We start from the raw sequence: 55,714 nt of genomic DNA, 5'->3' as shown, positions 1-55,714 counted from the left end.
ATGCCGGAGGCCAGCAGTTCGGCGACGGAGGCGAACACCGGGATGTCACCGAACAGGCGCGCGGCGCGCTCATGCGTGCGGGGGTCGGGATCCACCGCGGCCACGACCGTGCCGCCTACCTCCTTCACGTGAAGCGCGAGACCGACGCGAGCGCCGACTCCGATCGCTGCAGCACGGAAGGGAGCCTGCTCCGAGGCGGTGTCGGTGGTCATCTTTTCGTTCTCCGGTTCGATTGCGATGACGGGCGCCGGAACTTCCGGAACCCCGTAGATGCGGGTCGAGTGCTTCTCGAAGGCGAGCCCGAGGGCGCCGAGCGCCGCGGCATCCGCCCCCAGCTCGCCTCCGCGGATGATGCGCGTGCCGGTGTCGATGCCGGTCACCGCCGCGCGGATGCCCTCGGCGAGCGGGCCCGCGATGAGGTCGGCGAACTCACCGAGCTCTCCGCCGAGCACGATGACATCGGGGTCGGCGGTGAGCAGCAGAGCGGCCATTGCCGGGGTCATGGCGGCGCTGAGGGACTCGAGCGCGGCGAGGCCGCGCAGGTCGGCCGGGTCGTCGCGCAGCAGACGCAGCTCCGCCGCCACGCGCGGGACCGCGTCGAGGAGCGCGCCGTCGGGCACGGCGACGTCGCTGAACGCGCGGAGCAGGCCCACCTCGCCGGCGCGTCCGCGCCGGCCACGCAGCACCTGACCCGAGGCGGTGACCCGAGCGGACACATGGTGCCAGGTCAGGGCGTACACGCCGGTCTCCGCGTCGGTCAGGGCGCCGCCGCGGGACTCGGCCTCGGCCGCGAGGGACAGGTCGTTGTCGACGACGACGGGGGCGCCGAAGTGGTCGCTGAACATCGCGGCCAGGTCGCGCCCGTTCCAGCTCGTGACCTGCGGGGCCGAGATCAGGATGCCGTTCTCGTCGATGAGCCCCGCAGCGGCGATGCCGATGGCGGCGACGTCCGACTGCCGCCGCCCGATCCGCTCCAGGGTCTGCTGCAGCAGCGTGCGCACGGGGGCGAGTGAGGGCTGGTCCGTGGTGGGCGAGGCGACCTCCGACTCCTGGCGCCCCAGCACGCGGCCGGTCCGATCCGCGACGATCAGGCGCACGGCGCTGCGCGTCAGGTCGATCCCGACGACGACGGGTGATCCGGCGACCGGCGAGAACGTGCGGGCGGGCCGTCCGGCGGCGGCGCGCGCCTCGTGCTCGATCGCCAACCCGGATTCGGTCATGGCTGTGAGGGCCGCTGTGACGGTCGGCCGGGACAGGCCGGTGCTCTCGGCGAGGTCGGTGATGGTGGCGCGTTCCAGGTCGCGCAGGCTGGCGAGGCACTGCGCGACGAGCTTCACGTCGATCGCGGACATCGTCGGACCCTTCTCCATTGAAGACACTTTTTAATCGACTTTCATAACCGCTTACGAAAGTGCTTTCATCATTGTGGGGCTCAGGCGGCCGGCTGTCAAACCTCGCGCAGCACCCCCTAGGCTCGAGGGATGACCGAGGCCACGAACCCGCTGCTGTCCCCCTCCGCGCTCCCCTACGGACTGCCCGACTACGCGGCGATCCGCCCGGAGCACTACCTGCCGGCATTCCGCCAGGCGTTCGAGGAGCAGCTGCGCGAGGTCCGGGCGATCACGGTGGTGCGCTCGATGCCGACCTTCGAGAACACGCTGGTCGCGCTGGAGCGGTCCGGTGAGCTGCTCGACCGCGTCGCGCACGCCTTCTACACCGTGAGCTCCGCCGATGCGACGCCCGAGATCCAGGCGATCGACGAGGAGCTGGCTCCGCTGATGGCCGCGCACGAGGACGCCATCCGCCTGGACTCGCAGCTCTACTGGCGCGTCTCGCAGGTGCACTCGCAGCTCGACGAGCTGGAGCTGGACGCCGAGCAGCGGTACCTCGTGCAGCGCCACTTCCGCGAGATGACGCACGCCGGCGCCGCACTCGACGATGAGGCCAAGGCGCGGCTCACGGAGCTCAACAAGCGTCTGTCCTCGCTCAGCACGGCGTTCGAGAAGAACCTGCTGAACGACACCAACGATCTCGCGGTGCTCTTCGACGACGCGTCGGAGCTCGACGGTCTGACCTCAGGCGAGCTGAGCGCGACCGCCCGTGCGGCAGCCGACCGCGGCGAGGACGGGAGGTTCCTGGTGGGCCTGCCGCTGTTCAGCGGCCACCCGTACCTGTCATCCCTGACCGTGCGCGAGAGCCGGCGGCGCATCCTCGAGGCATCCCTCTCCCGCGGATCTCGCGGGAACGCGAACGACAACGGCGCCGTGCTCACCGAGATCGTGCGGCTGCGCGCCGAACGCGCCGCACTGCTCGGGTATCCCTCGCACGCCGCCTACATCACCGCCGATGAGACGGCGGGGTCGCCGGATGCGGTCGAGCGGATGCTGCGCGATCTGGCCGCCCCGGCTGCGCGCAACGCCGCTCGTGAGGCCGAGGCCCTGCAGGACATCATCGACGCCACCGAGCCCGAGCCGTTCGCGCTGGAGGCGCACGACTGGGCGTTCTACACCGAGAAGGTGCGCCAGGCCCGTTACGAGATCGACACGGCGGCCCTGCGTCCGTGGTTCGAGGCGGAGCGGGTGCTGCGCGACGGCGTGTTCTTCGCCGCCGGCCAGCTGTACGGGGTGAGCTTCAACGAGCGCGAAGACCTGGTGGCCTACCACCCCGGTGCCCGGGTGTTCGAGGTGCACGATGCCGACGGGTCGGCCGTGGGCCTGTACGTGCTCGACCTCTACACGCGCGACTCCAAGCGCGGCGGCGCCTGGATGAACCCGATCGTGAGCCAGTCCGCCCTGCGCGGCACGCTGCCCGTGGTGGTCAACAACCTCAACGTCGCACAGCCAGGCGACGGCGATCCGACGCTGCTGACCCTCGACGAGGTGACGACGCTGTTCCACGAGTTCGGGCACGCGCTGCACGGACTGTTCGCCCGCGTGACCTACCCGCACTTCGCGGGCACCAACGTCTTCCGCGACTTCGTCGAGTTCCCCAGCCAGGTCAACGAGATGTGGATCCTGTGGAGCGAGGTGCTGGACAACTACGCCAAGCACTTCGAGACCGGCGAGCCGCTGGATGCCGCGATCGTCGAGCGCCTGCGCGCCACCGAGGCCTTCGACCAGGGACATGCGACCAGCGAGTACCTGGCGGCGGCGTGGCTGGACCAGGCCTGGCACAGCGTCACGGCCGGAGCCGAGATCGATGACGTCGCCACCTTCGAGGCGGCCGCTCTCTCGGACATCGGGCTGCTGAACCCGCTGGTGCCGACCCGGTATTCGTCGACGTACTTCGCGCACGTGTTCTCAGGCGGATACAGCGCGGGCTACTACTCGTACATCTGGAGCGAGGTGCTCGACGCCGACACGGTCGAGTGGTTCCGCTCGAACGGCGGGCTCACCCGGGCCAACGGCGACAGGTTCCGGCAGCGCCTGCTCGGCGTCGGCGGGTCGAAGGACCCGCTGGAGGCCTACCGCGACTTCCGCGGCCGGGATGCCGAGATCGCACCGCTGCTGAAGCGGCGCGGCCTGGACGGCTGAGCTGCCGGCCTGACTCGCAGAAGAGGCAGCTCCGCAGATCCTGGCCGGAATCCTGCGGAGCTGCGCGTCTCTGCGAGGTTGTGCAGCGAAGGTCAGGCGCTCTTGCGCTTACGGGAGAGCACCACGGTCGGGGCGGCGCCCTCCTCGACTGCGGCCTTGGTGACGATGACCTTGGTGACGTCCTCGGCCGAGGGGATCTCGAACATGATCGGTCCGAGCACATCCTCGAGGATCGCCCGCAGACCACGGGCTCCGGTCTTTCGCAGCACGGCCAGATCGGCGATCGAGCGCAGCGCGTCCTCTTCGAACTCGAGCTGCACGCCGTCGATCTCGAACATCCGCTGGTACTGCTTGACCAGGGCGTTGCGCGGGCCGGTGAGGATGTCGATCAGCGCATCCTGATCGAGCGGCGACACGGAGGTGACGACCGGCAGGCGGCCGATGAACTCGGGGATCAGGCCGAACTTGTGCAGGTCCTCGGGGAGCACCTCGCCGAAGAGATCGAGATCCTTGCCCTTGTCGTGCAGCGGGGCGCCGAAGCCGACGCCGTGCTTGCCGACGCGCGCGGAGATGATGTCCTCGAGCCCGGCGAAGGCGCCCGCGACGATGAACAGGACGTTCGTCGTGTCGATCTGCAGGAACTCCTGATGCGGGTGCTTGCGTCCGCCCTGCGGCGGCACGGATGCCACGGTGCCCTCGAGGATCTTCAGCAGCGCCTGCTGCACGCCCTCGCCCGAGACGTCACGGGTGATCGACGGGTTCTCGGCCTTGCGGGCGATCTTGTCGATCTCGTCGATGTAGATGATGCCGGTCTCGGCTCGCTTGACGTCGTAGTCGGCGGCCTGCAGCAGCTTGAGCAGGATGTTCTCGACATCCTCGCCGACGTAGCCGGCCTCGGTGAGCGCGGTGGCGTCCGCCACGGCGAACGGCACGTTCAGACGCTTGGCGAGGGTCTGCGCGAGGTAGGTCTTCCCGCAGCCGGTCGGGCCGAGCATGAGGATGTTGCTCTTGGCGACCTCGACCTCCTCGGCCTTCTGCTCGGCGGTCTGCAGAGTGCCACGGGCGCGCACGCGCTTGTAGTGGTTGTAGACGGCGACGGCGAGGGAGCGCTTCGCGAGCTCCTGGCCGACCACGTACTCCTCGAGGAAGGCGAAGATCTCACGGGGCTTGGGCAGTTCGAAGTCCGCGACCGGACCGCTGCCGGCCTCGGCCATGCGCTCCTCGATGATCTCGTTGCACAGCTCGACGCACTCGTCGCAGATGTACACGCCGGGGCCGGCGATCAGCTGCTGCACCTGCTTCTGGCTCTTTCCGCAGAATGAGCATTTGAACAGGTCGGCGCTCTCACCGATGCGTGCCATGCGCGTCCTCCTCGAAGCTGTGGATCAGGCGGGGGCTCTGATCCCGTCAATCGAGCCTAACCGCCCGCACCGACACCGGGGCGTATTGCCACGCATGCGAAGGGCCCGGTCCGCCGTGAGCGGAACCGGGCCCTCGAGCATCCGATCGGATGTCAGACCATGCTCTTCGTGTGCCACACCGTCTTGGTCTCGGTGAACGCCGTGATGCGGTCCAGGCTCTGCTCGACCACGCCGGGGCGCAGGACGCGCTTGAGCGTGTCGGCGGCAGCGATCTCGAGGTCGACCCAGTCCAGGTCTCCCGCGCCCGCCAGATCGATGGCGTTGACGTCGGCGTGCGAGGCGAGCCACGGCGTGATCTCCGCCGGCGATCCGGTGAGCACGTTGACGACTCCCCCGGGCACGTCACTGGTGGCGAGCACCTCGGCCAGGCTGATCGCCGAGAGCGGGAAGCGCTCGCTCGCGATCGCGATCACCGTGTTGCCGGTGACCAGCGCCGGCGCGATGACCGACACCAGCCCGAGCAGCGCGGAGTCCTGCGGGGCGACGATCGCGACCACGCCGGTGGGCTCGGGCACCGAGATGTTGAAGTACGGACCCGCGACCGGGTTGGCGTTGCCGCCCACCTGCGCGTACTTGTCGCACCAGCCGGCGTACCAGACCCACAGGTCCACAGCGGCATCCACCTGGGCACCCGCCGCAGCCGCGGAGATCCCCTCCTGGTTCACGATCTCGTCGACGAACTGGGCGCGGCGCCCCTCCAGGATCTCGGCGACCCGGTACAGCACCTGCCCGCGGTTGTACGCGGTGGCACTCGACCAGCCCTTCACCGCGCCGCGCGCGGCGACCACGGCATCCCTGGCGTCCTTGCGCGAGGCCTTGGCGGCGTTGGCGAGGAAGGCGCCCTTCGCGGAGACCACCTCGTAGGTGCGGCCCGACTCGCTGCGCGGGAACGCCCCGCCGATCGCGAGCTTGTAGGTCTTCGGTACGGTCAGTCGCTTGCTCATGCCGATGCTCCCTTCTTCGTTGCGCCGGCGGCGATCGCGCGGGTCTCTGCGGGCCCTGCGGACTTCAAGTACGCGGTCAGGCCGTGACGGCCGCCCTCGCGGCCGTAGCCGGATTCCTTGTAGCCGCCGAACGGGCTCGACGGATCGAAGCGGTTGAAGGTGTTCGCCCACACCACGCCGGCGCGCAGCCGGTCGGCGACGGCGAGGATGCGGGATCCCTTGTCGCTCCAGATGCCGGCCGACAGGCCGTAGGGCGTGTTGTTCGCCTTGGCGATCGCCTCGGCGGGCGTGCGGAAGGTGAGCACCGACAGCACCGGCCCGAAGATCTCGTCGCGGGCGATGCGGCTGGACGCCTCGACGCCGGTGAAGATCGTCGGGGCGAACCAGAACCCCTTCTCCGGAATGGCGCAGTCCGCGGTCCAGCGCTCCGCGCCCTCCGCCTCGCCGATGTCGCTGAGCTCGCGGATGCGGGCCAGCTGAGCGGCCGAGTTGATGGCGCCGATGTCGGTGTTCTTGTCGAGCGGATCTCCCAGGCGCAGCGTCGACAGGCGGTGCTTCAGCCGGTCGACGACCTCGTCGTGGATCGACTCCTGCACCAGCAGACGGCTGCCGGCGCAGCACACGTGACCCTGATTGAAGAAGATGCCGTTGACGATGCCCTCGACGGCCTGGTCGATGGGCGCGTCGTCGAACACGATGTTGGCGGCCTTGCCGCCCAGTTCGAGCGTGACGCGCTTGTCGGTGCCGGCGATCGCCCGGGCGATGTCGCGGCCGACGCCGGTCGAACCCGTGAACGCGACCTTGTCCACGTCGGGGTGGCGCACGAGCGTGGCGCCGGGGGCGCCCGCACCCGTGATGATGTTCACGACGCCCGCGGGCAGGTCGGCCTGCTGCAGGATCTCGGCGAAGATCAGCGCGGTCAGCGGCGTGGTCTCTGCGGGCTTCAGCACCACGGTGTTGCCCGCCGCGAGGGCCGGGGCGAGCTTCCACGCCAGCATGAGAAGCGGGAAGTTCCACGGGATGATCTGACCGGCGACGCCCAGCGCCTTCGGGTCGGCGCCCAGGCCTGCGTAGTCGAGCTTGTCCGCCCAGCCCGCGTAGTAGAAGAACCACGCGGCGACCAGGGGCACGTCGACGTCACGGCTCTCCTTGATCGGCTTGCCGTTGTCGAGGCTCTCCGCGACCGCCAGCTCACGGGCGCGCTCCTGAACGAGGCGCGCGATGCGGAACAGGTACTTGCCGCGGTCGCGGCCGCTCATCTTCGACCACACCCTGTCGTACGCGCGGCGCGCGGCGACGACGGCGCGGTCGACATCCTCATCGGATGCCGAGGCGATCTCGGCGATGCGGCTCTCGTCGGCGGGCGAGATGGTGTGGAAGGACGGGCCCGAGCCGTCGACGAACTCGCCGTCGATGAACAGCCCGTAGCTGTCCTTGAGCTTCAGGATCGCCTTGGATTCCGGAGCGGGAGCGTATTCCAGGAATGACATATGAGGCTCCTCAGTCGATGGTGACGTAGTCGGCACCGGAGTAGTGACCGGTGGTGATCTTCTGACGCTGCAGCAGCACGTCGTTGAGCAGGCTCGACGCGCCGAAGCGGAACAGGTGCGGCTGCAGCCACTGCTCGCCCGCGGTCTCGGCGACGGTGACGAGGTACTTGATCGCGTCCTTCGACGAGCGGATGCCGCCGGCGGGCTTCACGCCGATCTTCTCCCCCGTCGCCCGATGCCAGTCGCGCACGGTCTCGAGCATGAGCAGCGTGGTCGGCAGGGTCGCAGCGGGCTGCACCTTGCCGGTGGACGTCTTGATGAAGTCGCCTCCGGCGAGGATCGACAGCCACGACGCGCGCTTGATGTTGTCGTAGGTGTTCAGCTCGCCGGTCTCCATGATGACCTTGAGCGAGGCGTAGCTGCCGTCCTCCCGGCGGCACGCCTCCTTCACGCGGGCGATCTGGTCGAACACGAGCCCGTAGCGTCCCTCCAGGAACGCGCCGCGATCGATCACCATGTCGATCTCGTCGGCGCCCGCGGCCACGGCTTCCGCCGTGTCGGCCAGTTTGACCTCGATGGAGGCGCGTCCCGAGGGGAACGCGGTCGCGACGGCCGCGACGGAGATGCGCCCCTCGTCGGGGTCGCCGTGCAGGGATCCGAGCGCCTCCACGGCGTGACCGACCATGTCGCCGTACACGCAGACGGCGGCGACCCGCGGGGTCGTCGGATCGGAGGCATCCGGGGTCTTCGCCTTCGCGACCAGCGAGCGCACCTTGCCCGCGGTGTCGGCGCCCTCGAGGGTGGTGAGGTCGATCAGCGAGATGATCTTGTCCAGCGCCCAGGCCTTCGAGGTCGTCTTGATCGAGCGGGTGCCGAGGCCGGCAGCGCGCTGCTCCAGGCCAACGGCGTCCACGCCGGGCAGTCCGTGCAGGAACCGGCGCAGGGTGGCGTCGTCGGGCTCACCGCCCAGTACGTCGACCGCCGTGCGGCGGGCGAGCTCTGTGGTCGTCATATCTCCTCCAAGAGTGCAAGGGCAGTGGATTCGTCGGTCACCAGAACGCTGCAGAGGCCGTTGCTGACGACTGTACGCGCGATGTCGTGCTTGGCGGCGCCCGCGGTGACGAAGATGGATCGGGGCGCGCTGCGCACCTGGTCGAGGCCGACGCCGACGGTGCGGGCGTCGAGCTGCGGGTCGACGATATTGCCGTCCGCGTCGATGTAGCGGCCGAGCAGATCGCCCACCGCGCCGCGACGGGCGAGCTCGGCGATGTCGTCGGCCGACAGGTATCCGTTCTCGACATGAGCGGACGCCGGGTCGCACGGGCCCGCAGTGAACAGGAACGTGTTGGCATGCGCGGCCTGGTCGAGGATCGCCGCGACGGTGCGGTCGGCCTCGATCGCCTGCTTGGTCTCGACGCGCTCCAGGATCGCGGGGCTGGGCAGCAGCACCGCCTGTCCGGCGCCGCGCTGGGCGATGGTGACGGCGACGGATGCCGCGCCTCCCGAGCGCCGGTTCAGGCTCACGCCGCCGTTCGCCTGGACGACGGTGACTCCGCGCGTCCATCCCTCGGGCAGGGCGTCGGCGATCGCCGTGAGCGTGCGGCCCCAGCTGACGGCGAGGGTACGGGGAACGGGCCGGAGCGCGGTGAGCATGTCGGCGGCGGCACGGGCGACGCGTTCGAGGACGGCACCCTGATCGTCCGGCGCGGGCACGACCACCGCATCCTTCAGCCCGAACCGCTCGACGAGGGCGCGCTCGGCGCCGAGCCTGCGGGCACGCGGATGCACGATCTCGATGCGCACGATCCCCCGCTCGCGGGCCTGCACCAGCAGCCGCCCGACCTTCCAGCGCGAGATCCCCAGGAGGGCGCCGATCTCGTCCTGCGTCTTGTTCTCGTCGTACGAGAGCTCGGCGACTCGCACCATGAGCAGTTCGTCGTCCACGGCATCCTCCTTCCGCATCCCAGCTTAGGAGCTGACCGACGCACGCGCATCGATCTGCTCAGATGAGCACGGATGCTCTGCGCGGCTGCGCATCCGTGGGGACACGCGGAAGGGCGGCCCGGCATGATGCCGGACCGCCCTTCTGCGATGATGCGCTCAGCCGCGCTTGCGCGAGGTGAGCACCTGATCGACGATGCCGTACTCCTTGGCCTGCTCGGCCGAGAGGATGTTGTCACGATCGATGTCGCGGTTCACCTTGGCGACGTCCTGGCCGGTGTGCTTGGCCATGGTCTCCTCGAGCCAGGTGCGCATGCGGAGGATCTCCGCCGCCTGGATCTCGATGTCGGAGGCCTGACCCTGACCCGCCTCGCCCATCGCCGGCTGGTGCATCAGCACGCGGGCGTTGGGCAGAGCGAGGCGCTTGCCGGGAGCGCCGGCGGCCAGCAGCACGGATGCCGCGGATGCCGCCTGGCCCAGCACGACGGTCTGGATCTGCGGCGCCACGTACTGCATGGTGTCGTAGATCGCCGTCATGGCCGTGAAGGAGCCGCCGGGCGAGTTGATGTACATCGTGATGTCCCGCTCGGAATCCTGGCTCTCCAGGACCAGCAGCTGGGCCATCACATCGTCGGCCGAAGCGTCGTCGACCTGCACGCCGAGGAAGATCACGCGGTCCTCGAACAGCTTGTTGTACGGGTCCTGGCGCTTGAAGCCGTAGGCGGTGCGCTCCTCGAACTGAGGCAGCACGTAGCGGCTGGACGGGAGGTTGCCCGCGGCGCGGAAGGTGGGGGTGTACATGTGTGTCGTCCTGCCTTACTTGTCCGCGCCGGTTCCGCCACCGCCGTGCACGTCACTGGCGTGCTCGCGGATGTGGTCGACGAATCCGTACTCGAGTGCCTCGTCGGCGGTGAACCAGCGGTCGCGGTCACCGTCCTCGTTGATCTGCTCGACGGTCTTGCCGGTCTGCCCCGCGGTGATCTCGGCGAGACGCTGCTTCATCGAGAGGATCAGCTGCGCCTGCGTCTGGATGTCGCTGGCCGTGCCTCCGAAGCCGCCGTGCGGCTGGTGCAGCAGCACGCGCGCGTTCGGCGTGATGTAGCGCTTGCCCTTGGTGCCGCTGGTCAGCAGCAGCTGGCCCATCGACGCCGCCATGCCGATGCCGACCGTGACGATGTCGTTCGGCACGAACTGCATGGTGTCGTAGATGGCCATGCCCGCGGTGATCGAGCCGCCGGGCGAGTTGATGTAGAGGTAGATGTCCTTCTCGGGATCCTCGGCGGCGAGAAGGAGGATCTTCGCGCAGATCTCGTTCGCGTTCTCATCGCGCACCTCAGAGCCCAGCCAGATGATGCGATCCTTCAGCAGCCTGTCGAAGACGCTCGTCGCCATCAGGGGTTCAGCCATGTCAGCTCCTGTTTCCGTGTTTCGGTGATTCGAATCTACCGGCGACAACGCAGGCGCCCGGCCGTGTTCGCCCTGAGCACAGAGCGTGTCACTCGCCGCGCGGGTCCAGCAGCTCCGCGGCGTATCCGGTGACCGAGCGCGTGTACCGGCTCAGGTGCGGCGCGAGCGCGGTCAGCGCGACGGATGCCGCGCGCACGGGGTCGCCCGACGACGTCAGCGCCAGTGCGTAGAACGCCGCGGCCTCGTCGGCCATGGCGCCACCGCGGGTCGCGTCGTATTCCGCCCTGAGCATCGCGAGCGCCTCGTCGACCTTGCCGAGGTTGCGGATCGTGCTGGCGAGCTGGATCACGGTCCTGGTGCGTCGCACCGGATCGAGGCCGGCCTCGAGCGCGGCCCGGTAGAGCGGCTCGGCCTCCAGCTCCCGGCCGGCGCTGTCCCGGGCGCCGGCGCGCTCGAACAGCGCGACCGGGTGATCGGGGCCCAGCTCCTGAGCCAGGGCGTCGATCGCGTCGATCCGCGCGTCGTCGGTGAGGTCGGCGTCCTGCCATACGGCATCCACCCGGCTCTGCCAGTCGTCGCTCACTGCGGTCATGATTCCTCCCGGACACGGAGAAGGCGGATGCCTCAGCATCCGCCTTCTCTCAGATCTGATCGGCCTTCAGAGCCGATCCGCGATCACTCGGCCTTCTCGGCCTCGTCCTTCTTCGCGGCGGCCTTCTTGGCCGGAGCCTTCTTGGCAGCCGGCTTCTTCTCGGCGTCGTCGGCCTTGTCGGCGGCCTTCTTCGCAGGAGCCTTCTTGGCAGCCGGCTTCTTGGCGGGCTTCTCCTCGGCGGGGGCCTCCTCGGCCTCGGCCTCGTCGACGTCACCGATGAACTCGGACAGGTCGACCGGCTTGCCGTTGCTGTCGACGACCTTGACCTTGCCGAGCACCGAGGCGAGCGCCTTGTTGCGCGCGATCTCGCCGACGAGGGCGGGAAGCTGGCCCGCGCCCTGAAGAGCCTCGACGAACTCCTGCGGAGCCATGCCGTACTGCGCGGCGGACTGGACGATGTACTGGCTCAGCTCCTCCTGCGAGACCTGCACGTTCGCGCCCTCGGCGATCGTGTCCAGCAGCACCTGCGTGCGGAACTGCTTCTCGCTGGCCTCGGCGACCTCGGCGCGGTGCACGTCGTCCTCGAGACGGTTCTCGTTCTCGAGGTGGTTGTGCACCTCGTCCTCGATGAGCTGCGCGGGAACCGGGATCTCGACCTTCTCGAGCAGAGCCTCGATGAGCTGGTCGCGAGCGGCGGCGCCCTGCGTGAAGACGCCCTGCTGGCCGACGCGCTCGGCGAGGCTGTCGCGCAGCTCGGCGATGGTGTCGAACTCGGATGCCATCTGAGCGAAGTCGTCGTCGGCCTCGGGAAGCTCGCGCTCCTTGACGGCCTTGACGGTCACGGAGACCTCGGCCTCCTCGCCGGCGTGGTCGCCGCCGACGAGCTTGGAGCGGAAGGTGGTCTGCTCACCGGCGGTCAGCGAGTCGATCGCCTCGTCGATGCCCTCGAGCAGCTCGCCGGAGCCGACCTCGTAGGACACGCCGTCGGCGCGGTCGATCTCGTTCTCGTCGATGGTGGCGACCAGGTCCAGCTCGACGAAGTCGCCCTTGGCGGCCGGACGGTCGACGGGGATCAGCGTGCCGAAGCGAGCGCGCAGTCCGTCGAGCTCGGCATCGATGGCGGCGTCGTCGGTCTCGACGGCGTCGACCGTGAGGGTGATGTCGTCGTAGGCCGGGATCTCGATCTCGGGACGCACGTCGACCTCGACGTCGACCAGCAGGTCGCCGGAGAAGTCCTTCTCGTTCGGCCACTGGGTGATGTCGGCAGACGGGCGGCCCACGATGCGCACGTTGTGCTCGCTGGCGGCCTCGCGGAAGAACTTGTCGAGGCCCTCGTTGACGGCGTGCTCGATGACCGCACCGCGGCCGATGCGCTGGTCGATGATCGGCGCCGGGACCTTGCCCTTGCGGAAGCCGGGGATCTGCACGTCCTGGGCGATGTGCTCGTAGGCGTGCTCGATGCTCGGCTTGAGGTCCTCAGGGGTGACCGTGATGGTGAGCTTGACCCGGGTCGGGGACAGCTTCTCGACGGTGCTGTTGGCCATACTGGTGTGTTCTCCTTGTGGTTTCCGCGCGGGATGGCGCGGGCATGAAGTCTGTAGCCGTGGTCGGGGCGACAGGATTTGAACCTGCGACCTCCCGCTCCCAAAGCGGGCGCTCTACCAAGCTGAGCTACGCCCCGGCTTGAACCCGCGCGCACGGGAACGGCCTTGACGAGTCTAACGGACGAGAGCACGCTCGACGTCCGCTATGCTTTACGAGGCGCACCGCTCAGCGGGCCGCCGAGCGGGGATGTAGCTTAATGGTAAAGCCTTAGTCTTCCAAACTAATGACGCGGGTTCGATTCCCGTCATCCCCTCCAGCAAGGCCCTCGCCGCATCGGCGAGGGCCTTCTTGTTTCCCCGGCGATGGTCACCGTTCTGCATCGGTTGCGGAATACCTCCCCGATATTCCGATATGTCACTACGCTGACGCGAAAGCGTGCCTCCCCCACACGCCGTCCTGATGAGAAGGGAAACTCATGGACACCTCATCCGCTGCGAAGGGCCTGCGCCGACGCAGGATCTACGCCGTGCTCGCCGGTGGCCTCGTGCTCGGCGTGGGCACGGCGGTCACTCTGGCCGCCTGGAACGACTCCGAATTCGCGAAGAGCACCTTCACTGCGGGCTCGTTCGTGTTCCAGGGCTCCACCGACGGCACCGCCTTCGCCGATCATGCGTCCGAGGCAGGTGCAGCCGATCTGACCTTCCTGGTGAATCCGACGAACCTGTCCCCCGGCGACACGGTGTACGCCCCGTACGCCGTGAAGCTCACCGGGAGCTCGGCCGCCGATCTCACGCAGACCGTCGCGATCGCGTCCGGCGGAACGCTCATCGCCGCCGACCTCGCGTTCGACGCCGTGGCCACCACCGCCTTCGGCTGCGACGCGACTGCCTTCGCTGCGGGCACGGCGATCCCCACCTCGATCACCGCCGGTCAGACGGTGAACCTCTGCCTGAAGGTCTCGGCGACCGAGGACCTCGTGCAGGGCCACACGGGAACGGTGACGTGGAAGTGGGAAGCGGTATCGCAGTAGCCGCCCTCCGCTCCACCCGCCGCGAGCACCGTGCTCGGGCGCGACGTCTGAGATCGCGGCGCATCCGAGCCGTCCTCGCCGGCGGGCTGGTGCTGGGCGTCGGCTTCACGATGACACTGGCCGCCTGGACGGACCAGGAGCTCGCTTCGTCGACCGTCCAGGCGGGGACCTTCTCGGTCTCGTCCAGGACGGTCCAGACCGACCCGTTCGTGTCGCACGGCGCGGGAAGCCCGGCCGCTCTGCAACTCAACGCCACCGGCCTGTACCCGGGTGTCAGCCGAGCGGCGTGGATCCAGGTCCAGACGTCCGGGTCGCTGGGCGGCACGATCACCCTCACGAACGTGAGCGCGAGCGCGCCGGGTGCTGCCGATCAGGCGCTGATGAACGCGCTCACCGCCGTCGTCGTGCAGGTGGCGCAGCCGTCGGCGTGCACGACGACGACCACCAGCGCGACGATGCAGCCCTCGCCGCTGACGACGGTGCCGACCGGCGCTCAGCTGCCGCCCGCGACCCTGCAGGGCGGTGGCGCGAACACCGTGACCTACTGCGTCGTGCTCACCCTGCCCTCCACGGCCACGACGGCAGCCCAGGGCGGGACAGTCGTGCCGACGTGGACCTTCACCGGGACGACCGGGTGACCCGATGAACGCAGCCGTCCGGATCGCCGGTCGCGTGGGCCGTGCGCTCCGCGAGACGCTGCTCACGCTCGCCGCCGCCGGCGGGGTGGTCTGCGTCGTGCTGACGATCCTCGCCTTCACCGGCGGGTACTCGCTGATCATGTTCCGGACCGGCTCCATGTCACCGACCATCCCGGCCGGCTCGGTCGCGCTCGTGCAGAGGATCCCGGCATCCGATCTCGCGATCGGCGACGTGACGACCGTCGATCGCGCGGGCGAGCTGCCGATCACCCATCGGATCATCGACATCTCCCCCGGCCCCACATCGGCGCAGCGCATGATCACGATGAAGGGCGATGCGAACCCGAGCGCCGACCCCGCGCCGTACACGATCTCGGAGGCCAGGATCGTGCGCGGCTCGCTGCCGGGACTCGCATACGTCATCGTCTGGTTCGGCAGCCCCTGGGTGCTGGGAACCATCACCGTCGGTGCCGCGCTGCTGGTCACCTGGGCCTTCTGGCCGCGCGCGCGGAGACCGGCGCCCACCGATGCCGAGGACGAGTCCCCGGGCCCCTCGGACGACGCCCCGCCCTCCCCCGGGTTCGCGACGCGGCGCGAGCGTCGCTTGGGTCAGCACGTCGCCTCCTGCATCGCGATCGGGATGCTCGCCGTGCTGCCGTCCCTCTCGTCCGCCCCGCCCGCCGGGGCCGCGGAGCTGATCTCGATCACCTCGAACGGCGGTGGCACCCACGTGCTCGACGCGGTGCGCCCCTACGACTGGGACCTCGACATCGACGCCGCGTCCGCTCCCGCGGACGGTGAGCTGACCATCACCCTGCGCGGAGAAGGCCACGGCGTGGAGCTGTCGACGGTCGTGCGATCCTGCACAACCCGGTGGGAGGGGTCGGGATGCCCCGGCACGGCGACCACCCTCGGCACCGCCGCGCCGCTGAGGCTCGACGGCGCCGAGAAGCCGCTCCTCCGGCAGGCGACCCCGAGTGTCGTGCACCTGCGCATCTCCGTCACCGGCGGCGGTGACCCCATAGGCACCGCGACGCTCATCCTGCGCGCCACGGCCGAGCAGACCAGCGTGGAGCAGACCGTCGGGGCGACGGTCCTGCCTGCGACCGGCGGACCGTCGCCCACACTGCTCGCCGCCCCCGCGGCCGTCCTCACCGGCCTGGGCGCAGCCCTGATCGCCCGGCATCGGAGGCGGGAGCGATGACACGGCGTGCGCGCGTCGCGGCGACCGCCCTCGGGCTTCTCTGCCTGACGGGCGTGCTGCTTCCCGGTCTCCGCGCGACGGAGGCCGCCTGGACGGCCGATGCGGTGACGACCTCGACCGTCACTGCGGTCTCCGCCCCCACCACCGCGACTGGAGCGACCTGCAAGCCCACGAGCGCCCTCGTGGTCGGACTGCAGAAGGTCGACCTCGCCTGGTCGTCGACGCTGCCGCTCGCGGATCAGCGCGTGGACATCACGAAGAACGCCACCACGGCGCGCGACACCAGCCAGATCACGCTGACCGGCCAGACGGGCGGTGTGTACTCGTACACCGCCACATACGACACCGCGAAACTGCTCGGGCTGCTGAACCTCACCGACCTGCTCGGCGGAACCTACGGCATCAGCATCCAGACCGGCTATCCGAACACGACCTGGTACGCGCCTCCCAAGACCTTCACGCTCAACGTGATCCTCCTCGGCCTCGGCAGCACCTGCAGCTGAGCACGCGATCCCGCCGAGGCCGGCACTCGCTCGCAACGCACAGGACCCCCGGAACCGAGTCCCGGGGGTCCTGTGCGAAATGCGTGATGTGCGTCAGCGCTGGCCGCGACGCTCGCGGAGCTGCGTGAGCGCGTCCTCGAGCAGCTGCTCGGCCTCTTCGTCCGTACGACGCTCCTTCACGTAGGCGAGGTGCGTCTTGTACGGCTCGGCCTTGGCCAGAGCCGGCGGGTTCTGACGGTCGCGACCGGCCGGAAGACCCGTGTGCGGGTGGTCGATCGTGTCGGGGATCTCCTCCTCGGGCAGACCCGCGGCGAAGTAGCGGACCGTCTCGTTGCCCAGGCCGTCCCAGTACGACACCGCGATGCGGTCCGCGTGGTAGCCGTGATCCTGCTCCCCCATGGGGCCCGATCCGACCCGCGTGCCGCGGATCGCGTTTCCTCCGGTGGCCATCAGATCACCGAGAACTTCGTGATGAGGCCGAGCGCGACGATGGAGACGAACCACACCAGCGCGAGGATCACGGTGAACCGGTTGAGGTTCCGCTCCGCGAGGCCGGACGAGCCGACGGCCGCGGACATGCCGCCGCCGAACATGTCGGACAGGCCGCCGCCGCGGCCCTTGTGGAGCAGGATGAGGAGCGTCAGCAGAACGCTGCTGATACCCAGCAGGACCTGCAGCACGAACTCGAGAACAAGCACGAGATTGAAGCCTTTCGCCAGGGTCGGAAACGACCCGCCTAGCTGTCGATTATACGGTGGGGCGCCGCAGGCGCCCCACCGACTCACACGCCGACGTGCTTCTGGAAGCGCACGATGGCCGCGAACTCGTCGACGACCAGGCTCGCACCGCCCACCAGGGCGCCGTCCACGTCCGGTTCGCGCATGAAGCTGGCGATGTTGCCGGACTTCACCGATCCGCCGTACAGGATGCGGGTGCGCGCGGCCGCCTCGTCGTCCAGGACGCGCGCGATGACCGCACGCAGTGCCGCGCAGACCTCCTGCGCCTGTGCGGGAGTGGCCGCCTGCCCGGAGCCGATGGCCCAGACCGGCTCGTAGGCGACGACGATGTCGGCGGATGCCGGCACGCCCTCGAGCGCCTTCTCCAGCTGGCCGACGGGGACGGCGCTGCTGCCGAACCTCTCCAGGTCCTCGGCGGTCTCGCCGACGCAGATCACCGGCACTAGGCCGTGCTTCAGCGCCGCCTTCACCTTGGCGTTGACCAGCTCGTCGCTCTCCTGGTGGTACTCACGGCGCTCGGAGTGCCCGATGATCACCGATCCCACACCCAGCTTCGACAGGAACGCGCCCGAGATCTCGCCCGTGTACGCGCCCGAGTCGTGTGCGGAGAGGTCCTGCGCACCGAGACCGAACGGGATCTTGTCCGCGTCGATCAGGGTCTGCACCGATCGGATGTCGGTGAACGGCGGGAACACCGCCACCTCGACGGACCCGTTCTCGTGCCCGGCGTCCTTCAGCGTCCAGTGCAGCTTCTGCACGGTGGCGACCGCCTGCAGGTGGTCGAGGTTCATCTTCCAGTTCCCCGCGATCAGCGGGGTACGGGTCCTGTTCTGCGCAGCAGACGGATTCATAGAGACTGCCATCCGAGGACCTCCAGTCCGGGTAGCTTCTTGCCCTCGAGGAACTCGAGGCTTGCGCCGCCGCCGGTCGAGATGTGACCGAACTGATCGTCGGAGAACCCGAGCTGACGGACGGCCGCGGCGGAGTCGCCACCGCCGACGACGCCGAGACCGTCGACCTCGGTCAGCGCCGAGGCGACCGCCTTCGTGCCCGCCGCGAAGGCGGGGAACTCGAACACGCCCATCGGGCCGTTCCAGAACACGGTCTTCGAGTCGCGGATCGCGTCGGCGAAGCGCGCCGCGGTCTCCGGCCCGATGTCCAGGCCGATGCCGGATGCGCCGAACGAGCTCTGCTCGATGGCATCCGCGGCGACCGTCTCGTGCGCGGCATCCGCGGCGAAGCCGGAGGCGACGACCACGTCGGTCGGGAGCACCAGCTCCACCCCGCGCTCCTTCGCCTCGGCGATGTATCCGCGGACAGTGTCGAGCTGGTCCTTCTCGAGCAGGCTGGATGCCACGCCGTGGCCCTCCGCCGCGAGGAAGGTGAACAGCATTCCTCCGCCGACGAGCAGCCGGTCCACGCGCGGGAGCAGGTGCGAGATGACGCCGAGCTTGTCGCTGACCTTCGAACCGCCGAGCACCACCGTGTAGGGACGCTCCGGGTTCTCGGTCAGCCGGTCGAGCACGTCGAGCTCGGTCGCGATGAGCAGACCGGCGGCCGAGGGCAGGATCTGCGCGAGGTCGTACACGCTGGCCTGCTTGCGGTGCACGACGCCGAAGCCGTCCGAGACGAGTGCGTCGCCGAGCTCCGCGAGCTCACGGGCGAACGCCTCGCGCGTGGCGTCGTCCTTCGCGGTCTCCCCCGCGTTGAACCGCAGGTTCTCGAGCACGACGACACCGCCGTCCTCGAGCGAGGCGACCGCCTCGCGCGCGGACTCGCCCACGGTGTCGCGGGCGAAGGCCACCGGCTTGCCGAGCAGCTCCGACAGTCGCTGGGCCACCGGCGCCAGGCTGTACTGCGGGTCGGGCGCCCCGTCGGGGCGGCCCAGGTGCGAGCACACGATGACGCGTGCGCCGGCGTTGATCAGGGCGTTGAGGGTCGGCAGCGAGGCCCGAACACGACCATCGTCCGTTATGGCCCCGTCCCGCAGGGGGACGTTGAGGTCACAACGGACGATGACGCGCCTGCCCTCGAGGGAACCCAGAGATTCCAGGGTGCGCAGAGTCATGGGTATGAGCTTAGAGGCGCTCTGCCACGTACTCGGTCAGGTCGACCAGGCGGTTGGAGTAGCCCCACTCGTTGTCGTACCAGGCGGAGACCTTGACCAGGTTGCCGCTGACGTTGGTCAGCCCGGAGTCGAAGATCGAGGAGTGCGCGTTGAGCTGGATGTCGCTCGACACGATCTCGTCCGAGGTGTACTCCAGGATGCCGTTCAGGCGACCCTCCGCAGCGGCCTCGCGGTACGCGGCGTTGATCTCGTCGACGGTCAGGTCGTCGCGGTCGGCGATGATCGTCAGGTCCACGATCGAGCCGGTGGGAACCGGGACGCGGTAGGAGGAGCCGCTGAGCTTGCCGTTCAGCTCCGGCAGGACCAGGCCGATGGCCTTGGCCGCGCCGGTCGAGGCCGGGACGATGTTGATCGCGGCGGCGCGGGCGCGACGCAGGTCGCTGTGCGGACCGTCCTGCAGGTTCTGGTCGGCCGTGTACGCGTGCGCGGTCATCATGAAGCCGCGCTCGATGCCGAAGGTGTCGTTGAACACCTTCGCGAGCGGCGCGAGGCAGTTCGTGGTGCAGGACGCGTTGGAGATGATGTTGTGGTTCGCCGCGTCGTAGGTGTCCTCGTTCACGCCCATGACGAAGGTGCCGTCGACGTCGGTGCCCGGTGCGGAGATGATGACCTTCTTGGCGCCACCGGCGATGTGCTTGGCGGCGTCAGCGGCCTTGGTGAAGCGTCCGGTCGACTCGATGACGATGTCCACGCCCAGCTCGCCCCACGGGAGGTTGGCGGGGTCGCGCTCCTCGAACACCTTGATGGCCTTGCCGCCGACGGTGATGACATCGCCCTCGTGCGAGACCTCGACGCCCAGGGGGCCGCCGACCGAGTCGTACTTCAGGAGATGGGCGAGTGCCGCGTTGTCGGTGAGGTCGTTGACAGCCACGACCTCGAGGTCAGCGTTCTGCGCGAGAGCTGCGCGGAGGAAGTTTCTTCCGATACGACCGAAGCCGTTGATACCGATCTTGACAGACACGAAAGTCTCCTGGTTCTTAACAAGGGAATTGCGTAATTTTCGCGGATTGCGCGGACAACGGCGTCCTGATGGGCAAATCGCCCATCAGGACGCCCATCTTTTACGACAGTACCAGCAGACCGGAGGTCTTCTCACGCGCTGTTTCAAACCGCTGCGCGACGTTCTCCCAGTTGGCGATGTTCCACGCCGCCTTGATGTAGTCCGCCTTGACGTTCAGGTAGTCGAGGTAGAAGGCGTGCTCCCACATGTCGAGCTGGAACAGCGGCACCGTGCCCTGGGCGGTGTTCGCCTGCTGGTCGAACAGCTGCTGGATGATCAGGCGCGCGCCGATCGGGTCCCAGCTCAGCACGGCCCAGCCGGAGCCCTGGATGCCGGCAGCCGCAGCCGCGAAGTGGGCCTGGAACTTCTCGAACGAGCCGAAGAACTCGTCGATGGCGGCCTTCAGCTCACCCTCGGGCTGACCGCCGCCGTTCGGCGACAGGTTCGTCCAGAAGATGGAGTGGTTGACGTGACCGCCGAGGTTGAACGCGAGGTCCTTCTCGAGCTTGTTCACGTTGGCCAGGTTGCCGGAGTCGCGAGCCTCGGCGAGGGCGTCGAGGGCGGCGTTGGCGCCGGCGACGTAGGCGGCGTGGTGCTTGTCATGGTGGAGTTCCATGATCTTGCCGCTGATGTGGGGCTCGAGAGCCGCGAAGTCGTAGGGAAGGTCGGGCAGCGTGTAAGTCGCCATGTCGATTTCATCCAATCCGCGCCGCGCCGCGGCGCTTGCGTTCTCCACGGCGCCGTGTGCGCCGCGAAGCAGACGTTTCACATCCTACTGAGGTGAACAACGCGACGGTCGGAACCTTCCACGGATGACGAGAACGGCCCCTGCCCGCGCGTGTCGAACGCGTCGGCAGGGGCCGTCTGGTCTGGTCCCGTCAGTCCTCGAGCCCGGCCGGGACGGCGGCCTCGGTGCCCGGGATGCCGTCCTGCTGGGCGCGCTTGTCGGCCATGGCGAGGAGGCGGCGGATGCGGCCGGCGACCGCATCCTTGGTGAGCGGCGGGTCGGCGTGGTGCCCGAGCTCGTCGAGGCTGGCGTCGCGATGCGCGAGCCGCAGGTTGCCTGCGGTGCGCAGGTGGTCGGGGACGTCGTCGCCGAGGATCTCGAGCGCGCGCTCGACGCGCGCGCACGCCGCGACCGCCGCCTGCGCGGAACGGCGCAGGTTGGCGTCGTCGAAGTTCACGAGACGGTTCACGCCTGCGCGCACCTCACGGCGCTGACGCATCTCCTCCCAGGCCGCGGCGGTGCGACGTGCACCCATCGCGGCGAGGATCGCGCGGATGGCCTCGCCCTCGCGGACGACCACACGCGGCAGACCGCGCACCTCGCGCGCCTTCGCCGTGACGCCGAGACGGTGCGCGGCGCCGACCAGTGCCATCGCGGCCTCGCCGGTCGGGCAGGCGACCTCGAGCATCGCGGAGCGGCCCGGCTCGCTGAGGGATCCGGCCGCGAGGAAGGCGCCGCGCCAGATGCCGGCGAGCTCCTCAGGGGATCCGGTGGTCAGACGGTTCGGAAGACCGCGCACGGGACGACGACGGGCATCCAGCAGACCGGTCTGACGGGCGAGGGTCTCCCCCGGGCCGATCACGCGCACGGCCCAGCGAGCGCCGTCGCCGCCGCTCTGCGCGGTGCTGGCCTTCACCTGGGCGATCTCGGGGCGGACACCGTAGATCTCGGCGAGGTCGCGGCTCACGCGGCGCGCCAGCAGCTCGGCGTCGACCTCTGCCTCGACGGCCACCCGGCCGGCGATCGAGTGCAGTCCACCGGCGAACCGAAGGATCGTCGTCACCTCTGCGACGCGCACCGTAGGGGGCGCATTGCGGATGCTGACGAGCTCGGCCTTGACGTCGGTGGTTAGTGCCACGGGACTCCTTCACGATCCTGGCGTCGGATCGCGACGCAAGGGACTAGCCTACAAGGCCGCAGGCGCTCCCACCGACTCGGAGCGCATCATTCGCGCCCGAGATCCCTGTGCCGGACGTTGACGGCCACCCCGGGCGCATCCGCGATACGACGGGCCAGCTCCTCCGCCATGGCGACGGAGCGGTGCTTGCCGCCCGTGCATCCGATGGCCACGGTGGAGTGGCTCTTGTTCTCGCGCTGGTAGCCCTCCAGCACCGGGCGCAGCGCCTGCACGTAGGCGGCCAGGAACTCCTCGGCGCCGGGCCGGGACAGCACGTAGTCGCGCACCTCGGCGTCCTGACCGGTGTGGTCGCGCAGCTCCTCGTTCCAGAACGGGTTCGGCAGGAAGCGCATGTCCGCGACGAGGTCGACATCCGTCGGGACGCCGTACTTGAAGCCGAAGCTCAGGAAGGTCAGCCGGTGGCGCGCGGCGCCCTCCTCTGAGAACATCTCGGAGACCTGCGTGGCCAGCTGGTGGATGTTCAGGCTCGATGTGTCGATGAGCACGTCGGCGGCCTCGCGGATCGGCGCCAGGCGGCTGCGCTCGGTGCGGATGCCGTCCAGCAGCGTGCCGTCGCCCTGCAGCGGATGCGGCCGCCGGACCGACTCGAACCGGCGCACCAGCACGTCGTCGGAGGCGTCGAGGAAGAGCACCTTGACACCGCCTCGATCGCGCAGCGCCCTGGCCACTCCGGGGAAGTCGTCGAACAGGTTGCGTCCGCGCACGTCCACCACCGCGGCGATCTTGGGCAGGTTGGCACCGCCCATGTCGGTGAGCTCCAGCAGCGGCCGGAGGATCTGCGGCGGCAGGTTGTCGACGACGTACCAGCCGAGGTCCTCGAGCGCGTTCGCGGCCGTCGAGCGCCCTGCGCCCGACATGCCCGTGACGATCAGGAACTCGCCCTCAGCTGCGGCCGTCATCGTCGTCTCCCTTCCCCTGCGACCCAGCCTATCGACTCGGGGCGGCCGGACGGCCGGAGAGATGCTCGTGGATGCCGTCGGCGAGGGCGGGTCCGATGCCGTTCACCTCGCGGATCTGCTCCGGCGTCGCCGCGCGCAGGGCCGTGACCGAACCGAAGTGCTTGAGCAGCGCCTTGATGCGCGACTCGCCGAGTCCGGGGATCTCGCTGAGGATCGTGGTGATGTCGCGCCGCCGCCGGCGCCGCTGATGCGTGATCGCGAAGCGGTGGGCCTCGTCGCGCAGGCGCTGCACGAGGTAGAGGGCCTCACTGGTGCGGGGCAGGATCACCGGGAAGTCGTCGTCCGGGAGCCACAGCTCCTCGAGGCGCTTCGCGATGCCGGCCAGCGCGATGTCGGTTCTTCCGCTGTCGCGCAGCGCGCGTGCGGCGGCGTTCACCTGCGGCTGCCCGCCGTCGACCAAGAGCAGCTGCGGCTTGTAGGCGAAGCGCCGGCGCTTGGGCGCCTCCACCACCTCGGCGTCCGGGTCGGCTGCATCCGGAACTGCGGCATCCGCGGCATCCGCCGGCACCGGCTCGTCGACCCGCGCGAGTCTCCTCATCAGCACCTGGTACATCGAGTCGGTGTCGTCCGTGGTCTCGGCGATGTTGAACGAGCGGTACTGATCCTTGCGGGGCAGCCCGTCCTCGAACACGACCATCGAGGCGACGACGTTCGTGCCGCTCAGGTGCGAGATGTCGTAGCACTCGATCCGCAGCGGGGCCTCGCTCATGCCGAGCGCCTCCTGCAGATCGGTGAGGGCCTGCGTGCGCGCGACGTAGTCGCTGGTGCGCCGGGTCTTGTGGCGCAGCAGCGCCTGCTGCGCGTTCAGCGTGGCGGTGCGCATGAGCTCGGCGCGCTGGCCTCTGTGCGCGACCGCGATCTCCACGCGCTTGCCGCGGCGCTCGCGCAGCCACTGCTCGAGCTCGGCCGCGTCGTCCGGGAGCGCGGGGACGAGCACGCGGCGCGGGATGTCGACGGCATCGCCGTACACGCGCTGCAGCACCTGGTCGACGAGTTCGGCGCCGGAGATGTCGATCTCCTTGTCGATGGCGAGCGAGCGCACACCGCGCACGCGACCCCCGCGGATCACGAAGTGGTGCACGGCCGCCGACAGCTCGTCCTCTGCCAGCCCGAACAGATCGGCGTCCTCGTCGGCGGGGAGCACGAGCGCGCTCTTGCCGAGCACGGCCTCGATCGACGCGAGCTTGTCGCGGTACTTCGCCGCCGCCTCGTAGTCCATCGCGGCCGACGCGGCGAGCATCCGCTTCGTGAGGTCCTTCGTGAATCGCTCGTCGCCGCCGGCCATGAAGGCGACGAAGTCGTCGACCATGGCCCTGTGCTCCTCGATCGTGCATGTCATCGAGCAGGGTCCGCCGCACTTGCCGATCTGGCCGGGGAAGCACGGACGCCCCGTCTGCATCGCCCGCTTGTAGCTGGCGTCGCTGCAGGTGCGGATCGGGAAGGCCTTGATCATCAGGTCGATCGTGTCGTGCACAGCCCACACCTTGGGGTAGGGCCCGAAGTAGCGCGCGCCGGGGATCTTCCGATTCCTCGTGACGATCACCCGCGGCGCCTCGTCCGCGAGCGTGATCGCCATGAACGGGTAGGACTTGTCGTCCTTGTAGCGCACGTTGAACGGCGGATCGAACTCCTTGATCCACATGTACTCCAGCTGCAGGGAATCCACGTCGGTGGCGACGACGGTCCACTCCACGGAAGCCGCGGTCGTGACCATCCGCCGGGTGCGCTCGTGCAGGGTGCGCAGCGGGGCGAAGTAGTTCGACAGCCGCTGCCGGAGGTTCTTCGCCTTGCCGACGTACAGCACCCGCCCGTCGGCATCCCGGAAGCGGTACACACCGGGATCCGTGGGGATCTCCCCCGTCCGCGGCTTGTACGGCAGGACGTCGGCCATCAGCCCGCCTTGCGCGTGGCCCGGCCCTCGCCCAGGATCTCGGCGAGGAAGCGCCCGGTGTGGCTCTCCTCCACGTCCGCGATCTGCTCGGGCGTGCCGGTGGCGAGGATCTCGCCGCCACCGGAGCCGCCTTCCGGGCCGAGGTCGATCACCCAGTCGGACGACTTGATCACATCGAGGTTGTGCTCGATCACGATCACCGTGTTGCCCTTGTCGACGAGCCCGTTCAGCACCTCGAGGAGCTTGCGGACGTCTTCGAAGTGCAGACCGGTGGTCGGCTCGTCGAGCACGTAGATGCTCCGGCCGTTGCTGCGCCGCTGCAGTTCCGTGGCGAGCTTGACGCGCTGCGCCTCGCCACCGGACAGCGTCGTGGCCGCCTGACCGAGCCGCACGTATCCCAGGCCGACGTCGACCAGGGTCTTCATGTAGCGGTGGATCGCCTGGATCGGCTCGAAGAACTCCGCGGCCTCGGCGATGGGCATCTCGAGCACCTCGGCGATGTTCTTGCCCTTGTAGTGCACGGCCAGGGTGTCGCGGTTGTACCGCTTGCCGTGGCAGACCTCGCAGTCCACGTACACGTCGGGGAGGAAGTTCATCTCGATCTTGATCGTGCCGTCGCCCGAGCAGGCGTCGCAGCGCCCGCCCTTGACGTTGAAGCTGAACCGGCCCGGCTGATAGCCGCGCACCTTCGCCTCGGGGGTCTCGCTGAACAGCGTGCGGATGCGGTCGAAGACGCCCGTGTACGTGGCCGGGTTCGACCGCGGCGTGCGGCCGATCGGCGCCTGGTCGACGTGCACGACCTTGTCGAGGTTGTCGAGTCCGGTGACGCGGGTGTGCTTGCCTGGCACGGTGCGGGCGCCGTTGAGACGCCCGGCGAGCACCTGGTACAGGATGTCGTTGACCAGGGACGACTTGCCCGAGCCGCTCACTCCCGTGACGGCGGTGAGCACACCGAGCGGGAACTCGGCGGTCACGTTCTTCAGGTTGTTGGCGCGCGCGCCCACGACGGACAGCATCCGCTTGCGGTCGATCTTGCGGCGCTTCTTCGGCGTGGCGATCTCACGGCGGCCGGCGAGGTAGTCGCCGGTCATCGACTCGGTCTCGGCGAGCAGCGCCGAGTAGGGGCCGGAGTGCACGACCGCTCCCCCGTTGACGCCGGCGCCCGGTCCGATGTCGACCACCCAGTCGGCCGCCTCGATCGTCTCCTCGTCGTGCTCGACGACGATCAGCGTGTTGCCGAGGTCGCGGAGGCGGACGAGGGTCTCGATCAGCCGGCGGTTGTCGCGCTGATGCAGGCCGATCGACGGCTCGTCGAGCACGTAGAGCACGCCGGTCAGGCCGGAGCCGATCTGCGTCGCGAGGCGGATGCGCTGCGCCTCACCGCCCGAGAGCGACCCGGCGGAGCGCCCGAGGTTCAGGTACGACAGGCCCACCTGCAGCAGGAACTCCAGCCGCAGCCGGATCTCGCGCAGCACCTGGGCTGCGATCTTGGCCTCGCGCTCGGTGAGCTCGAGGGTGTGCATGAAGCGGCTGGCGTCGGCCAGACTCAGGCTCGAGACCTCGGCGATCGAGTGGCCGTGCACCTTGACCGCGAGCACCTCGGGCTTGAGACGTGCCCCGTCGCAGACCGGGCACGGCACCTCGCGCAGGTACTCGCCCCAGCGTCCGCGCTGCGTGTCGGACTCCGCCTGCATGTACTGGCGCTCGATGTAGGGCACGACGCCCTCGAAGCCGGAGGTGTACCGCATCTCGCGTCCGTAGCGGTTCTTCCACTTGACGCTGACCTTGTAGTTGTCCCCGCGCAGCACCGCCTCGCGCACGTCGGAGTGCAGCTGGTTCCAGGGGGTGTCCAGCGAGAAGTCCAGGTCGCGCGCGAGACCTTCGAGCAGGCGCTCGTAGTACTGGAACAGCCCCTTGCCCTGCGTGGTCCAGGGCAGGATGACGCCCTCGCGGATCGACAGCTCCTCGTCGCCGAGCATGAGGTCGACGTCGACGGACATCCGGGTTCCGAGGCCGGAGCACGCCGGGCAGGCGCCGAACGGCGCGTTGAACGAGAACGTGCGCGGCTCGATCTCGGTGAGGGTGATCGGATGTCCGTTCGGGCAGGCGAGCTTCTCGGAGAACGACTGCCAGGCGTCGTCGCCCTCCTCGTCGACGAAGTTGACCTGCATGATCCCGCCGGCCAGTCCCAGCGCGGTCTCGACGGAGTCGGTGACGCGTCCGAGGATGTCGGCGGATGCGACCAGGCGGTCGACGACGACGGCGATGTCGTGCTTGTAGCTCTTCTTCAGCGCGGGCGGCTCGGCGAGCTGGATCAGGTCGCCGTCGACGATCGCTCGGGAGTAGCCCTTGGCGCCGAGCTCCTTGAAGAGGTCGACGAACTCGCCCTTCTTCTGCGTGACCACCGGCGCGACGATCTGGTACCGGGTGCGCTCGGGGAGCTCCATGAGCTGATCGGCGATCTGCTGCACGGTCTGCCGCTGGATGCGCTCACCGCACTCGGGGCAGTGCGGGATGCCGATGCGGGCCCACAGCAGTCGCATGTAGTCGTGGATCTCGGTGATGGTGCCGACTGTGGAGCGCGGGTTGCGGTTGGTCGACTTCTGGTCGATCGAGACCGCGGGGCTGAGGCCCTCGATGAAGTCGACGTCGGGCCTGTCCACCTGGCCCAGGAACTGGCGCGCGTACGCGCTCAGCGATTCGACGTAGCGGCGCTGCCCCTCGGCGAAGATCGTGTCGAAGGCCAGGCTCGACTTGCCGGACCCCGACAGCCCCGTGAACACGACGAGCGAGTCGCGCGGGATGTCGATGTCGACGTTCTTGAGATTGTGCACGCGGGCACCGCGAACACTGAGTTTTCCGGAGGAGGCGACGGGAACAATGGGCACCCGTCAAGTCTAGGAGGGGCCACCGACACTGGGCTCCGAGGACGCCGCATAGCCGTGCGCGCGCTGTGCGCGCAGCATCCGCAGCGCCCCGAGCACGAACCCCAGCACGGCCAGCGCCCCGAGCACGACGGCGGCCGGCAGCACCCGCCCCTGCGGGAGCAGGAACGCCAGCGCCCCGGCTGCCTGTCCGGCCGCCTGCATGATCGCGAAGCGGACCGCCGTGGGCCGCAGGGCGGACACCGCCACACGCGCGCCCAGCGGTACGGCCATCGCCAGCGACCCCAGCACGTGCAGCAGGTGCACGGCCGCGATCACGACCGCCGTGCGCCCTGGCGCGGCATCCGACGCGACCAGCACGATCACGAGGATCACCGCGGAGACCCAGGGCCCGCCGAGCACGCGCGCCGCCCCGCTGAGCAGGCAGAGCACCCCCATCACGATGATCCAGCCCGCCGCCGCGTGGACCATCGACCCCGCGACGACCGCCACCGCGGTGGACGCGATCGGCAGAGACCACCCCGGCACGGACACGCCGAGGGCGAGTTCGTCATCGCGTCTCATCGGGGCCTCCCTGCTGCGCGGACGCGACCGCTCCTCGTCAGTGCGGTCAGCTGCGGCCCGGGCTCGTCGGCCCACCGCATGGTCTCGACCCCCGCCTCACGCAGCTGATGCATCATGTCCTCGCGCTCGGCGAGCAGCACGCGCAGCGCCAGCGTCCGCTCGGTGCTGAGGCGGTGCTCGTCCAGCTCGGGCAGGATGTCGACGGCCACGACCCGGTGCCCCGCCGCGCGCCAGCGCGTGGCGATCTCGGCGGCGGCGCCGTCGAAGAACGTGGAGAGCACGTAGATGATCGATCCGTGCGCTACCGGGGGCATCCTGCGGAACCTCGCGTCGTCACCACCGCGGCCGGTCGAGGAGATCTCCGCGACGATGCGCGCGAGGTGCCGGCGCCCGCCGCCGGAGCGGACGGACCGCCCGCCGTGGGCGAGCGTGTGGAACGCGACCCGATCGCCCTGCTCGACGGTCGCCGCGGCGATCGAGCGCGCCGCGCTGCGCGCATGGTCCAGCGACGTGACCCCGCTGCGCGCCAGGTCGAGCGTCCCCCACGTCGCCACCACCTCGCCGAGGTCGTCGGCCGTGTCCATGACGATCACAGCGGATGCGTCGCTGAGCGTGTTCGTGCGCCGGATCAGCAGTTCGCCCGGTCGGCGCGCCGCACGGGCCGTCGCCTTCCAGTCCACGCGTCGGAGCTCATCGCCGGGCGCGAACGGATGGATGTCGCGGAAGTCTCCGCCCTGACCGGGACGCACTCCCTCATGCGAGCCGTGCAGACCGGTCAGGCGCGGTGCCAGCGGCAGCAGCGGCAGCCGCCGCAGCATCGGCTGGACCGTCCGCACCAGCGAGATCGGCGTGCGCGGAACCCCCAGCAGAGCGGTGTCCGCGTCGAGGGCGCGCGCGGCTACCTGAACCGTCGTCAGCGGGCCCGAGTGCCTCGGCCGGCTGGTGGCCCGCACCCGGGTGCGGCCGGGGACGAACAGCCTTCGGCGGGTGCGGCCGGCCTGTGCGACCGCCAGCTCCACCATCTCGGCATCCGAGTTCACCACGATGTCGTCGGCGAGCACTCCCTCCTCCGCACCCGGCGCGCGCTCGATCCGGAGATCGACGCCACCGCGACCGGTCACCGTGAGCGCGATGGCCGCCCAGAGGGCGAGCGGGACTCCGATCGCGATCACGTCGGGCCGGGAGAACACGACGCCCGCGATCAGCGCGCCGGCCGCGGCGAAGACGGCGAGGAAGAGCGGCGGGCCGGCGCGCCGCGCTCCCCCGGATGCTGGTGCGTCGCCCATGACTCAGCCGCGGACGGCGGCGATGCTCGGCGGGACGGCGACGGACGAGACCAGTCCGCGGACGATCTCTGCCGGGTCGACGCCCTGCGCCCACGCCTGCGGAGTGAGGGTGAGACGGTGCGCGAGCACCGGCACCGCGATGCGCTTGATGTCGTCGGGGCGCACGTAGTCGCGTCCGTCCAGCGCCGCCAGCGCACGCCCGAGCAGGACGAGCGACTGCGATCCGCGCGGGGATGCGCCGACCGCGACGTGCTGTGCCTGCCGTGTCGCTGCCGCCAGCGCGACGCAGTACGCCGCGACGTCGGGGTCCACATGGATCCGCTCGACGGCCTGCTGCAGCTGCGACAGCTGGCCGGGAGCCAGGACGGGCTCCACGTGCGTCGCCTCCTGCTGCCGCCGCAGCCGTCCGAGCAGGATCTCGGTCTCGCCCTGCTGGTCGAGGTATCCCACGGAGAGACGCACCATGAAGCGGTCCAGCTGCGCCTCGGGCAGGGAGTACGTTCCCTCGTACTCGATCGGGTTGGCCGTGGCGATGACGTGGAAGGGCGGCTCGAGAGGGAAGCTGTTGCCCTCGACGGTCACCTGCCTCTCGGCCATCGCCTCGAGCATGGCGGACTGCGTCTTCGGGGTGGTGCGGTTGATCTCGTCCGCCAGCAACAGCCCGGTGAAGATGGGCCCCCGCCGGAAGACGAACTCGCCGCTGTCGGGGGCGTACACGTACGATCCGGTCACATCGCCGGGGAGCATGTCCGGCGTGCACTGCAGACGCCGGAACGACAGGCCGAGCGCGGATGCCAGGCTGCGCGCCGCCAGGGTCTTGCCGAGGCCGGGCACGTCCTCGAACAGCACGTGCCCTCCGGCGAGGATCGTGGCCAGAGCGACCTCGAGCGGGTCGTCCATGCCGACGACCGCCGTGGCCACGGCCGCGCGGATGCGCTGGCCGAGTTCGGCGATGTCCGCGAAGTTCATGATGTGCTCTCCCTCTGCGATGGTCTTTCCGGGTCCTGCGCTGCGTCCCGCCGGGCCGCGTCGTCACGGCGATCGGTGCCCAGCCGCTCCGCGGCCGCCAGCGCGGCATGGACATCGACCACCCTCGTGCGGCGTCCGTTCAGCCGCGCCCACAGCCCCTCGCTCAGCATCCGGTCGACGGCGGATGCCTGTCGCGGGTCGTCCACGTCCACACCGTGCTGCTGCAGCCGGCGACGCAGCGTGGCGCGGAGCCGGCGGGTGACGGCCTCATTGGCCGTGTCGGTGTGCATGTTGATGGCCCAGGCGAGACGCGAGACGTCGGAGCCGATGTAGTCGGGCGGATCGGGAAGGCGCGGTGCGTCCACGCGCGGATCGTCCGGCAGTCTCAGTCCGATCAGCAGCACGACCGCTGCGACGAGAACCGACCAGCCCCAGACGAACTCGACCTGCACGCGCAGCACGGCGAGCCCGATGCCGGCGAGGAAACCGACGCCGGCCGCCATCAGCAGCGCATGCAGCCACCTCATCGCCAGCCCTCCTCGATGAGCGCCAGCGCGCGGGAGGCGAGGGCGCGTTCCTGTTCGCTCCCCTGATGTCCGCCGAAGCGCACGCCCTCGTAGACGGCGAGGAGCTGCTGCGCCGGCTGCTCGATACCCGGCCTGCGCAGCAGGATCCGCAGAGTGAACTCCGCGGGCGTCTCACTGACGCCGCGACCGACCCCGGAGTCCGCTGCCGTCTCCTCCAGCCCCACCCAGGCGGCGATGATGGCATCGCTCGGGGCAGGATGCGCCTCGATCGCGTCCCGCGCGGCGGCGATGCCGCGGCGCACGGTGGGCGCGTCGGGCTCGGACTCCGCTGGCGCGTCGACGACCTCGACCTCGACATCCGTGGCCGCACCCGGCTGCGTGCGCAGCCGGCGGCTGCGCCAGAGGTCGATGACGCGGCGGACGATCCAGAGCAGCAGGAGGACGACCAGCGCAGAGACGATCAGTGCGAGGACGATGCCGATGCCGACCAGGGCGGCATCCGATCCGCCGGCCTCCTGGGCGGGCGGCACGCCCGGCGTGGTCGTCGGTGTCGGCCTCTCCTCGGGAAGGGGCGACGCGGTGGCCCCTTCCGGCGTGAGATCGATCGTGGGATGCCCGGCGATGGCCGAGGCGAGCATAGCGACGGCGAAGAGCGCGAGCGCGGAGAAGATCAGCAGCATCCGCCGCCCGGACTGGACCCGCCTCGCACCGGGTGCGCGCTCGACGGTATCCGTCCGCTCCCGCGCGTCGTGCTGCACCGCCCCCGTCACACCTTCACCCTATGCGAGCCGGCAGGTGCGGCCGACGGCGACGTGAGGAGCTCAGCCGCGCAGCGACCTGTTGAACGGACCCAGGGCCTCGCGGAGGGCGCTCACCGCCTCCAGATCGAGTCCTACGCGCTGCATCACCTGCCGCGGCACGTCGAGCGCCTGCGCGCGCAGGGCGCGGCCGGCGTCCGTCAGGCTGATGTCGAGCCGCCGCTCGTCCTGCTCGCTGCGCACCCGTTCGATCAGCCCTTCCTTCTCGAGTCGCTTCACGAGCGGGGACGCGCTCGCCGGCTCGAGCGCGAGCGCGTCTGCGATGTCGCCGAGGGAGCGCGGAGACCGCTCCCAGAGCGCGAGCATCACGAGGTACTGCGGATGCGTGAGGCCGAGCGGCTCGAGAATCGGCCGGTACACGGCTAGGACGTTCCGGGCAGCCGTGACCATCGCGAAGCACAGCTGGTTCTCGAGGCGCAGGAGGTCGTCGTCATCGGTCACGTCTCGATGTTACTCGTGCACGAATAGTTAGTACACTAATCATCATGACCGAGGAACGAGACCGCCCTCCGCTTCGCACCCGCATCCGCGAAGCCGGCGGCTTCTACGCGTGGTTCAACTCCCGGCTGATCCGTCTGGCGGGTCCTGCAGCCGTCGGACCCTATGAGAGCACGCCGCCGCCGAGCGCCGCACAGCGCGCGGAACGCGCCTGCCCGCTGTGCGGGAAGCCGATGAACCTGCACGAGATCGACCGCTCGGGGCCCAAGCCGCTCATGCACTGCCCCTGAGGCGCGCAGCACCATCAAGGTCAGGGCAGCGCCATCGAGGTCAGGCGTGTCCGGCCTTCTCCATGGCCCGCAGCTCCTTCTTCAGGTCCTGCACCTCGTCGCGCAGGCGTGCGGCGAGCTCGAACTTCAGCTCGGCGGCCGCGGCGAGCATCTGCTCCGACAGGTCGGTGATCGTGTCCTCGAGCTGCGTCGCGCCCTCGGCGGCGATCCCCGTGCGGCGCAGGTTCGGTGTGGGCGACTTGCCCTTGCCGGACTTGTTCCGCCCCGCACGCATGTCGGCCGTGTCGGCGGCCTCGCGCGCCAGCACCTCGGTGATGTCGGCGATCCTCTTGCGCAGCGGCTGCGGGTCGATGCCGTTGGCCTTGTTGTAGGCGATCTGCTTCTCGCGGCGCCGCTCGGTCTCCTCGATCGCCTTGGCCATGGAGTCGGTCATGTTGTCGGCGTACATGTGCACCTGGCCGGACACGTTTCGAGCCGCGCGACCGATGGTCTGGATCAGCGAGGTGCCCGAGCGCAGGAAGCCCTCCTTGTCGGCATCCAGGATCGCCACCAGCGACACCTCGGGCAGGTCGAGACCCTCGCGCAGCAGGTTGATGCCGACCAGCACGTCGTACACGCCGGCGCGCAGCTCGGTGAGCAGCTCGACGCGACGCAGCGTGTCCACGTCGGAGTGCAGGTACCGGACGCGCACTCCGTGCTCGCCGAGGAAGTCCGTCAGCTCCTCGGCCATCTTCTTGGTGAGCGTGGTCACCAGCACGCGCTCATCCCGCTGGACCCGGACGCGGATCTCCTCGAGCAGGTCGTCGATCTGCCCCTTCGAGGGCTTGACGATGATCTCCGGGTCGATCAGACCGGTCGGGCGGATGATCTGCTCCACGACGCCGTCGGCGACGCCCATCTCGTACTTGCCCGGCGTCGCGGAGAGGTACACGGTCTGGCCGATGCGGTTCTTGAACTCGTCCCAGCGCAGCGGCCGGTTGTCCATGGCGCTGGGCAGCCGGAAGCCGTGCTCGACCAGCGTGCGCTTCCGGGACGCGTCGCCCTCGTACATCGCGCCGATCTGCGGCACCGTCACGTGCGACTCGTCGATCACCAGCAGGAAGTCGTCGGGGAAGAAGTCGAGCAGCGTGTGCGGCGGCTCGCCCGCCTCACGCCCGTCGAGATGACGGGAGTAGTTCTCGATGCCGGAGCAGAAGCCCAGCTGCTGCAGCATCTCGAGGTCGAACGTCGTGCGCATGCGCAGCCGCTGCGCCTCGAGCAGCTTGCCCTGCCGCTCCAGTTCCGCCAGCCGATCAGCGAGCTCGGCTTCGATCGTGCCGATCGCGCGCTGCACGACGTCGGTGCCGGCCACGTAGTGCGATGCCGGGAAGATCGGCACCGCATCGAGCTTCTCGATCACCTCGCCGGTGAGTGGATGCAGTGAGTACAGCGCCTCGATCTCGTCGCCGAAGAGCTCGATCCGGATCGCGCTCTCCTCGTACACCGGGATGATCTCGATCGTGTCGCCGCGCACGCGGAAGTTGCCGCGTGAGAAGTCCACGTCGTTGCGGTTGTACTGCATGGCGATGAACTGGCGGATGAGGGCGTCGCGGTCGTAGCGCTCCCCCACCTGCAGGGCCACCATGGCGCGGAGGTACTCCTCCGGCGCGCCGAGGCCGTAGATGCAGGAGACGGTACTGACGACCACGACGTCGCGCCGGCTGAGCAGTGAGTTGGTGGTGGAGTGCCGGAGACGCTCCACCTCGGCGTTCACCGAGGAGTCCTTCTCGATGAAGGTGTCCGTCTGCGGGACGTACGCCTCGGGCTGGTAGTAGTCGTAGTAGCTGACGAAGTACTCGACCGCGTTGTTCGGCATGAGCTCGCGGAACTCGTTGGCCAGCTGCGCGGCCAGCGTCTTGTTGTGCGCCATCACCAGTGTGGGCCGCTGCACCTGCTCGATGAGCCACGCCGTGGTCGCGGACTTGCCGGTGCCCGTGGCGCCGAGCAGCACGATGTCGGTCTCGCCCGCGTTGATGCGCGCCGCGAGCTCGGCGATGGCCTGCGGCTGGTCACCTGCGGGCATGTACTCGCTGACGACCTCGAAGGGACGGACGCTGCGCGTGGGTTGCATGCTCTCCAGCCTACGAGGGGTCACCGACACTCGGGCCGGTCGCGCTCCTCCCCCGCGCCGGCCGCCACCTAGAGTGGAGCCGTGATCGAGTTCCTGATCGGATCCAGCCTGGCGGCGTCCGCCGGCCTCAACGCCTGGATGCCGCTGTTCCTGCTCGGTCTTGCGGACCGCCTGATCCCCGCCGTGCAGCTGCCGGCCGGATGGTCGTGGCTCAGCGGCGACATCGCGCTGTGGGTGATCGGCGCCCTGCTCGTGCTGGAGATCGTCGCCGACAAGATCCCTGCACTGGACTCCCTCAACGACATCGTGCAGAGCGTGCTGCGACCGGCATCCGGCGGCATCGCCTTCGGAGCGGGGGCGGGCGCGCAGACGGTCGCGGTCGAGGACCCCTCCGCGTTCTTCACGGACAACGCCTGGGTGCCGATCGTGATCGGAGTCGGCATCGCCCTCGCCGTGCACGTGGTCAAGGCCGTCGGACGCGTGGCCGCGAACTCGGTGACCGGTGGCCTCGCCGCACCCGCCCTCAGCACAGCGGAGGACGGGGCTTCGTTCCTGCTGGCGGTGGCCGCGATCGTGGTGCCCGTCCTCGCGCTCGTCCTGCTGATCGGCCTGATCATCACGGCCGTGGTGATGACGAAGCGGCGACGCGCTCGCAAGCGCGCCGCCGCTGTCGGCTGAGTCGGATGCGTCAGACGGCGCGCGGGCCGAGCACCGCCTGACCGCTCGCGTTGACCAGCGCTTCGAAGCGCTTGGTGTTCGCGTCGTTCACCGCCCACGCCTGCACGGAGATCGTGTCCACGCCCGCTTCGACGGGAGAGTTGAAGTTGACGTCGGCTCCGGCGATACCGGAGTTGCAGTACACCAGGGCGGAGAACGTCAGCGTGACCGACTTCTCCGAGGCCGCGACGAGGGTCCAGCTCCCCGCGGCCGCCGCGTTCTTCATCGAGAAGCCCGGATCCCCGCCGACGTAGGAGATGACCATCGTGAACGTGAAGTGCTCCCCCCAGGTGTTGTCGTTGCAGTCCGGACGGAGCGCGGACCCGGCGTACCGATTGGGGAACAGCCCGTCGGAGGACTCGACGAGCTTTCCGATCGAGGGAACCTCGTTCGGGTTGATCGAGGTGCTGGCCACCGCCATCGGCGCCGCGACCGCGGCTGCGATGACGGGAACGGACCAGGCCGCCCCCTTGACGACGGTCCGGCGCGAGATCTGCGACGTGGAGGTCTCCATGTGTGGTCTTCCTGTTCTCGTGATGTGCATGAAGGCACGCACGAGCGCCCGTCGCGTCACGGCGTCAGCACCTGCGTCACGGGCGCTGCTTCGCGCACCCGGAAAGAACTGCAGTTGATACCGCACAGCGGAATCCCCAGTGTGTTGTCACTTCCCCACCACCAGGATACCAGTATGTAAGCAGTGCTTACGAACCGACCGTGCTGGGCCGAGCTCGCAGGACGAGGGCCGCTGCCACGCCCGCCAGCGCGCACATCGTCAGCACCGCGATGATCAGCGCATCCCAACCCGCACCGCCGAAGAGCAGGCCCAGCCCCCATCCGAACACGCTCGAGCCGGCGTAGTACGCGAAGTAATAGAGCGAGGAGGCCTGCGCCCTGGCATCCGGTCCGGCCGCGACCGGGGTCCAGCCCGAGGCCACGGCGTGCGCGCCGAAGAAGCCCGCGGTGAACAGCACCAGCCCGGCGAGCACCGCCGCCGTCCACGGCAGCGCCATGAGCGCCGTGCCGATCGCCATCACCGCGATGGAGCAGAGCAGCACCGGGAGCCTGCCGTTGCGGGATGCCAGCAGCCCGGCCCAGGGCGAGGAGGCGGTGCCGGCCAGATACGCGAGGAACAGCAGCGTCACCAGCCACGTCGGCAGAGCGAACGGCGGTGCCGACAGATGGAAGCCGAGGTAGTTGTACACCGCGACGAACGCGCCCATCAGCAGGAAGCCCTGAGCGTACAGCGCCCACAGCGGCGCCGAGGTCAGCGCCGCCCGCAGGCGCTCCCCCGCCCGTCCGCGGCCGGAATGACCGCGTCCTGGGACGAAGCCCCGTGCGCGCGGCGTCAGCCACACGAACAGGACGGCGGATGCCGCGCACATCCCCACCGCGGCCCACACGCCTCCCCGCCAGTCGAGCGATTCCCCGACCAGCCCGGACACGATGCGCCCGGCGAGTCCGCCGACGGTCGTGCCCGCGATGTAGCTGCCGGCTGCGGTCGCGACATGTCGCGCGTCGACCTCCTCGCTGAGGTAGGCCAGCGCCACCGCGGGCACGGCGCCGAGCGCGATCCCCTCGACCAGGCGCAGGCCGAGCAGCACGGCGACATCGCCGCTGAGCGGCGCGATCAGGCCCACCGCCGTGGCGATGACGACGCCGACGGTCATCGCCGGAACCCGCCCCACGCGATCCGCGACGAGCGACCACGGGATCACCGCCACCGCGATCCCCAGCGTGCCGGCCGACACCGTCACCGCGGCGGTCGCCGGCGTGATCCCGAGCGCGCTCGAGAGCTGCGGGAGCACGGCCTGCGGCGCGTACAGCTGCGCGAACGTCGCGACGCCCGCGAAGAACAGTCCGGCGATCAGCCGCCGGTACTCGCGCGTCCCCGGGGCGTGGCCCGTGAACGTCACCGCGGCCGGACCCGCTCCCACAGCGCGTCGGTCTGCGTGCGGGTGCGCTCCAGCGAGACCGAGGTGTCGATCACGACATCGGCGATGGCCCGTCGGTCGGCGTCCGAGACCTGGGACGCCAGTCGCGCCCGCGCCTCGTCCTCGGTCAGGCCCCGCAGCTCGACGAGTCTGCGTGCACGCAGGTCGCCCGGAGCGTCCGCCACCACGATCAGGTCCCAGGGGTCGTCCGCACGGGCCTCGACCAGGAGCGGCACGTCGTAGACGACCACCGCGTCGGGGTCCGCCGCGAAGGCGGCTGCGAACCGCCGCGCGGACTCGTCTCGGACGGCGGGATGCACGATGGCGTTGAGCCGGTCGAGCTGCGCACGGTCGCCGAAGACCCTCGCGCCCAGCGCGGCACGATCCAGAGACCCGTCCGCGGCGATCACGTCATCGCCGAATGCCGCCGCCAGCTCGTCCAGCACCGGCGATCCCGGTGCCTGAACATCGCGGACGATGCGATCCGCGTCCACGACGACGGCGCCGTGCTCGGCGAGCCGGGCTGCGATGGTCGACTTCCCCGATGCGATGCCGCCGGTGAGCGCGATGAGAGGCATCCTCTTATCCTGTCATGCCCTCGGACCCCCGCCGCAGACGCGGAACGGGCCGCCACCCGCCCGAAGGCGAGGTGACGGCCCGTTCCGTTGAAGGGACTATCAGGCGTTGCCACCCGAGAGCTTCTCGCGCAGAGCCGCGAGAGCCTCGTCGTCGGCGAGGGTGCCGGCACCGGCGGAGTCGCTCGAGAACGACTGAGCCGCACCGAAGTCGTCGCCTGCGGCGGCCTCGGCCTCGGCGGCCTTGAGGACCTGAGCCTTGTGCGCCTCCCAGCGAGCCTGGGCAGCCGCGTACTCCTGCTCCCAAGCCTCGCGCTGGGCGTCGAAGCCGTCCTTCCAGGCACCGGTCTCGGCGTCGAAGCCCTCCGGGTACTTGTACTCGCCGTTCTCGTCGTACTCGGCGAGCATGCCGTACAGCGCCGGGTCGAACTCGGTGCCGTGCGGGTCGACGGACTCGTTGGCCTGCTTCAGCGACAGCGAGATGCGGCGACGCTCGAGGTCGATGTCGATGACCTTGACGAAGACCTCTTCGCCCACCGACACGACCTGCTCGGCCAGCTCGACGTGCTTGCTGGAGAGCTCGGAGATGTGCACGAGGCCCTCGATGCCGTCCGCGACGCGCACGAAGGCGCCGAACGGGACGAGCTTGGTGACCTTGCCCGGTGCGATCTGGCCGATCGCGTGGGTGCGGGCGAAGACCTGCCACGGGTCCTCCTGCGTCGCCTTCAGCGACAGGGAGACGCGCTCGCGGTCCAGGTCCACCTCGAGGATCTCGACGGTGACCTCCTGGCCCACCTCGACGACCTCGGAGGCGTGCTCGATGTGCTTCCAGGACAGCTCGGAGACGTGCACGAGGCCGTCCACGCCGCCCAGGTCGACGAACGCACCGAAGTTGACGATCGAGGACACGACACCCTTGCGGACCTGACCCTTGTGCAGGTTGTTCAGGAACGTGGTGCGCGACTCCGACTGCGTCTGCTCCAGCAGCGCGCGACGGCTCAGGACCACGTTGTTGCGGTTCTTGTCGAGCTCGAGGATCTTCGCCTCGAGCTCCTGGCCGAGGTACGGGGTGAGGTCGCGGACGCGACGCAGCTCGATCAGCGACGCCGGCAGGAAGCCGCGCAGTCCGATGTCGACGATGAGGCCGCCCTTGACGACCTCGATGACGGTGCCGGTGACGACGCCGTCGTTCTCCTTGATCTTCTCGACATCGCCCCAGGCGCGCTCGTACTGCGCGCGCTTCTTGGAGAGGATCAGACGGCCTTCCTTGTCCTCCTTCTGGAGAACGAGGGCCTCGACCTTGTCGCCGACGGCGACGACCTCGTTGGGGTCGACGTCGTGCTTGATGGAGAGCTCACGCGAGGGGATGACACCCTCGGTCTTGTAGCCGACGTCGAGCAGAACCTCATCGCGGTCGATCTTGACGATCGTGCCCTCGATGATGTCGCCGTCGTTGAAGAACTTCAGGGTCTTCTCGACCGCGGCCAGGAAGTCCTCGGCAGATCCGATGTCGTTGATCGCGACCTGCTTGGTGGCCGGGGCGGTCGTTGCGCTAGTCATGTAGTGGGTTGTCCTTGTGAATGGAGAGTCAGGCCTCGGGCACCGGCGACGTGCCAGTATGGTGCCGAAGCGAATGGATGTGGGATTGCGGTGTCACGAGGGCACGCGGATGCTCGCCACGAGTGACACTCCAGGTTATCAGATGCGGGCCCCGTCCCGCTCCCCCTGTCGGAGCCGGCCTCTAGGCTGGTCCCGTGACCGATCGCCTCATGCTGCTCGACACCGCCAGCCTCTACTTCCGCGCCTTCTACGGGGTGCCCGACAAGGTGAAGGCGCCCGACGGCACATCGGTGAACGCCGTGCGCGGCCTGCTCGACATCGTCGCCAAGCTGGTGACGCTCTACGAGCCCGCCCAGGTGATCGCGTGCTGGGACGACGACTGGCGGCCGCAATGGCGCGTCGACCTCATCCCGAGCTACAAGGCGCACCGCGTGGTCGAGGAGGTGCCGGCCGGTCCCGACGTCGAGGAGGTGCCCGATCCCCTGCTGCAGCAGGTCCCGCTGATCCGCGAGACGCTCGCGGCGATCGGCATCCCGATCATCGGTGCGGCCGAGCACGAGGCCGACGACGTGATCGGCACGCTCGCGACCCGGTCGGCCATCCCGGTGGACATCGTCACCGGCGACCGCGACCTGTTCCAGCTCGTCGACGACGCCCGTGACGTGCGAGTGATCTACACGGCCAGGGGGATGAGCAATCTCGAGATCGTGACGGATGCCGTCGTCGTGGCCAAGTACGGGGTGCTCCCCTCGCAGTACGCGGACTTCGCCACCATGCGCGGCGACGCCTCCGACGGGCTGCCGGGCGTGAAGGGCGTGGGCGAGAAGTCCGCCGCCACGCTGCTGCAGGCGCACGGCGATCTGCGGGGCATTCGCGAGGCCGCCGAGGGCGGCCTGCTCAGCGCGGCCGCGTCGGCGCGCTTCGCCGCTGCATCCGACTATCTCGACGTCGCACCGACCGTCGTGGAGGTCGTGCGCGATCTCGACGTGGTCGCACCGGGCGCACCGCTGCGTGCGCTGGATCCTTCGGAGGCGGATGCCGCGGCCGCCCTGGCCGAGAAGTGGAACCTCGGGACGTCGATGACCCGGGCTCTGGCGGCGCTGGCGCGCTGACTCGCCGGCCGGCGCCGGCGAGTCGGCGTCATCCGGTCCAGGCGCGCAGCCGCTCCAGTCCCCAGGTCGTGACGATGCGCTCGGCGGGAACGCCCGCCGACTCCGCCCGCGCGGCGCCGTGGTCGAGCAGCGAGAGCTGACCGGGTGCGTGCGCATCCGAGTCGATCGAGAACAGGCATCCCTCCTGCAGCGCGATCGCGATCAGCTCGTCCGGCGGGTCCTGCCGTTCCGGACGGGAGTTGATCTCCACCGCCACGCCGTTCTCCGCGCACGCCGCGAACACGGCCCGCGCGTCGAAGTCGGATGCCGGCCTGGTGCCGCGCTCGCCCTGCACCAGGCGCCCCGTGCAGTGACCGAGCACGTTCACTCGCGGATCGGACACCGCGGCGATCATCCGCCGCGTCATGGGAGCAGCCTCCATCCTCAGCTTGGAGTGCACGGAGGCGACCACGACGTCCAGCTGGTCCAGCAGCTCCGGCGACTGATCCAGGCCGCCGTCCTCGAGGATGTCCACCTCGATGCCCGCGAGCACCGTCAGCCCCGCACCCGACTGAGCGCGCACCAGCGGGATCTGCTCGCGCAGCCGCTCGGCGGACAGGCCCCTGGCCACGCGCAGACGCGGCGAGTGGTCGGTGATCGCGAGGTACTCGTGACCGAGCGCCCGCGCGGCGGCGACCATGGTCTCGATGGGCGTGGTGCCGTCCGACCAGTCGGTGTGACTGTGCAGGTCCCCTCGCAGCCGGGAGCGCAGCGCGGAGACCTGCTCGGGCTCGACCTCGCCGCGGAGCTCGGACAGGTAGTCGGGCACGCGTCCCTCCTGCGCCTGCCGGATCACCTCGAAGGTGGAATCGCCGATGCCCTTCTGCGCCCGCAGCCGCGCGGGATCGTGCACGACGTCCTCGGGCAGGGACTCCAGCACCGCCGCGGCCTGCCTGAACGCCTTGGCGCGGTAGCGCGAGGCGCGCTCGCGCTCCAGCAGCGTGGCGATCTGGAGAAGAGCGTCGACGGCGTCCATGCTGCTGCGCCCGGTCAGGCGGGCGCGGTCTCCCGGGTGGCCTGGATCCAGGTCTCCAGCTTGGCTGCCGCGCGGCCGTCGTCGACGGCCTCGGCGGCGCGGGCGTAGGCGTCCCGCAGCCGCTCGACGATCGGCTGCTGCGTGAGCGCTGCGTCGTGGGAGAGCTCGTAGGCGACGATGCCCGCGGCCGCGTTGAGCAGCACGATGTCGCGCACGGCGCCCTTCTCGCCCTCGAGCGTGCGCCGCAGGATCCGGGCGTTGTGCTCGGGAGCGCCGCCGACCAGGTCGGACAGGTCGGCCAGCGGGATGCCGAGATCGCGCGGGTCCAGGTCGTGCTCGTGGATGTCCCCGCGCGCCACCTCCCAGATCCTGCTGTGGCCGGTGGTGGTGAGCTCGTCCAGTCCGTCATCGCCGCGGAACACGAGTGCTGTGGCACCGCGGGTGCGGAACACGCCCGTGATCAGGGGGACGAGGTTGAGCTTGGCGACACCAACCGCGTTGGCCTCGGCGCGGGCGGGGTTGCACAGCGGCCCGAGCACGTTGAAGACGGTCGGCACGGCCAGTTCGGCGCGCACCGCGCCGGCGTGCTTGAAGCCGGGGTGGAACGCCGCGGCCCACGCGAAGGTGATGCCGGTGCGGTCGAGCACGGAGGCGACCTGCTCCGGGTCGAGCGAGATGTTCAGCCCGAGCGCGGCGAGCACATCCGAGGACCCGGATGACGAGCTGGCGGCGCGGTTGCCGTGCTTGACGACCGGGACGCCGGTCGCGCCGATGATCACGGCGGCGGTCGTCGACACGTTCACGGTGCCGACCCTGTCGCCGCCCGTGCCGACGATGTCCAGCACGTCGGAGGAGACCGGGAGCGGAACGGCCGCCTCGAGGATCGCGTCGCGGAATCCCACGACCTCGTCGACCGTCTCCCCCTTGGCGCGGAGCGCCACCAGGAATCCGGCGAGCTGCGCCTGACTGACCTTGCCCTGCATGACCTGACGCATCGCCCAGGTGGACTCCCAGACGCTCAGATCGCGCCTCTCGAGCAGCGTGGTGAGCAGATCGGGCCAGGTCAGGGAGTCAGGCATGTCTGCGATCATAATCGGGCACGAAGAGATGCCGATTCGAGATGACGCGTCGCGACTTCCGCCGCGACCTGCGGGAATCATCGGCGACCAGGCACATTCGCAGGCTCTTCGAAGGTCGCCCAGAGGCTCCGAACAGGGAAACGGGCGATGGCGGTGCAAGAATCGTCGGGCCGAATCAGCCATAATGGGATCGTGACCACCTCAGCGACGCATGCCCCGGCGGCAAGAACCATCAAGCGGCCCAACCCGGTCGCTGTCGGCACCATCGTTTGGCTCGGCAGCGAGGTGATGTTCTTCGCGGGACTCTTCGCGATCTACTTCACCCTGCGCAGCACCTCGCCCGAGCTCTGGGCTCATCGCACCGAGGAGCTCAACGTCCCGTACGCGCTCGTGAACACGATCATCCTGGTGATCTCGTCGTTCACCTGCCAGATGGGCGTGTTCGCCGCGGAGGACCTGCAGCCCTACCACGTCGCCAAGGGCAAGGTGAACGCCGCCGGCCGCCGCCGCCTCTTCGGCTGGGGCATGGTCGAGTGGTTCTGGCTCACCTTCATCCTCGGCGCGATCTTCGTGAGCGGCCAGGTCTGGGAGTACGCCACCCTCGTCGCCGAGGGCATGCCGATCCAGGCCGACTCGTACGCCTCCGCGTTCTACCTCACGACCGGTTTCCACGCCCTGCACGTCACCGGCGGTCTCATCGCCTTCGTGCTCGTGATCGGCCGCGCGTACGCGGTGAAGAACTTCCGCCACAAGGAGGCGACCTCCTCGATCGTCGTGTCGTACTACTGGCACTTCGTCGACGTCGTCTGGGTGGTCCTGTTCTTCGTCATCTATTTCCTGAAGTAAGAGCGGAGCGATTTTCGAAATGGCACGAGAGAAGAAGCACCGCTCGCGCGGTCGTCGCAGCCCCTTCGCAGCCGCCGCGCTCATCGGCGCCGGTCTGCTGCTCACGGGCGGCGTGTACGCCGGCGCATCCGCCGCGATGGCATCGCCCACGGATGCCCAGACCAGCGTCACCACGGAGCTGACCGCGGCCGACGGACAGAAGCTCTTCACGGCGAACTGCGCGACCTGCCACGGCATGGACCTGCAGGGAACCAAGGAGGGCCCCAGCCTGGTCGGCGTGGGCGAGCTCGCCGTCGAGTTCCAGATGTCCACCGGCCGGATGCCGCTGCAGATGCAGGGACCGCAGGCTCCGCAGAAGCACCCGCAGTTCACCGAGGCGCAGATCCGCGCGGTGGCCGCGTACGTGCAGTCCGTCGCCCCCGGCCCCACCTACCCGGACAGCTGGGTCACCGAGGGCAAGCCCAACCCCGACGACTCCTCCGACGAGGTCAGCCTCGCCAAGGGCGCCGAGCTCTTCCGCGTCAACTGCGCGATGTGCCACAACGTCGCCGCAGCCGGTGGCGCCCTCACCGAGGGCAAGTACGCCCCGGCACTGACCTCGACCAGCGCGCTGCACATGTACGCCGCCATGGTCACGGGCCCGCAGAACATGCCGGTGTTCGGTGACATGAACCTGAGCACCCAGGACAAGCGCGACATCATCGCCGCGCTCGTCTTCCAGCAGAACGAGGTCCAGGTCGGCGGCTTCACGCTCGGCTCGCTCGGCCCCGTCTCCGAGGGCCTGTTCATCTGGATCTTCGGCATCGGCGCACTCGTCGCCCTCACCGTGTGGATCACGGCGAAGTCCAACTGACGCACTTTCATCGACGAATCACGTACGAGGAGCACCATGGCACACGACGACGACACGCAGGCTCTGGACAGGGCCTACCAGCCCTCACCGGGGCTGGGCGTCGCAGTCAGCGACCCCGCAGTGAACCCGGGGCTGCCGCCGCACCGTCAGCGCATGACGGACAAGGACCCGAAGATCGAGCGCACCGCGGCTCGCACCGTCTACACGCTGTTCTACCTGTCCCTGGCGGGCAGCATCTGGGCGGTCGCCGCGTACATGCTGTTCCCGATCGAGTCCGGCGCGCTCATCGACGTGCGCTACAACAACATGTTCATCGGTCTCGGCATCGCCCTGGCGCTGCTGAGCATCGGCATCGGCGCGATCCACTGGTCGAAGTCGCTGATGAGCGACAAGGAGTTCGTCGAGCACCGTCACCCCACCCGCGGTCGTGACTCGACTCGCGAGGCGGCCGTGCAGGCGTTCGCCGACGCCAACGAGGAGTCCGGCTTCGGACGTCGCGTGATGATCCGCAACTCCCTGATCGCCGCTGTGGTCGCCTCGATCGTCCCCGGTGTCACGCTGTTCCGCGGCCTCGCGCCGTTCAACACCGAAGAGGACCCGATCGCCGGAGACCCGGTGGCGCTGCTGAAGCACACCATGTGGAAGAAGGGCACCCGGCTGGTCCACGACCCCGCCGGCACCCCGATCCGCGCTGCGGACATCACCATCGGCTCGGCCGTGCACGTCATCCCCGAGGGGCTCAACGAGCTGGGTCACGAGGGCGGCCTGCTCGAGGAGAAGGCGAAAGCCATCGTCCTCCTCATGCGTCTTCGCCCCGAGCAGCTCATCGAATCCGAGGAGCGCAAGTCCTGGTCGTACGACGGCATCGTCGCGTACTCCAAGGTCTGCACGCACGTCGGATGCCCTGTGGCACTGTACGAGCAGCAGACGCACCACCTGCTGTGCCCCTGCCACCAGTCGCAGTTCGACGTCACCGACCACGCCAAGGTCATCTTCGGCCCGGCGTCGCGTCCGCTGCCTCAGCTGCCGATCGCCGTCGACGATGAGGGCTACCTCATCGCGCAGAGCGATTTCCACGAACCTGTCGGCCCGAGCTTCTGGGAGCGTCATTGAGCACCGCAACTCTTCACGAGGACACCAAGCCCGCCGAGTCGCGGGACAAGCCCCTTGGCGGTCGCTTCCTCGCCGGCACAGCCAACTACCTCGATGAGCGCACCAGCCTGTCGGGCTTCGTCAAGGAGCTCGGTCGCAAGATCTTCCCCGACCACTGGTCGTTCATGCTCGGCGAGATCGCGCTGTGGAGCTTCGTCGTCGTCTTCCTCTCGGGGACGTTCCTGACGTTCTTCTTCCAGGCGTCGATGGTGCCCACGCACTACACGGGCGCCTACGAGCCGATGCGCGGCATCGAGATGTCGGCGGCCCTCGAGTCGACCCTGCACATCTCGTTCGACCTGCGCGGCGGCCTGCTGGTCCGCCAGATCCACCACTGGGCCGCTCTGGTCTTCGTGGCGGGCATCGGCATCCACATGCTGCGCGTGTTCTTCACGGGCGCGTTCCGCAAGCCGCGCGAGCTCAACTGGGTGATCGGCTTCGTGCTGTTCGTCCTGGCCATGGCCGAGGGCTTCACCGGCTACTCGCTCCCCGACGACCTGCTCTCGGGCAATGGTCTGCGCATCATCGACGGCATGATCAAGGGCATCCCGCTGATCGGCACCTGGACCTCGTTCCTGATCTTCGGCGGCGAGTTCCCCGGCAGTGACATCGTCGGCCGCCTGTACACGCTGCACATCCTGCTGCTGCCGCTGCTGGTCATCGCCTTCGTGGCGCTGCACCTGATGCTGATGGTCATCAACAAGCACACCCAGTTCGCCGGCCCGGGCCGCTCGAACGACAACGTCGTGGGCTACCCGATGATGCCGGTGTACATGTCGAAGATGGGCGGCTTCCTGTTCATCGTCTTCGGCACGATCGTGCTGATCGCGACGTTCTTCCAGATCAACCCGATCTGGAACTACGGCCCGTACGACCCGTCGCCGGTCTCCGCCGGCACCCAGCCCGACTGGTACATCGGCTTCGCCGACGGTGCTCTGCGTCTGGCTCCCCCGCACCTGGACGTGCCGCTGGGCGACTTCACGCTCTCGCTGGGCATCCTGATCCCGGTCGCTGTGCTGGGTCTGTTCATCGTGGTCGTCGCCATCTACCCCTTCATCGAGATGTGGGTCACCGGCGACAAGCGCGAGCACCACATCGCCGACCGCCCGCGCAACGCCGCCACCCGCACCGCGATCGGCGTCGCAGGCATGATCTTCTACTCGGTCCTGTGGGCCGCGGCCTCGTCCGACCTGATGGCGACGCACTTCATGCTGACCATGGAGGGCGTGATCCACACGCTCCAGGCGCTGCTGATCGTCGGCCCGGTGCTCGGGTACTTCATCACCAAGCGCATCTGCATCGCGCTGCAGAAGAAGGACCGCGAGATCGTCCTGCACGGGTACGAGTCGGGCCGTATCGTCCGTCTTCCCGGCGGTGAGTTCATCGAGGTGCACCAGCCGGTGGACGTGTACGACCGCTGGAAGCTCGTGGACTACGAGACCTACCAGCCGCTCGTCGTGCGCCCCAACGCCAAGGGTCGCATCCCGTGGCACGAGAACCTGCGTTCCTCCCTGTCGCGCTGGTTCTACGAGGACCGCCTGCAGCCGCTCACCCAGGCTCAGATCGAGGAGGCCGACGCGCACCAGCAGCACGCTCTCGCGCACGACGCCGAGATCGAGGCCGAGGAGATCGCCGGTGCGCACACCCGTGCGGGTGTGACCGACGAGAGCCAGATCGAGGCCCCGGACAAGACGATCGGCGAGACGCCGAACACGCCGAGCTCCGTGATCGCCAAGGATCCTGCGCCGCGCAAGAAGAAGTCGGAGGACGGCGAGTAACACCGCGACTCCCCCGAACTGAGGCCCCCGTCCCATGGACGGGGGCCTCAGTCGTGTCGGCGCCTCGATACGCTGGAGGACATGTCCGTTCGCATCCGTCCCGCCGTCGATGAGGATGCCGCCGGCATCGAGGAGATCGAGGAGGCCGCCGATCAGCTGCTCGTCAGCCTCTTCCGGGCGACGGACTGGCCGGCCCCGGATGCCGCGGCCGAACGTCTCGCGCTGCCCGGCTTCCTGCTCATCGCCGAGCACGAGGGCACCCCGGCGGGCTTCGTGCACGTCCTGGACCTCGCCGGGCATGCCCACCTGGAGCAGGTGTCGGTCCTCCCCCGGTACGCGCGACGCGGCATCGGACGCATCCTGGTGCGCGCGGCCATGGATGAGGCGGCACGGCGCGGACACGACGACATGACGCTCCGCACTTACGCCGATGTGCCCTGGAACGCCCCGTTCTACGCCTCCTGCGGCTTCATCGAGACCGAGCCCGACAGTGAGGCCCTGCGCAGTTTCGTGGCTGTGGAGGAGCGCCTGGGCCTGCTCGAGTACGGCCGCCGCGTGCAGATGACGGCGTCCCTCACGGACTCCGTCATCTGAGATCGCCGCGGCAGGCGGCCGCGTAGTCTGAGCCTCATGGACCGCACCGCCTATTTCGAAGCCAAGCTCGCCCACGAGACCGACGCGAGCGACCTGTACGCCGCGCTGAAGGCCGGAGAGCAGGTGACGGTGGTCGACGTGCGCTCCGACGAGGCATGGGCGCAGGGACGCGTCTCCGGCGCCGTGCACATGCACTACCGGGAGATCGCGGAGCGCGCACCCAAGGAGATCCCCGCCGGGTCGGAGGTCGTCGTGTACTGCTGGAGCCCCGGATGCAACGCCGGGGCCAAGGGCGCACTCGAGTTCGCGAAGCTCGGCTACGCGGTGCGCGAGATGATCGGCGGGTTCGAGTACTGGGTGCGGGAGGGCTACCCCGTCGAGGACCACGACGGTGTGCACCGCCGTCCCGTCGACCCGCTCACCGGCGTTCCCCGCGTCCGCACGCGGGCCTGAGCACACACGAGCAGAAACGCTGAGGGGCCTCCCGGAAAGTCCGGGAGGCCCCTCAGCGTGTGATGGAGGATCAGCGGGCGAAGTGACCGCGGTAGTACTCGTACACCCAGCCGACGATGGCCACGACGAAGATGGCGAGGCCGATCGGGAGGAGGAACTGACCGACCGCCAGGCCGACGATGAAGACCCCGGCGGAGCCTGCGAGCACCAGCGGCCACCAGGACCACGGGCTGAACTCGCCCAGCTCGGGGTCACCGTCATCGATGTCCGCCGTGAGCACGTCCTCGGGCAGCTCGCCGCCCTGGGCCTTGTACGTCTTGCGAAGGTACACAGCGATCATGGCGCTCATGAAAGCCGTGAACAGCAGCGCGACAGTCCCGACCCACTCCACCTTGCCGTGGTACTCGTCGAGCAGGCTCCAGCCCGTGTAGACGCCCGCGACGATCAGGAAGAAGACTCCGATGATCCACCACAGGATGATGTTGCTGCGCATGGGTTACTTCGCCTCTCCGGCTGCGGCGGCGACCGGGTGCTCGGCTGCCTCGGGGTGGTTCAGGTCGAAGGCGGGCCGCTCGCTGCGGATGCGCGGGATCGACGTGAAGTTGTGGCGCGGCGGCGGGCAGGACGTCGCCCACTCGAGCGATGCGCCGTAGCCCCACGGGTCGTCCACGGTGACCTTCGGCGCCTTGCGCGCGGTGATCCAGACGTTCAGGAAGAACGGCAGCATCGAGGCGCCCAGGATGATCGCACCGATGGTGGAGACCTGGTTGCCCCACTCCCAGCCGTCGTACGTGGAGTAGTCCGCGTAACGGCGCGGCATGCCGTCGACGCCCAGCCAGTGCTGCACGAGGAAGGTCATGTGGAAGCCGATGAACAGCATCCAGAAGTGGATGTAGCCGAGGCGCTCGTTCAGCATCCGGCCCGTCCACTTCGGCCACCAGAAGTAGAACCCGGCGAACATGGCGAACACGACGGTGCCGAACACCACGTAGTGGAAGTGCGCGACGACGAAGTACGAGTCGCTGAGGTGGAAGTCCAGCGGCGGCGATGCCAGGATCACGCCAGTGAGTCCACCGAAGACGAAGGACACGAGGAAGCCCAGCGAGAACACCATCGGAGTCTCGAAGGTGATCGACCCTCGCCACATCGTGCCGATCCAGTTGAAGATCTTCACGCCCGTCGGCACCGCGATGAGCATCGTCATCAGCGAGAAGAACGGCAGGAGCACGCCGCCGGTGACGTACATGTGGTGCGCCCACACGGCCACGGACAGGGCCGCGATCGAGATCGTCGCGTAGACCAGGGTCTTGTATCCGAAGATCGGCTTGCGGCTGAACACCGGGAAGATCTCCGAGACGATGCCGAAGAACGGCAGCGCGATGATGTACACCTCGGGGTGGCCGAAGAACCAGAACAGGTGCTGCCAGAGCAGGACGCCGCCGTTGGCGGGGTCGTACACGTGAGAGCCGAGCACGCGGTCGGCACCGGCGGCCAGGATCGCGGCGGCCAGCACGGGGAAGGCCATCAGGATCAGCAGGCTCGTGATCAGGGTGTTCCACGAGAAGATCGGCATGCGCCACATCGTCATGCCCGGAGCGCGCATCGTGATGACGGTCGTGATGAAGTTCACCGCACCGAGGATCGTGCCGAAACCGGACATTCCGAGGCCGAGCATCCACAGGTTGCCGCCCGCGCCGGGCGAGAACGTGGCGCTCGCGAGCGGCTGGTAGGCGAACCAGCCGAAGGCGGCCGCACCCTGCGGGGTGAGGAAGCCGGCGACCGCGATCGTCGAGCCGAACAGGAAGAGCCAGAACGCGAAGGCGTTCAGACGCGGGAACGCCACGTCGGGAGCACCGAGCTGCAGCGGCAGGACCGCGTTGGCGAATCCGGCGAACAGCGGCGTCGCGAACATCAGCAGCATGATCGTGCCGTGCATCGTGAACAGCTGGTTGTACTGCTCCTTGGTCGGCACGATCTGCATGCCGGGCGCGAACAGCTCGGCGCGGATGATCAGCGCCATCACGCCGCCGAGGAGGAAGAACAGCACCGAGGAGATCAGGTACATGTACCCGATGGTCTTGTGGTCGGTGGAGGTGATCCACTTGACGACGATGTTGCCCTTCTGCTCCACGCGCGTGGAGGACAGCAGCGCGGCCTGGCGCGGCGGGATCGTCGTGGGGCGCACGCCCTGCAGCATGTTGGGTTCAGCTGTCGTGGTCATGACTTACTTCCCTTCCTCTTCGCCGGTGCTCGGAGCACCGGTGCCCGGAAGATTGCCGAGGCGGTCGTAGGCGTCGGTGATGTCGCCCGTGTTGCCCTCATCGCGAAGGGTCTGCAGATAGGCGTCGTAGTCGGCCTGCGACACGACCTTGACGTTGAACAGCATCATCGAGTGGTACTCGCCGCAGAGTTCGGCGCACTTGCCGTCGTACTCGCCGATGCGCGTCGGGATGAACGACCAGCTGTTGTCCTTCCCGATGAACATGTCCTTCTTGTAGAGGAAATCGATGATCCAGAAGGAGTGGATGACGTCGCGCGACTGGAGGTCGATCGTCACCTTCTTGTCGACGGGCAGGACCAGCGTCGGCAGCTTGGAGCGATCGATGTCGCCGTTCGCGTCGGCGTCGGCCTGGACGCCCATGGTCCAGACGGCGTCGGAGTTGTCCTTCTCCTCACCGTCGTACTGGAAGTCCCATGCCCACTGCTTGGCGATCGCGGTGATCTCCACATCGGGCTTGGCCCAGGGCCGCTCGATCTCGGCCTGGTCCTTCGCGGTGAAGAAGAACATGCCCAGGATCAGGATCAGCGGGATCACCGTGTAGAGGATCTCGATCGGCATGTTGTAGCGCAGCTGGACCGGCAGTCCGGTCTGGCCGGCGCGGCGGCGGTACATGACCAGCGCCCAGGCCATCAGGCCCCACGTGACGATGCCGACGATCAGCAGGATGACCCATGAGGTCACCCAGAGCCCGCCGACCCGGTCGGTCTGGTTGGTGGCTGACGGAGCACCGTCCACGAAGCCGGGAAGGAATCCGTGGGTTTGAGCGGCAGAACATCCTGCCAGGGCCACGGCAACCGCTACTCCCAGAGGGAGTGCGGCCCAACGAAGGCGGCGTTTCGAGGGCACGATGCACCTTTCAGATCTCGGACAGGAGCGCTCTCAAGTCTAGAGCAAGCTCACATGCGATTCACGCCAACCACGCAGGTTGGCGACCGTTCAGTGGAAGCTGTCGCCGCAGGCGCAGGAGCCCGCCGCGTTGGGGTTGTCGATGGTGAACCCCTGCTCCGAGATGGTGTCCTTGAAGTCGATCGAGGCGCCCTCGAGGTACGGGACGCTCATGTTGTCGACGATGACCTCGACGCCGTCGAAGTCGACGGTCTCGTCGCCCTCGAGGAACCGCTCGTCGAAGTAGAGCTGGTAGATCAGGCCGGAGCATCCGCCGGGCTGGACGGCGACGCGCAGACGCAGGTCGTCGCGGCCCTCCTGCTCGAGCAGGCTCTTGACCTTCTGCGCGGCCGCGTCCGTCAGCGAGACGCTGTGGGCGGCGGTGGTCTCTTCGGTCAGCGTGATGTCGCTCATGTCACTCCTTGCAGACGTGCAGCACGGACGGCTGCTCACGCTCGATCCTACCGCCGGCGCGTGCGCGGAGGGCCTTCCCCGCGCACGCGCCGGTGCCGTCAGGATGCCGCGGAGCGGCTGTTCATGCGGGTCAGGAGCAGCGCCTCGGTGCGCACCGCGTTGCGGAACGTCTCCAGGTGCAGCGACTCGTTCGGGCTGTGCGCGCGGGCGTGCGGGTCCTCGACGCCCGTCACGAGGATCTGCGCCTCGGGGAACTCCCGGACGAGGTCGGCGATGAACGGGATGGAGCCGCCCACGCCCAGATCGACGGCGTCCTTGCCGTAGCCGGCGGCCATCGCCCCGCGGGTGAGCTCGACCGCCCAGCCCGAGGTGTCGACGAGGAATCCGTCGCCCAGGTCGACGTCCGTGAAGGTCAGCTCGGCACCGAACGGCGCGTGCGCGCGCAGATGCGCCTCGATCGCCGCGTAGGCGTCCTTCGCGTCCTGCCCGGGTGCGACGCGGGCGCTGATGACCACGCTCACCTCGGGCAGCAGCGTGTTCGACGCCTGAGCGACGCTCGTCGCGTCGATGCCGGTGATTGTGATCGAGGGCTTGTTCCAGATCCGGCCGAGGATGTCGTCGCGTCCGACCGGGGAGACGCCGGCGAGCAGGCCCGTCTCATCGCGCAGCGTCGTCTCGCTGTAGGCAGGGGTCTCCCCCTCCCGGGCAGTCATCCCCTCCACGGCCACGGCGCCGTCGGCATCCCACAGCGTGGACAGCAGCGTGACGGCCGCCATCATGGCGTCCGGCACGGCCCCGCCGAACATGCCGGAGTGCGAGGCGTGCTCGAGCGTGCGCACGCGCAGCGTGAACCGCGCGTTGCCGCGCAGCGAGACCGTCAGTCCCGGCGTCTCGGAGTCCAGGTTCCCGGAGTCGGCCACGACGATGGCGTCCGCACGCAGGGCGTCGGCGTTGTCGCGCAGGAAGCGGGCGAAGGAGCGGGAGCCGTACTCCTCCTCCCCCTCGATGAACAGCGCGACGCCCAGCTCCAGGTCGTCGCCGAGCACCTCGGCCACCGCACGCAGCGAGGCGATGTGCGCCATGATTCCGGCTTTGTCGTCGGCGGCGCCGCGCCCGTACAGGCGTCCGTCGCGCACGGTCGGCTCGAACGGAGGCGTGTCCCAGAGCTCGTCCGCCCCGGGGGGCTGCACGTCGTGGTGGGCGTAGAGCAGGATGGTGGGCTTGCCGTTGCGTGCGGCGCGAGTGGCCAGCACGGCCGGCTGGCCGAGCTCCTCGGTGTCGTCGACATGGGCGCGAAGCACCTGCACGTCATCGAAGACGCCGGTCGCGCGCGCGAGCTCGGCGATCGCCGCCGCGCTGCGCTCCAGCTGGGTCTGGTCGAAGGCCGGCCAGGCGATGCCGGGGATGCGCACGAGGTTCCCGAGGTCGGAGAGTGCGGCGGGGATGCCGAGGGCTACCGCTTCGAGGACGGCGGATTCGGATGCCGGCGAAGCCGACGATGAGGACGAGGTCATGCGAGTAATCTTAAGGTGAACCCGATTCCGAACTGAGGTCGAACGTGCCCAACGCCACCCCCGCCGCCAACGACGACGCACCCGAGACGCCCACTGTGGGCAAGGGCCGCGCGACGCCGACGCGCGCCGAGCGCGAGGCGGCGAACCGCCGCCCCCTCGTCGCGAACACCAAGGAGGCCAGGGCTGCCGCGAAGGCCGACCTGCAGGCGCGTCGCGAGAAGGCCCGCATCGGGATGGAGCAGGGCGACGACAAGTACCTCCCCGCTCGCGACAAGGGCCCGCAGCGCCGCTGGGTGCGCGATTACGTCGACGCCGGCTGGCACATCTCCGAGTGGTTGATGGCCGCCATGCTGGTGGTCATCCTGCTGAACCTCACCCCGATCGCGGACGTGCAGCTGTGGGCCATGGTCGCGCTCTGGGGCTACATGCTCCTCGCCATCGGCGACATGGTTCTGCTCAGCATCCGCGTGAAGAAGAAGGCAGCCGACAAGTTCGGCGCCGCGCGCCGGGAGAAGGGCCTGGGCTGGTACGCCGCGATGCGCGCCCTGCAGATGCGCTTCATGCGCCTGCCCAAGCCGCAGGTCAAGCGCGGTCAGTACCCCGCCTGACACGAAGAGCTCTCACCCGAGGCCTGTGCCGCTCAGCGGCGCAGGCCTCTGTTGATCTGGCGCGCCCAGAACGGACCACGGTAGAGGAACGCGGTGTAGCCCTGTACGAGGGTCGCACCGGCATCCAGCCGCTTCTGCACGTCGTCCGCCGTCTCCACGCCGCCGACCGCGATCACGCAGAAGTCCGCGGGGACGGCGGCCTTGACGACCGCGAGGACCTCGAGCGAGCGCTCCTTCAGGGGCGCTCCGGAGAGTCCACCGGCTCCGGCCGCCTCGACGACGGCCGGATCGGTGCGCAGCCCGTCGCGGGAGATCGTGGTGTTGTGCGAGATGATGCCGGCGAGTCCCTCGTCGACGGCGAGCCGTGCAATGGCGGCGATCTCCTCGTCGGGCAGGTCGGGCGCGATCTTCACCAGCAGGGGCGTCGCGCCCGCGGCCTCCTTCACCGCGCGCAGCAGCGGCGCGAGGGTCTCCACGGCCTGCAGGCCGCGCAGTCCGGGCGTGTTCGGGGAGGAGACGTTGACGGCGAGGTAGTCGGCGAGCGGTGCCAGGCGTGTGGCGGATGCCACGTAGTCGGCGATCGCATCCTCGACGGCGACCACGCGGCTCTTGCCGATGTTCACGCCGATCACCGCACGCGGGGTGCGACGGCGGAGCTTGGTCAGTCGCGCCTCCGCGGCCTCCGCGCCGTTGTTGTTGAACCCCATCCGGTTGACGACCGCGCGGTCCGGCACGAGGCGGAACAGCCGCGGCTTCGGATTCCCGTCCTGCGGGATCGCCGTCACCGTGCCGACCTCGATGTGGCCGAAGCCCAGCGCGTTCAGGCCGCGCACGCCGACGACGTTCTTGTCGAAGCCGGCTGCCACGCCGAACGGCGAGGGGAACGTCAGGCCGAGCGCGTGCACCTGCTGCTCCGGTGACGGCGCTGTCAGCGCGCGGGTCACCCAGGAGAACGGCGGGACGCCGAGCACGCGGATGACCGCCATGGCGGCGTGGTGCGCGAACTCCGGATCGAAGCGCGACAGGACGTGGCGGAAGAGCAGCGGATACATCCCTGCCAGATTACCGGTCCGCGGCGTCCGTCCCCGCCTTGGCGTGATCGGCGCGCAGCTCGCTGATGGAGCGCTCGAAGTCCTCCAGCGAGTCGAACTCCTGGTACACGCTGGCGAATCGCAGATAGGCGACCTCGTCGAGCTCGCGCAGCGGCCCGAGGATCGACAGCCCGATCTCGTTCGTCTCCAGCTGCGATACCCCGGTCTGACGGATGGCCTCCTCGACCTTCTGCGCGAGAACGGCGAGGTCGGCCTCGGTCACCGGGCGCCCCTGACAAGCCTTGCGCACGCCGGAGATCACCTTGTCCCGGCTGAACGCCTCCATGACGCCGGAGCGCTTGATCACCACGAGACTCGCGGTCTCGGTCGTCGAGAAGCGGCCTCCGCACTCCGGGCACTGCCGCCGACGACGGATCGACAGACCGTCATCGCTCGTGCGCGAGTCGATGACGCGGGAGTCCGGATGCCGGCAGAAGGGGCAGTGCATGATGCTCCAGCCTACTCGGCGCGCTCCGCGCCG

The 55,714-nt window shown here is 69.2% G+C and carries 56 protein-coding genes and 2 tRNA genes (2 of these 58 cut by a window edge); 16 read left to right on the top strand and 42 right to left on the bottom strand.

Features of this window, described 5'->3' with window-relative positions:
* Positions 1 to 1,352 carry the 5' portion of an ROK family protein gene (locus tag ACTJJ4_RS00820; protein ID WP_440941616.1) on the bottom strand. The gene continues 1,003 nt to the left of window position 1, outside the view, so 1,352 of the gene's 2,355 nt are visible here — the first part of the coding sequence; its start codon is at positions 1,350 to 1,352; its stop codon lies beyond the left edge, outside the window.
* Between the two features lie 129 nt (positions 1,353 to 1,481).
* Here ACTJJ4_RS00820 and ACTJJ4_RS00815 point away from each other — a divergent pair, with 129 nt between their 5' ends.
* A complete protein-coding gene (locus tag ACTJJ4_RS00815) occupies positions 1,482 to 3,533 on the top strand; it encodes a M3 family metallopeptidase (protein ID WP_440941615.1) in 2,052 nt (683 codons plus the stop codon).
* A gap of 92 nt (positions 3,534 to 3,625) precedes the next feature.
* Here ACTJJ4_RS00815 and clpX read toward each other — a convergent pair whose 3' ends face one another.
* The 10 genes from clpX to ACTJJ4_RS00765 all read right to left on the bottom strand — a co-directional run bounded on the left by clpX (position 3,626) and on the right by ACTJJ4_RS00765 (position 13,009).
* A complete protein-coding gene (gene clpX, locus ACTJJ4_RS00810; RefSeq protein ID WP_285630238.1) occupies positions 3,626 to 4,894 on the bottom strand; it encodes an ATP-dependent Clp protease ATP-binding subunit ClpX in 1,269 nt (422 codons plus the stop codon).
* A gap of 152 nt (positions 4,895 to 5,046) precedes the next feature.
* Positions 5,047 to 5,898, bottom strand: coding sequence for an aldehyde dehydrogenase family protein (locus ACTJJ4_RS00805; protein ID WP_440941614.1), 852 nt, complete (start codon positions 5,896 to 5,898; stop codon positions 5,047 to 5,049).
* Complete coding sequence (locus ACTJJ4_RS00800) at positions 5,895 to 7,388, bottom strand: aldehyde dehydrogenase family protein (RefSeq protein ID WP_440941613.1); 1,494 nt, start codon at positions 7,386 to 7,388, stop codon at positions 5,895 to 5,897. The genes ACTJJ4_RS00805 and ACTJJ4_RS00800 overlap by 4 nt, the downstream gene beginning before the upstream one ends.
* 10 nt (positions 7,389 to 7,398) lie before the next feature.
* Positions 7,399 to 8,400, bottom strand: a complete 1,002-nt coding sequence (gene deoC, locus ACTJJ4_RS00795; protein ID WP_292698176.1) for a deoxyribose-phosphate aldolase — start codon at positions 8,398 to 8,400, stop codon at positions 7,399 to 7,401.
* Positions 8,397 to 9,332: a sugar-binding transcriptional regulator gene (locus tag ACTJJ4_RS00790; protein WP_292698174.1), complete on the bottom strand. Its 936-nt coding sequence runs from the start codon at positions 9,330 to 9,332 to the stop codon at positions 8,397 to 8,399. The genes deoC and ACTJJ4_RS00790 overlap by 4 nt, the downstream gene beginning before the upstream one ends.
* 156 nt (positions 9,333 to 9,488) lie before the next feature.
* Positions 9,489 to 10,130 carry an ATP-dependent Clp protease proteolytic subunit gene (locus tag ACTJJ4_RS00785; protein ID WP_292698172.1) on the bottom strand — a complete coding sequence of 214 codons (642 nt, stop codon included), beginning with the start codon at positions 10,128 to 10,130 and terminating at the stop codon, positions 9,489 to 9,491.
* Between the two features lie 15 nt (positions 10,131 to 10,145).
* Positions 10,146 to 10,784 (bottom strand): ATP-dependent Clp protease proteolytic subunit, encoded by a 639-nt coding sequence (locus ACTJJ4_RS00780; RefSeq protein ID WP_285630226.1) that lies wholly within the window; start codon positions 10,782 to 10,784, stop codon positions 10,146 to 10,148.
* Between the two features lie 40 nt (positions 10,785 to 10,824).
* A complete protein-coding gene (locus ACTJJ4_RS00775) occupies positions 10,825 to 11,328 on the bottom strand; it encodes a tetratricopeptide repeat protein (RefSeq protein WP_292698169.1) in 504 nt (167 codons plus the stop codon).
* An 83-nt stretch (positions 11,329 to 11,411) separates the two neighbouring features.
* The gene (gene tig / locus ACTJJ4_RS00770; protein WP_440941612.1) at positions 11,412 to 12,872 is read right to left on the bottom strand and encodes a trigger factor; all 1,461 of its coding nucleotides are present in this window, start codon (positions 12,870 to 12,872) and stop codon (positions 11,412 to 11,414) included.
* A 60-nt stretch (positions 12,873 to 12,932) separates the two neighbouring features.
* A tRNA-Pro gene (locus tag ACTJJ4_RS00765) sits at positions 12,933 to 13,009 on the bottom strand.
* 106 nt (positions 13,010 to 13,115) lie between these two features.
* Here ACTJJ4_RS00765 and ACTJJ4_RS00760 point away from each other — a divergent pair.
* From ACTJJ4_RS00760 to ACTJJ4_RS00740, 5 genes are all read left to right on the top strand, one after another.
* Positions 13,116 to 13,189: transfer RNA gene (locus ACTJJ4_RS00760), tRNA-Gly, on the top strand.
* A 159-nt stretch (positions 13,190 to 13,348) separates the two neighbouring features.
* Positions 13,349 to 13,903, top strand: a complete 555-nt coding sequence (locus ACTJJ4_RS00755) for a SipW-dependent-type signal peptide-containing protein (protein ID WP_440941611.1) — start codon at positions 13,349 to 13,351, stop codon at positions 13,901 to 13,903.
* A complete protein-coding gene (locus ACTJJ4_RS00750; protein WP_440941610.1) occupies positions 13,882 to 14,541 on the top strand; it encodes a SipW-dependent-type signal peptide-containing protein in 660 nt (219 codons plus the stop codon). The genes ACTJJ4_RS00755 and ACTJJ4_RS00750 overlap by 22 nt, the downstream gene beginning before the upstream one ends.
* Positions 14,542 to 14,545: 4 nt before the next feature.
* A complete protein-coding gene (locus tag ACTJJ4_RS00745; protein WP_440941609.1) occupies positions 14,546 to 15,745 on the top strand; it encodes a hypothetical protein in 1,200 nt (399 codons plus the stop codon).
* The gene (locus ACTJJ4_RS00740; protein ID WP_440941608.1) at positions 15,742 to 16,248 is read left to right on the top strand and encodes a hypothetical protein; all 507 of its coding nucleotides are present in this window, start codon (positions 15,742 to 15,744) and stop codon (positions 16,246 to 16,248) included. The genes ACTJJ4_RS00745 and ACTJJ4_RS00740 overlap by 4 nt, the downstream gene beginning before the upstream one ends.
* Before the next feature lie 93 nt (positions 16,249 to 16,341).
* Here the strand turns inward: ACTJJ4_RS00740 and ACTJJ4_RS00735 are convergent, their stop codons facing one another.
* From ACTJJ4_RS00735 to ACTJJ4_RS00660, 16 genes are all read right to left on the bottom strand, one after another.
* On the bottom strand, positions 16,342 to 16,698 hold the full coding sequence (locus ACTJJ4_RS00735; protein ID WP_285630213.1) for an RNA polymerase-binding protein RbpA: 357 nt from the start codon (positions 16,696 to 16,698) through the stop codon (positions 16,342 to 16,344).
* The gene (gene secG / locus ACTJJ4_RS00730; protein ID WP_285630212.1) at positions 16,698 to 16,946 is read right to left on the bottom strand and encodes a preprotein translocase subunit SecG; all 249 of its coding nucleotides are present in this window, start codon (positions 16,944 to 16,946) and stop codon (positions 16,698 to 16,700) included. Before secG ends, ACTJJ4_RS00735 begins: the two co-directional genes overlap by 1 nt.
* Before the next feature lie 83 nt (positions 16,947 to 17,029).
* Positions 17,030 to 17,836 (bottom strand): triose-phosphate isomerase, encoded by an 807-nt coding sequence (tpiA, locus tag ACTJJ4_RS00725; protein ID WP_440941607.1) that lies wholly within the window; start codon positions 17,834 to 17,836, stop codon positions 17,030 to 17,032.
* On the bottom strand, positions 17,833 to 19,053 hold the full coding sequence (locus tag ACTJJ4_RS00720; RefSeq protein ID WP_440941606.1) for a phosphoglycerate kinase: 1,221 nt from the start codon (positions 19,051 to 19,053) through the stop codon (positions 17,833 to 17,835). The genes tpiA and ACTJJ4_RS00720 overlap by 4 nt, the downstream gene beginning before the upstream one ends.
* 10 nt (positions 19,054 to 19,063) lie before the next feature.
* Positions 19,064 to 20,074: a type I glyceraldehyde-3-phosphate dehydrogenase gene (gene gap / locus ACTJJ4_RS00715; protein ID WP_285630207.1), complete on the bottom strand. Its 1,011-nt coding sequence runs from the start codon at positions 20,072 to 20,074 to the stop codon at positions 19,064 to 19,066.
* Between the two features lie 100 nt (positions 20,075 to 20,174).
* On the bottom strand, positions 20,175 to 20,801 hold the full coding sequence (locus ACTJJ4_RS00710; RefSeq protein WP_285630205.1) for a superoxide dismutase: 627 nt from the start codon (positions 20,799 to 20,801) through the stop codon (positions 20,175 to 20,177).
* Positions 20,802 to 20,991: 190 nt separating this feature from the next.
* Positions 20,992 to 21,978, bottom strand: a complete 987-nt coding sequence (whiA, locus tag ACTJJ4_RS00705) for a DNA-binding protein WhiA (RefSeq protein WP_285630203.1) — start codon at positions 21,976 to 21,978, stop codon at positions 20,992 to 20,994.
* A gap of 86 nt (positions 21,979 to 22,064) precedes the next feature.
* Positions 22,065 to 22,937: an RNase adapter RapZ gene (rapZ, locus tag ACTJJ4_RS00700; protein WP_440941605.1), complete on the bottom strand. Its 873-nt coding sequence runs from the start codon at positions 22,935 to 22,937 to the stop codon at positions 22,065 to 22,067.
* A 28-nt stretch (positions 22,938 to 22,965) separates the two neighbouring features.
* The gene (gene uvrC, locus ACTJJ4_RS00695) at positions 22,966 to 24,888 is read right to left on the bottom strand and encodes an excinuclease ABC subunit UvrC (protein ID WP_440941604.1); all 1,923 of its coding nucleotides are present in this window, start codon (positions 24,886 to 24,888) and stop codon (positions 22,966 to 22,968) included.
* Positions 24,888 to 27,776, bottom strand: a complete 2,889-nt coding sequence (gene uvrA / locus ACTJJ4_RS00690; protein WP_440941603.1) for an excinuclease ABC subunit UvrA — start codon at positions 27,774 to 27,776, stop codon at positions 24,888 to 24,890. The genes uvrC and uvrA overlap by 1 nt, the downstream gene beginning before the upstream one ends.
* Before the next feature lie 9 nt (positions 27,777 to 27,785).
* On the bottom strand, positions 27,786 to 28,337 hold the full coding sequence (locus ACTJJ4_RS00685) for a hypothetical protein (RefSeq protein WP_440941602.1): 552 nt from the start codon (positions 28,335 to 28,337) through the stop codon (positions 27,786 to 27,788).
* Positions 28,334 to 29,623, bottom strand: a complete 1,290-nt coding sequence (locus tag ACTJJ4_RS00680; protein WP_440941601.1) for a DUF58 domain-containing protein — start codon at positions 29,621 to 29,623, stop codon at positions 28,334 to 28,336. The genes ACTJJ4_RS00685 and ACTJJ4_RS00680 overlap by 4 nt, the downstream gene beginning before the upstream one ends.
* A 3-nt stretch (positions 29,624 to 29,626) precedes the next feature.
* The gene (locus ACTJJ4_RS00675) at positions 29,627 to 30,592 is read right to left on the bottom strand and encodes an AAA family ATPase (RefSeq protein ID WP_440941600.1); all 966 of its coding nucleotides are present in this window, start codon (positions 30,590 to 30,592) and stop codon (positions 29,627 to 29,629) included.
* Complete coding sequence (locus tag ACTJJ4_RS00670; protein WP_440941599.1) at positions 30,589 to 31,119, bottom strand: hypothetical protein; 531 nt, start codon at positions 31,117 to 31,119, stop codon at positions 30,589 to 30,591. The genes ACTJJ4_RS00675 and ACTJJ4_RS00670 overlap by 4 nt, the downstream gene beginning before the upstream one ends.
* Positions 31,116 to 31,889: a DUF4129 domain-containing protein gene (locus tag ACTJJ4_RS00665; RefSeq protein WP_440941598.1), complete on the bottom strand. Its 774-nt coding sequence runs from the start codon at positions 31,887 to 31,889 to the stop codon at positions 31,116 to 31,118. Before ACTJJ4_RS00665 ends, ACTJJ4_RS00670 begins: the two co-directional genes overlap by 4 nt.
* A 51-nt stretch (positions 31,890 to 31,940) precedes the next feature.
* Positions 31,941 to 32,378, bottom strand: a complete 438-nt coding sequence (locus ACTJJ4_RS00660; RefSeq protein ID WP_440941597.1) for a MarR family winged helix-turn-helix transcriptional regulator — start codon at positions 32,376 to 32,378, stop codon at positions 31,941 to 31,943.
* A 44-nt stretch (positions 32,379 to 32,422) separates the two neighbouring features.
* Here ACTJJ4_RS00660 and ACTJJ4_RS00655 point away from each other — a divergent pair, with 44 nt between their 5' ends.
* On the top strand, positions 32,423 to 32,665 hold the full coding sequence (locus ACTJJ4_RS00655) for a hypothetical protein (RefSeq protein WP_285630185.1): 243 nt from the start codon (positions 32,423 to 32,425) through the stop codon (positions 32,663 to 32,665).
* A gap of 40 nt (positions 32,666 to 32,705) precedes the next feature.
* Here ACTJJ4_RS00655 and uvrB read toward each other — a convergent pair whose 3' ends face one another.
* The gene (gene uvrB, locus ACTJJ4_RS00650; RefSeq protein WP_440941596.1) at positions 32,706 to 34,775 is read right to left on the bottom strand and encodes an excinuclease ABC subunit UvrB; all 2,070 of its coding nucleotides are present in this window, start codon (positions 34,773 to 34,775) and stop codon (positions 32,706 to 32,708) included.
* Between the two features lie 81 nt (positions 34,776 to 34,856).
* Here uvrB and ACTJJ4_RS00645 point away from each other — a divergent pair, with 81 nt between their 5' ends.
* The gene (locus ACTJJ4_RS00645) at positions 34,857 to 35,453 is read left to right on the top strand and encodes a DUF4126 domain-containing protein (protein ID WP_440941595.1); all 597 of its coding nucleotides are present in this window, start codon (positions 34,857 to 34,859) and stop codon (positions 35,451 to 35,453) included.
* Between the two features lie 10 nt (positions 35,454 to 35,463).
* Here ACTJJ4_RS00645 and ACTJJ4_RS00640 read toward each other — a convergent pair whose 3' ends face one another.
* The 4 genes from ACTJJ4_RS00640 to rpsA form a co-directional block, all read right to left on the bottom strand.
* A complete protein-coding gene (locus ACTJJ4_RS00640; protein ID WP_440941594.1) occupies positions 35,464 to 36,006 on the bottom strand; it encodes a hypothetical protein in 543 nt (180 codons plus the stop codon).
* Between the two features lie 187 nt (positions 36,007 to 36,193).
* The gene (locus tag ACTJJ4_RS00635; RefSeq protein WP_440941593.1) at positions 36,194 to 37,426 is read right to left on the bottom strand and encodes an MFS transporter; all 1,233 of its coding nucleotides are present in this window, start codon (positions 37,424 to 37,426) and stop codon (positions 36,194 to 36,196) included.
* Complete coding sequence (gene coaE, locus ACTJJ4_RS00630) at positions 37,402 to 38,001, bottom strand: dephospho-CoA kinase (RefSeq protein ID WP_440941592.1); 600 nt, start codon at positions 37,999 to 38,001, stop codon at positions 37,402 to 37,404. Before coaE ends, ACTJJ4_RS00635 begins: the two co-directional genes overlap by 25 nt.
* A gap of 99 nt (positions 38,002 to 38,100) precedes the next feature.
* A complete protein-coding gene (gene rpsA, locus ACTJJ4_RS00625) occupies positions 38,101 to 39,558 on the bottom strand; it encodes a 30S ribosomal protein S1 (RefSeq protein ID WP_285630173.1) in 1,458 nt (485 codons plus the stop codon).
* A 194-nt stretch (positions 39,559 to 39,752) separates the two neighbouring features.
* Between rpsA and ACTJJ4_RS00620 the strand changes: the two genes are divergently transcribed.
* Positions 39,753 to 40,670, top strand: a complete 918-nt coding sequence (locus tag ACTJJ4_RS00620) for a 5'-3' exonuclease (protein WP_440941591.1) — start codon at positions 39,753 to 39,755, stop codon at positions 40,668 to 40,670.
* A 28-nt stretch (positions 40,671 to 40,698) separates the two neighbouring features.
* On the opposite strand, the gene ACTJJ4_RS00615 is transcribed toward ACTJJ4_RS00620, so the two are convergent.
* Both ACTJJ4_RS00615 and trpD read right to left on the bottom strand, forming a co-directional pair.
* Positions 40,699 to 41,685, bottom strand: a complete 987-nt coding sequence (locus ACTJJ4_RS00615; protein WP_440941590.1) for a PHP domain-containing protein — start codon at positions 41,683 to 41,685, stop codon at positions 40,699 to 40,701.
* A 14-nt stretch (positions 41,686 to 41,699) separates the two neighbouring features.
* A complete protein-coding gene (trpD, locus tag ACTJJ4_RS00610) occupies positions 41,700 to 42,764 on the bottom strand; it encodes an anthranilate phosphoribosyltransferase (RefSeq protein WP_292703649.1) in 1,065 nt (354 codons plus the stop codon).
* A 147-nt stretch (positions 42,765 to 42,911) separates the two neighbouring features.
* Here trpD and ctaE point away from each other — a divergent pair, with 147 nt between their 5' ends.
* Genes ctaE through ACTJJ4_RS00580 form a run of 6 tightly spaced genes read left to right on the top strand, consistent with a single transcriptional unit; the run spans position 42,912 to position 48,440 of the window.
* Complete coding sequence (gene ctaE / locus ACTJJ4_RS00605) at positions 42,912 to 43,610, top strand: aa3-type cytochrome oxidase subunit III (protein WP_292703652.1); 699 nt, start codon at positions 42,912 to 42,914, stop codon at positions 43,608 to 43,610.
* 19 nt (positions 43,611 to 43,629) lie between these two features.
* Entirely contained in the window at positions 43,630 to 44,463 is an 834-nt protein-coding gene (qcrC, locus tag ACTJJ4_RS00600; RefSeq protein ID WP_440941589.1) for a cytochrome bc1 complex diheme cytochrome c subunit, read from the top strand.
* A 36-nt stretch (positions 44,464 to 44,499) separates the two neighbouring features.
* Positions 44,500 to 45,576: a cytochrome bc1 complex Rieske iron-sulfur subunit gene (qcrA, locus tag ACTJJ4_RS00595; protein ID WP_440941588.1), complete on the top strand. Its 1,077-nt coding sequence runs from the start codon at positions 44,500 to 44,502 to the stop codon at positions 45,574 to 45,576.
* Entirely contained in the window at positions 45,573 to 47,393 is a 1,821-nt protein-coding gene (qcrB, locus tag ACTJJ4_RS00590; protein ID WP_440941587.1) for a cytochrome bc1 complex cytochrome b subunit, read from the top strand. The genes qcrA and qcrB overlap by 4 nt, the downstream gene beginning before the upstream one ends.
* A gap of 18 nt (positions 47,394 to 47,411) precedes the next feature.
* On the top strand, positions 47,412 to 47,987 hold the full coding sequence (locus tag ACTJJ4_RS00585; protein WP_440942793.1) for a GNAT family N-acetyltransferase: 576 nt from the start codon (positions 47,412 to 47,414) through the stop codon (positions 47,985 to 47,987).
* Positions 47,988 to 48,023: 36 nt separating this feature from the next.
* Positions 48,024 to 48,440: a rhodanese-like domain-containing protein gene (locus tag ACTJJ4_RS00580; protein WP_440941586.1), complete on the top strand. Its 417-nt coding sequence runs from the start codon at positions 48,024 to 48,026 to the stop codon at positions 48,438 to 48,440.
* 70 nt (positions 48,441 to 48,510) lie between these two features.
* Here the strand turns inward: ACTJJ4_RS00580 and ACTJJ4_RS00575 are convergent, their stop codons facing one another.
* The 5 genes from ACTJJ4_RS00575 to ACTJJ4_RS00555 form a co-directional block, all read right to left on the bottom strand.
* On the bottom strand, positions 48,511 to 48,933 hold the full coding sequence (locus tag ACTJJ4_RS00575; protein ID WP_292703671.1) for a cytochrome c oxidase subunit 4: 423 nt from the start codon (positions 48,931 to 48,933) through the stop codon (positions 48,511 to 48,513).
* Positions 48,934 to 48,936: 3 nt separating this feature from the next.
* Positions 48,937 to 50,661, bottom strand: coding sequence for an aa3-type cytochrome oxidase subunit I (gene ctaD, locus ACTJJ4_RS00570; protein WP_440941585.1), 1,725 nt, complete (start codon positions 50,659 to 50,661; stop codon positions 48,937 to 48,939).
* 3 nt (positions 50,662 to 50,664) lie between these two features.
* Positions 50,665 to 51,567, bottom strand: a complete 903-nt coding sequence (ctaC, locus tag ACTJJ4_RS00565) for an aa3-type cytochrome oxidase subunit II (protein ID WP_440941584.1) — start codon at positions 51,565 to 51,567, stop codon at positions 50,665 to 50,667.
* A gap of 90 nt (positions 51,568 to 51,657) precedes the next feature.
* A complete protein-coding gene (erpA, locus tag ACTJJ4_RS00560; protein WP_285630150.1) occupies positions 51,658 to 52,020 on the bottom strand; it encodes an iron-sulfur cluster insertion protein ErpA in 363 nt (120 codons plus the stop codon).
* Between the two features lie 98 nt (positions 52,021 to 52,118).
* Positions 52,119 to 53,534, bottom strand: coding sequence for a dipeptidase (locus tag ACTJJ4_RS00555; RefSeq protein WP_440941583.1), 1,416 nt, complete (start codon positions 53,532 to 53,534; stop codon positions 52,119 to 52,121).
* A 44-nt stretch (positions 53,535 to 53,578) separates the two neighbouring features.
* Here ACTJJ4_RS00555 and ACTJJ4_RS00550 point away from each other — a divergent pair, with 44 nt between their 5' ends.
* Entirely contained in the window at positions 53,579 to 54,142 is a 564-nt protein-coding gene (locus ACTJJ4_RS00550) for a DUF3043 domain-containing protein (RefSeq protein ID WP_440941582.1), read from the top strand.
* A gap of 32 nt (positions 54,143 to 54,174) precedes the next feature.
* On the opposite strand, the gene ACTJJ4_RS00545 is transcribed toward ACTJJ4_RS00550, so the two are convergent.
* The 3 genes in view from ACTJJ4_RS00545 to hisD are tightly spaced (at most 11 nt apart) and all read right to left on the bottom strand, a layout consistent with a single transcriptional unit that may run on beyond the window.
* A complete protein-coding gene (locus ACTJJ4_RS00545; RefSeq protein ID WP_440941581.1) occupies positions 54,175 to 55,194 on the bottom strand; it encodes a quinone-dependent dihydroorotate dehydrogenase in 1,020 nt (339 codons plus the stop codon).
* Between the two features lie 10 nt (positions 55,195 to 55,204).
* Positions 55,205 to 55,681 carry a transcriptional regulator NrdR gene (gene nrdR / locus ACTJJ4_RS00540; protein WP_285630141.1) on the bottom strand — a complete coding sequence of 159 codons (477 nt, stop codon included), beginning with the start codon at positions 55,679 to 55,681 and terminating at the stop codon, positions 55,205 to 55,207.
* Positions 55,682 to 55,692: 11 nt separating this feature from the next.
* Positions 55,693 to 55,714: the 3' end of a histidinol dehydrogenase gene (hisD, locus tag ACTJJ4_RS00535; RefSeq protein WP_440942792.1), read on the bottom strand. The gene runs 1,310 nt beyond the window's last position; only the last 22 of its 1,332 coding nucleotides appear in the window; the start codon falls outside the window, past its right edge; the stop codon is at positions 55,693 to 55,695.

It is taken from the genome of Microbacterium sp. 22195 (assembly GCF_052056515.1).
Lineage (GTDB): Bacteria > Actinomycetota > Actinomycetes > Actinomycetales > Microbacteriaceae > Microbacterium.
This window is presented reverse-complemented; position numbering and strand designations above follow the sequence as displayed.

Bases quoted from the DNA above. Each gene is read 5' to 3' on its own strand.
- ACTJJ4_RS00755 (WP_440941611.1), top strand. From the start codon at position 13,349: ATGGACACCTCATCCGCTGCGAAGGGCCTGCGCCGACGCAGGATCTAC.
- ACTJJ4_RS00575 (WP_292703671.1), bottom strand. From the start codon at position 48,933: ATGCGCAGCAACATCATCCTGTGGTGGATCATCGGAGTCTTCTTCCTG.
- ACTJJ4_RS00580 (WP_440941586.1), top strand. From the start codon at position 48,024: ATGGACCGCACCGCCTATTTCGAAGCCAAGCTCGCCCACGAGACCGAC.
- ACTJJ4_RS00685 (WP_440941602.1), bottom strand. From the start codon at position 28,337: ATGAGACGCGATGACGAACTCGCCCTCGGCGTGTCCGTGCCGGGGTGG.
- ACTJJ4_RS00545 (WP_440941581.1), bottom strand. From the start codon at position 55,194: ATGTATCCGCTGCTCTTCCGCCACGTCCTGTCGCGCTTCGATCCGGAG.
- rapZ (WP_440941605.1), bottom strand. From the start codon at position 22,937: ATGACGGCCGCAGCTGAGGGCGAGTTCCTGATCGTCACGGGCATGTCG.
- ACTJJ4_RS00675 (WP_440941600.1), bottom strand. From the start codon at position 30,592: ATGAACTTCGCGGACATCGCCGAACTCGGCCAGCGCATCCGCGCGGCC.
- deoC (WP_292698176.1), bottom strand. From the start codon at position 8,400: ATGACGACCACAGAGCTCGCCCGCCGCACGGCGGTCGACGTACTGGGC.
- ACTJJ4_RS00800 (WP_440941613.1), bottom strand. From the start codon at position 7,388: ATGTCATTCCTGGAATACGCTCCCGCTCCGGAATCCAAGGCGATCCTG.
- ACTJJ4_RS00720 (WP_440941606.1), bottom strand. From the start codon at position 19,053: ATGACTCTGCGCACCCTGGAATCTCTGGGTTCCCTCGAGGGCAGGCGC.
- nrdR (WP_285630141.1), bottom strand. From the start codon at position 55,681: ATGCACTGCCCCTTCTGCCGGCATCCGGACTCCCGCGTCATCGACTCG.
- ACTJJ4_RS00680 (WP_440941601.1), bottom strand. From the start codon at position 29,623: ATGGGCGACGCACCAGCATCCGGGGGAGCGCGGCGCGCCGGCCCGCCG.
- ACTJJ4_RS00640 (WP_440941594.1), bottom strand. From the start codon at position 36,006: ATGGAGACCTCCACGTCGCAGATCTCGCGCCGGACCGTCGTCAAGGGG.
- qcrC (WP_440941589.1), top strand. From the start codon at position 43,630: ATGGCACGAGAGAAGAAGCACCGCTCGCGCGGTCGTCGCAGCCCCTTC.
- ACTJJ4_RS00775 (WP_292698169.1), bottom strand. From the start codon at position 11,328: ATGACCGCAGTGAGCGACGACTGGCAGAGCCGGGTGGATGCCGTATGG.
- ACTJJ4_RS00805 (WP_440941614.1), bottom strand. From the start codon at position 5,898: ATGAGCAAGCGACTGACCGTACCGAAGACCTACAAGCTCGCGATCGGC.
- ACTJJ4_RS00740 (WP_440941608.1), top strand. From the start codon at position 15,742: ATGACACGGCGTGCGCGCGTCGCGGCGACCGCCCTCGGGCTTCTCTGC.
- uvrB (WP_440941596.1), bottom strand. From the start codon at position 34,775: ATGCAACCCACGCGCAGCGTCCGTCCCTTCGAGGTCGTCAGCGAGTAC.
- tig (WP_440941612.1), bottom strand. From the start codon at position 12,872: ATGGCCAACAGCACCGTCGAGAAGCTGTCCCCGACCCGGGTCAAGCTC.
- ACTJJ4_RS00555 (WP_440941583.1), bottom strand. From the start codon at position 53,534: ATGACCTCGTCCTCATCGTCGGCTTCGCCGGCATCCGAATCCGCCGTC.
- clpX (WP_285630238.1), bottom strand. From the start codon at position 4,894: ATGGCACGCATCGGTGAGAGCGCCGACCTGTTCAAATGCTCATTCTGC.
- ctaE (WP_292703652.1), top strand. From the start codon at position 42,912: ATGGCGGTGCAAGAATCGTCGGGCCGAATCAGCCATAATGGGATCGTG.
- coaE (WP_440941592.1), bottom strand. From the start codon at position 38,001: ATGCCTCTCATCGCGCTCACCGGCGGCATCGCATCGGGGAAGTCGACC.
- erpA (WP_285630150.1), bottom strand. From the start codon at position 52,020: ATGAGCGACATCACGCTGACCGAAGAGACCACCGCCGCCCACAGCGTC.
- ACTJJ4_RS00745 (WP_440941609.1), top strand. From the start codon at position 14,546: ATGAACGCAGCCGTCCGGATCGCCGGTCGCGTGGGCCGTGCGCTCCGC.
- ACTJJ4_RS00615 (WP_440941590.1), bottom strand. From the start codon at position 41,685: ATGGACGCCGTCGACGCTCTTCTCCAGATCGCCACGCTGCTGGAGCGC.
- uvrC (WP_440941604.1), bottom strand. From the start codon at position 24,888: ATGGCCGACGTCCTGCCGTACAAGCCGCGGACGGGGGAGATCCCCACG.
- ACTJJ4_RS00670 (WP_440941599.1), bottom strand. From the start codon at position 31,119: ATGAGGTGGCTGCATGCGCTGCTGATGGCGGCCGGCGTCGGTTTCCTC.
- ACTJJ4_RS00735 (WP_285630213.1), bottom strand. From the start codon at position 16,698: ATGGCCACCGGAGGAAACGCGATCCGCGGCACGCGGGTCGGATCGGGC.
- ACTJJ4_RS00785 (WP_292698172.1), bottom strand. From the start codon at position 10,130: ATGTACACCCCCACCTTCCGCGCCGCGGGCAACCTCCCGTCCAGCCGC.
- ACTJJ4_RS00655 (WP_285630185.1), top strand. From the start codon at position 32,423: ATGACCGAGGAACGAGACCGCCCTCCGCTTCGCACCCGCATCCGCGAA.
- trpD (WP_292703649.1), bottom strand. From the start codon at position 42,764: ATGCCTGACTCCCTGACCTGGCCCGATCTGCTCACCACGCTGCTCGAG.
- qcrA (WP_440941588.1), top strand. From the start codon at position 44,500: ATGGCACACGACGACGACACGCAGGCTCTGGACAGGGCCTACCAGCCC.
- rpsA (WP_285630173.1), bottom strand. From the start codon at position 39,558: ATGACTAGCGCAACGACCGCCCCGGCCACCAAGCAGGTCGCGATCAAC.
- ACTJJ4_RS00710 (WP_285630205.1), bottom strand. From the start codon at position 20,801: ATGGCGACTTACACGCTGCCCGACCTTCCCTACGACTTCGCGGCTCTC.
- ctaD (WP_440941585.1), bottom strand. From the start codon at position 50,661: ATGACCACGACAGCTGAACCCAACATGCTGCAGGGCGTGCGCCCCACG.
- tpiA (WP_440941607.1), bottom strand. From the start codon at position 17,836: ATGAATCCGTCTGCTGCGCAGAACAGGACCCGTACCCCGCTGATCGCG.
- ACTJJ4_RS00815 (WP_440941615.1), top strand. From the start codon at position 1,482: ATGACCGAGGCCACGAACCCGCTGCTGTCCCCCTCCGCGCTCCCCTAC.